Source organism: Nocardia sp. NPDC055029 (assembly GCF_053608525.1).
The window spans coordinates 1-56079 of sequence record NZ_JBSGVQ010000016.1 but is presented as its reverse complement, the minus strand read 5'-3'; the positions used below and the strand labels follow the sequence as shown (position 1 = coordinate 56079).

Annotated in this window: 56 protein-coding genes and 1 tRNA gene (1 of these 57 only partly in view); 19 read left to right on the top strand and 38 right to left on the bottom strand. The window is 69.2% G+C overall.

Annotated elements, in window-relative coordinates; translation table 11 throughout:
* From ACWF9G_RS16470 to ACWF9G_RS16460, 3 genes are all read right to left on the bottom strand, one after another.
* On the bottom strand, positions 1–48 hold the start of the coding sequence (locus ACWF9G_RS16470; protein WP_379309444.1) for an ArsR/SmtB family transcription factor. 234 nt of this gene lie to the left of the window's left edge; only the first 48 of its 282 coding nucleotides appear in the window; the start codon lies at positions 46–48; its stop codon lies beyond the left edge, outside the window.
* A 90-nt stretch (positions 49–138) separates the two neighbouring features.
* Positions 139–633: an NADPH-dependent F420 reductase gene (locus ACWF9G_RS16465; RefSeq protein ID WP_452516169.1), complete on the bottom strand. Its 495-nt coding sequence runs from the start codon at positions 631–633 to the stop codon at positions 139–141.
* A gap of 49 nt (positions 634–682) precedes the next feature.
* Positions 683–1609 (bottom strand): LysR family transcriptional regulator, encoded by a 927-nt coding sequence (locus ACWF9G_RS16460; protein ID WP_452516167.1) that lies wholly within the window; start codon positions 1607–1609, stop codon positions 683–685.
* Between the two features lie 95 nt (positions 1610–1704).
* On the opposite strand from ACWF9G_RS16460, the gene ACWF9G_RS16455 reads away from it, so the two are divergent.
* The 3 genes from ACWF9G_RS16455 to ACWF9G_RS16445 all read left to right on the top strand — a co-directional run bounded on the left by ACWF9G_RS16455 (position 1705) and on the right by ACWF9G_RS16445 (position 4868).
* Positions 1705–2397: a type 1 glutamine amidotransferase domain-containing protein gene (locus tag ACWF9G_RS16455; RefSeq protein ID WP_379309447.1), complete on the top strand. Its 693-nt coding sequence runs from the start codon at positions 1705–1707 to the stop codon at positions 2395–2397.
* A 146-nt stretch (positions 2398–2543) separates the two neighbouring features.
* On the top strand, positions 2544–3413 hold the full coding sequence (locus ACWF9G_RS16450; RefSeq protein ID WP_452516165.1) for an SGNH/GDSL hydrolase family protein: 870 nt from the start codon (positions 2544–2546) through the stop codon (positions 3411–3413).
* A 207-nt stretch (positions 3414–3620) separates the two neighbouring features.
* Positions 3621–4868, top strand: coding sequence for a hypothetical protein (locus ACWF9G_RS16445; protein WP_452516164.1), 1248 nt, complete (start codon positions 3621–3623; stop codon positions 4866–4868).
* Positions 4869–4874: 6 nt separating this feature from the next.
* Here the strand turns inward: ACWF9G_RS16445 and ACWF9G_RS16440 are convergent, their stop codons facing one another.
* On the bottom strand, positions 4875–5495 hold the full coding sequence (locus tag ACWF9G_RS16440; protein ID WP_452516162.1) for an HD domain-containing protein: 621 nt from the start codon (positions 5493–5495) through the stop codon (positions 4875–4877).
* A 161-nt stretch (positions 5496–5656) separates the two neighbouring features.
* Between ACWF9G_RS16440 and ACWF9G_RS16435 the strand changes: the two genes are divergently transcribed.
* Positions 5657–6070: a PPOX class F420-dependent oxidoreductase gene (locus tag ACWF9G_RS16435; protein WP_379308505.1), complete on the top strand. Its 414-nt coding sequence runs from the start codon at positions 5657–5659 to the stop codon at positions 6068–6070.
* Here the strand turns inward: ACWF9G_RS16435 and ACWF9G_RS16430 are convergent, their stop codons facing one another.
* The 3 genes from ACWF9G_RS16430 to ACWF9G_RS16420 form a co-directional block, all read right to left on the bottom strand.
* On the bottom strand, positions 6071–7531 hold the full coding sequence (locus ACWF9G_RS16430) for an MFS transporter (protein WP_452516217.1): 1461 nt from the start codon (positions 7529–7531) through the stop codon (positions 6071–6073).
* 78 nt (positions 7532–7609) lie between these two features.
* Complete coding sequence (gene cobA, locus ACWF9G_RS16425) at positions 7610–8851, bottom strand: uroporphyrinogen-III C-methyltransferase (protein WP_452516160.1); 1242 nt, start codon at positions 8849–8851, stop codon at positions 7610–7612.
* Positions 8852–8966: 115 nt separating this feature from the next.
* On the bottom strand, positions 8967–10322 hold the full coding sequence (locus ACWF9G_RS16420; protein ID WP_452516158.1) for a DoxX family protein: 1356 nt from the start codon (positions 10320–10322) through the stop codon (positions 8967–8969).
* A gap of 187 nt (positions 10323–10509) precedes the next feature.
* Here ACWF9G_RS16420 and ACWF9G_RS16415 point away from each other — a divergent pair, with 187 nt between their 5' ends.
* Together ACWF9G_RS16415 and ACWF9G_RS16410 are read left to right on the top strand one after the other, a co-directional pair.
* Complete coding sequence (locus ACWF9G_RS16415) at positions 10510–11640, top strand: phosphotransferase family protein (RefSeq protein WP_452516156.1); 1131 nt, start codon at positions 10510–10512, stop codon at positions 11638–11640.
* A 15-nt stretch (positions 11641–11655) separates the two neighbouring features.
* Positions 11656–12765 carry a hypothetical protein gene (locus ACWF9G_RS16410; protein ID WP_452516155.1) on the top strand — a complete coding sequence of 370 codons (1110 nt, stop codon included), beginning with the start codon at positions 11656–11658 and terminating at the stop codon, positions 12763–12765.
* A 68-nt stretch (positions 12766–12833) separates the two neighbouring features.
* Here the strand turns inward: ACWF9G_RS16410 and ACWF9G_RS16405 are convergent, their stop codons facing one another.
* The 8 genes from ACWF9G_RS16405 to mqo all read right to left on the bottom strand — a co-directional run bounded on the left by ACWF9G_RS16405 (position 12834) and on the right by mqo (position 22109).
* Entirely contained in the window at positions 12834–14432 is a 1599-nt protein-coding gene (locus ACWF9G_RS16405) for a TROVE domain-containing protein (RefSeq protein ID WP_452516153.1), read from the bottom strand.
* A gap of 272 nt (positions 14433–14704) precedes the next feature.
* Positions 14705–14770: transfer RNA gene (locus ACWF9G_RS16400), tRNA-Asp, on the bottom strand.
* A 52-nt stretch (positions 14771–14822) separates the two neighbouring features.
* Positions 14823–15332, bottom strand: coding sequence for a cobalamin biosynthesis protein (locus tag ACWF9G_RS16395; protein WP_452516152.1), 510 nt, complete (start codon positions 15330–15332; stop codon positions 14823–14825).
* A gap of 22 nt (positions 15333–15354) precedes the next feature.
* Positions 15355–16890: a cobyrinate a,c-diamide synthase gene (locus ACWF9G_RS16390; RefSeq protein ID WP_452516150.1), complete on the bottom strand. Its 1536-nt coding sequence runs from the start codon at positions 16888–16890 to the stop codon at positions 15355–15357.
* A gap of 52 nt (positions 16891–16942) precedes the next feature.
* Entirely contained in the window at positions 16943–17557 is a 615-nt protein-coding gene (gene cobO / locus ACWF9G_RS16385; protein ID WP_379084236.1) for a cob(I)yrinic acid a,c-diamide adenosyltransferase, read from the bottom strand.
* Positions 17558–17849: 292 nt separating this feature from the next.
* Positions 17850–19985: a magnesium chelatase subunit D family protein gene (locus ACWF9G_RS16380; protein ID WP_452516148.1), complete on the bottom strand. Its 2136-nt coding sequence runs from the start codon at positions 19983–19985 to the stop codon at positions 17850–17852.
* Between the two features lie 148 nt (positions 19986–20133).
* Positions 20134–20568: a GNAT family N-acetyltransferase gene (locus tag ACWF9G_RS16375; protein WP_452516146.1), complete on the bottom strand. Its 435-nt coding sequence runs from the start codon at positions 20566–20568 to the stop codon at positions 20134–20136.
* A gap of 8 nt (positions 20569–20576) precedes the next feature.
* Entirely contained in the window at positions 20577–22109 is a 1533-nt protein-coding gene (gene mqo / locus ACWF9G_RS16370) for a malate dehydrogenase (quinone) (RefSeq protein ID WP_452516145.1), read from the bottom strand.
* 231 nt (positions 22110–22340) lie between these two features.
* Between mqo and ACWF9G_RS16365 the strand changes: the two genes are divergently transcribed.
* Complete coding sequence (locus tag ACWF9G_RS16365; RefSeq protein ID WP_452516143.1) at positions 22341–23384, top strand: alpha/beta hydrolase; 1044 nt, start codon at positions 22341–22343, stop codon at positions 23382–23384.
* A gap of 39 nt (positions 23385–23423) precedes the next feature.
* Here the strand turns inward: ACWF9G_RS16365 and ACWF9G_RS16360 are convergent, their stop codons facing one another.
* The 5 genes from ACWF9G_RS16360 to ACWF9G_RS16340 all read right to left on the bottom strand — a co-directional run bounded on the left by ACWF9G_RS16360 (position 23424) and on the right by ACWF9G_RS16340 (position 29197).
* Positions 23424–23987: an alpha/beta hydrolase gene (locus ACWF9G_RS16360; RefSeq protein ID WP_379308492.1), complete on the bottom strand. Its 564-nt coding sequence runs from the start codon at positions 23985–23987 to the stop codon at positions 23424–23426.
* A gap of 153 nt (positions 23988–24140) precedes the next feature.
* A complete protein-coding gene (locus ACWF9G_RS16355) occupies positions 24141–24407 on the bottom strand; it encodes a YdeI/OmpD-associated family protein (protein WP_379308491.1) in 267 nt (88 codons plus the stop codon).
* Positions 24408–24416: 9 nt separating this feature from the next.
* Entirely contained in the window at positions 24417–26003 is a 1587-nt protein-coding gene (locus tag ACWF9G_RS16350) for a cobyric acid synthase (RefSeq protein WP_452516140.1), read from the bottom strand.
* A 22-nt stretch (positions 26004–26025) separates the two neighbouring features.
* Complete coding sequence (gene map / locus ACWF9G_RS16345) at positions 26026–26889, bottom strand: type I methionyl aminopeptidase (protein ID WP_379308489.1); 864 nt, start codon at positions 26887–26889, stop codon at positions 26026–26028.
* A gap of 13 nt (positions 26890–26902) precedes the next feature.
* On the bottom strand, positions 26903–29197 hold the full coding sequence (locus ACWF9G_RS16340; RefSeq protein ID WP_452516139.1) for an FdhF/YdeP family oxidoreductase: 2295 nt from the start codon (positions 29195–29197) through the stop codon (positions 26903–26905).
* A gap of 150 nt (positions 29198–29347) precedes the next feature.
* Between ACWF9G_RS16340 and ACWF9G_RS16335 the strand changes: the two genes are divergently transcribed.
* Complete coding sequence (locus ACWF9G_RS16335) at positions 29348–30331, top strand: class I fructose-bisphosphate aldolase (RefSeq protein ID WP_452516137.1); 984 nt, start codon at positions 29348–29350, stop codon at positions 30329–30331.
* Here ACWF9G_RS16335 and ACWF9G_RS16330 read toward each other — a convergent pair whose 3' ends face one another.
* Together ACWF9G_RS16330 and ACWF9G_RS16325 are read right to left on the bottom strand one after the other, a co-directional pair.
* Positions 30332–31489, bottom strand: coding sequence for a GAF domain-containing sensor histidine kinase (locus ACWF9G_RS16330; protein WP_452516135.1), 1158 nt, complete (start codon positions 31487–31489; stop codon positions 30332–30334).
* Positions 31486–32142, bottom strand: a complete 657-nt coding sequence (locus ACWF9G_RS16325) for a response regulator (protein WP_379308485.1) — start codon at positions 32140–32142, stop codon at positions 31486–31488. The genes ACWF9G_RS16330 and ACWF9G_RS16325 overlap by 4 nt, the downstream gene beginning before the upstream one ends.
* A gap of 104 nt (positions 32143–32246) precedes the next feature.
* On the opposite strand from ACWF9G_RS16325, the gene tkt reads away from it, so the two are divergent.
* Entirely contained in the window at positions 32247–34307 is a 2061-nt protein-coding gene (tkt, locus tag ACWF9G_RS16320; protein ID WP_452516133.1) for a transketolase, read from the top strand.
* Positions 34304–35014 carry an HAD-IA family hydrolase gene (locus ACWF9G_RS16315; RefSeq protein WP_452516131.1) on the top strand — a complete coding sequence of 237 codons (711 nt, stop codon included), beginning with the start codon at positions 34304–34306 and terminating at the stop codon, positions 35012–35014. Before tkt ends, ACWF9G_RS16315 begins: the two co-directional genes overlap by 4 nt.
* 183 nt (positions 35015–35197) lie before the next feature.
* Here ACWF9G_RS16315 and ACWF9G_RS16310 read toward each other — a convergent pair whose 3' ends face one another.
* Positions 35198–36631: a DHA2 family efflux MFS transporter permease subunit gene (locus ACWF9G_RS16310; RefSeq protein ID WP_379308482.1), complete on the bottom strand. Its 1434-nt coding sequence runs from the start codon at positions 36629–36631 to the stop codon at positions 35198–35200.
* Between the two features lie 46 nt (positions 36632–36677).
* Positions 36678–37154, bottom strand: coding sequence for a MarR family winged helix-turn-helix transcriptional regulator (locus tag ACWF9G_RS16305; RefSeq protein ID WP_452516129.1), 477 nt, complete (start codon positions 37152–37154; stop codon positions 36678–36680).
* 119 nt (positions 37155–37273) lie between these two features.
* On the opposite strand from ACWF9G_RS16305, the gene ACWF9G_RS16300 reads away from it, so the two are divergent.
* Positions 37274–38284 carry an LLM class flavin-dependent oxidoreductase gene (locus ACWF9G_RS16300; protein ID WP_379308480.1) on the top strand — a complete coding sequence of 337 codons (1011 nt, stop codon included), beginning with the start codon at positions 37274–37276 and terminating at the stop codon, positions 38282–38284.
* Between the two features lie 63 nt (positions 38285–38347).
* Here the strand turns inward: ACWF9G_RS16300 and ACWF9G_RS16295 are convergent, their stop codons facing one another.
* The gene (locus ACWF9G_RS16295; protein WP_379308479.1) at positions 38348–38956 is read right to left on the bottom strand and encodes a DUF4126 domain-containing protein; all 609 of its coding nucleotides are present in this window, start codon (positions 38954–38956) and stop codon (positions 38348–38350) included.
* Between the two features lie 176 nt (positions 38957–39132).
* On the opposite strand from ACWF9G_RS16295, the gene ACWF9G_RS16290 reads away from it, so the two are divergent.
* Positions 39133–39609, top strand: a complete 477-nt coding sequence (locus ACWF9G_RS16290; RefSeq protein ID WP_452516128.1) for a DUF1772 domain-containing protein — start codon at positions 39133–39135, stop codon at positions 39607–39609.
* A 21-nt stretch (positions 39610–39630) separates the two neighbouring features.
* Positions 39631–40029, top strand: coding sequence for a PPOX class F420-dependent oxidoreductase (locus tag ACWF9G_RS16285; protein ID WP_379308477.1), 399 nt, complete (start codon positions 39631–39633; stop codon positions 40027–40029).
* A 53-nt stretch (positions 40030–40082) separates the two neighbouring features.
* On the opposite strand, the gene ACWF9G_RS16280 is transcribed toward ACWF9G_RS16285, so the two are convergent.
* The 4 genes from ACWF9G_RS16280 to ACWF9G_RS16265 all read right to left on the bottom strand — a co-directional run bounded on the left by ACWF9G_RS16280 (position 40083) and on the right by ACWF9G_RS16265 (position 42970).
* A complete protein-coding gene (locus ACWF9G_RS16280) occupies positions 40083–40724 on the bottom strand; it encodes a hypothetical protein (RefSeq protein ID WP_452516127.1) in 642 nt (213 codons plus the stop codon).
* A 98-nt stretch (positions 40725–40822) separates the two neighbouring features.
* Positions 40823–41800 carry a sterol desaturase family protein gene (locus ACWF9G_RS16275; RefSeq protein ID WP_452516125.1) on the bottom strand — a complete coding sequence of 326 codons (978 nt, stop codon included), beginning with the start codon at positions 41798–41800 and terminating at the stop codon, positions 40823–40825.
* An 88-nt stretch (positions 41801–41888) separates the two neighbouring features.
* Positions 41889–42437, bottom strand: coding sequence for a TetR family transcriptional regulator (locus ACWF9G_RS16270; protein WP_452516123.1), 549 nt, complete (start codon positions 42435–42437; stop codon positions 41889–41891).
* Positions 42438–42445: 8 nt separating this feature from the next.
* The gene (locus tag ACWF9G_RS16265) at positions 42446–42970 is read right to left on the bottom strand and encodes a hypothetical protein (RefSeq protein ID WP_452516121.1); all 525 of its coding nucleotides are present in this window, start codon (positions 42968–42970) and stop codon (positions 42446–42448) included.
* An 82-nt stretch (positions 42971–43052) separates the two neighbouring features.
* Between ACWF9G_RS16265 and ACWF9G_RS16260 the strand changes: the two genes are divergently transcribed.
* From ACWF9G_RS16260 to ACWF9G_RS16245, 4 genes are all read left to right on the top strand, one after another.
* The gene (locus ACWF9G_RS16260; RefSeq protein WP_379308472.1) at positions 43053–43445 is read left to right on the top strand and encodes a PPOX class F420-dependent oxidoreductase; all 393 of its coding nucleotides are present in this window, start codon (positions 43053–43055) and stop codon (positions 43443–43445) included.
* Positions 43446–43718: 273 nt separating this feature from the next.
* Positions 43719–44141 (top strand): hypothetical protein, encoded by a 423-nt coding sequence (locus tag ACWF9G_RS16255; RefSeq protein WP_452516119.1) that lies wholly within the window; start codon positions 43719–43721, stop codon positions 44139–44141.
* Positions 44142–44329: 188 nt separating this feature from the next.
* Positions 44330–45178, top strand: a complete 849-nt coding sequence (locus ACWF9G_RS16250) for a helix-turn-helix transcriptional regulator (protein WP_452516118.1) — start codon at positions 44330–44332, stop codon at positions 45176–45178.
* A gap of 111 nt (positions 45179–45289) precedes the next feature.
* On the top strand, positions 45290–46054 hold the full coding sequence (locus ACWF9G_RS16245) for a glucose 1-dehydrogenase (RefSeq protein ID WP_379310767.1): 765 nt from the start codon (positions 45290–45292) through the stop codon (positions 46052–46054).
* Positions 46055–46068: 14 nt separating this feature from the next.
* Here ACWF9G_RS16245 and ACWF9G_RS16240 read toward each other — a convergent pair whose 3' ends face one another.
* From ACWF9G_RS16240 to ACWF9G_RS16215, 6 genes are all read right to left on the bottom strand, one after another.
* The gene (locus tag ACWF9G_RS16240; RefSeq protein WP_452516117.1) at positions 46069–46866 is read right to left on the bottom strand and encodes an ABC transporter permease; all 798 of its coding nucleotides are present in this window, start codon (positions 46864–46866) and stop codon (positions 46069–46071) included.
* Positions 46867–46868: 2 nt separating this feature from the next.
* Positions 46869–47765 carry a 2-aminoethylphosphonate ABC transporter permease subunit gene (locus ACWF9G_RS16235; RefSeq protein ID WP_452516116.1) on the bottom strand — a complete coding sequence of 299 codons (897 nt, stop codon included), beginning with the start codon at positions 47763–47765 and terminating at the stop codon, positions 46869–46871.
* 82 nt (positions 47766–47847) lie between these two features.
* Positions 47848–49062 (bottom strand): ABC transporter ATP-binding protein, encoded by a 1215-nt coding sequence (locus tag ACWF9G_RS16230; RefSeq protein WP_452516114.1) that lies wholly within the window; start codon positions 49060–49062, stop codon positions 47848–47850.
* Positions 49063–49090: 28 nt separating this feature from the next.
* Entirely contained in the window at positions 49091–50137 is a 1047-nt protein-coding gene (locus tag ACWF9G_RS16225; RefSeq protein ID WP_452516112.1) for a 2-aminoethylphosphonate ABC transporter substrate-binding protein, read from the bottom strand.
* An 82-nt stretch (positions 50138–50219) separates the two neighbouring features.
* Complete coding sequence (locus ACWF9G_RS16220; RefSeq protein WP_379310773.1) at positions 50220–50897, bottom strand: phosphonatase-like hydrolase; 678 nt, start codon at positions 50895–50897, stop codon at positions 50220–50222.
* Between the two features lie 8 nt (positions 50898–50905).
* Positions 50906–52033, bottom strand: coding sequence for a TIGR03364 family FAD-dependent oxidoreductase (locus ACWF9G_RS16215; protein ID WP_452516111.1), 1128 nt, complete (start codon positions 52031–52033; stop codon positions 50906–50908).
* A gap of 97 nt (positions 52034–52130) precedes the next feature.
* Here ACWF9G_RS16215 and ACWF9G_RS16210 point away from each other — a divergent pair, with 97 nt between their 5' ends.
* Positions 52131–52853, top strand: a complete 723-nt coding sequence (locus ACWF9G_RS16210) for a GntR family transcriptional regulator (protein WP_452516110.1) — start codon at positions 52131–52133, stop codon at positions 52851–52853.
* Between the two features lie 4 nt (positions 52854–52857).
* Here the strand turns inward: ACWF9G_RS16210 and ACWF9G_RS16205 are convergent, their stop codons facing one another.
* Complete coding sequence (locus tag ACWF9G_RS16205; RefSeq protein WP_019048160.1) at positions 52858–53217, bottom strand: DUF4254 domain-containing protein; 360 nt, start codon at positions 53215–53217, stop codon at positions 52858–52860.
* Between the two features lie 427 nt (positions 53218–53644).
* Here ACWF9G_RS16205 and ACWF9G_RS16200 point away from each other — a divergent pair, with 427 nt between their 5' ends.
* Positions 53645–54508, top strand: coding sequence for a helix-turn-helix domain-containing protein (locus ACWF9G_RS16200; RefSeq protein ID WP_379310777.1), 864 nt, complete (start codon positions 53645–53647; stop codon positions 54506–54508).
* 31 nt (positions 54509–54539) lie between these two features.
* Here the strand turns inward: ACWF9G_RS16200 and ACWF9G_RS16195 are convergent, their stop codons facing one another.
* Positions 54540–55466 carry a thioesterase domain-containing protein gene (locus tag ACWF9G_RS16195; protein WP_452516108.1) on the bottom strand — a complete coding sequence of 309 codons (927 nt, stop codon included), beginning with the start codon at positions 55464–55466 and terminating at the stop codon, positions 54540–54542.
* Between the two features lie 52 nt (positions 55467–55518).
* Positions 55519–55962: a hypothetical protein gene (locus tag ACWF9G_RS16190; RefSeq protein WP_452516106.1), complete on the bottom strand. Its 444-nt coding sequence runs from the start codon at positions 55960–55962 to the stop codon at positions 55519–55521.
* Positions 55963–56079: the final 117 nt, after the last annotated feature.

The window sequence follows — 56079 nt, the reverse complement described above, 5'->3', positions numbered from 1 at the left end:
GAGCGCGCGCCGCGTCGAATCCGCGAGTGCCAGGAAAATATCGGTCACGGCGCGCGCTCCTCCCGTCGTCTCCCCTCGAACAATAGGCAAGCGCTAGCTTGCATGTCAAGCATCGACGCAGGTAGACGATCCCCGGGGTCAGACTTCGGCGGCGGCCAACGCGGCCCGCACGGTCGCGGCGTCTCCGGTGGTGGCGGCCGACGGCGGCCACGAATCCCAGGCGACGGCGTACGGATGGACATAGACCGGGGTGTCGCGCTGGGAGCGACGGCTCTCGGCGAGAGTGCCACCGTCGACGACGTCGTAGCCGAGGGCATCGATCAGGTGCGCGGCGGCGATCTTCGCGGCCGGGTCGTCGCCGAAGACGGGCAGCGCCGAGCGGTCGGCCGCGCCCGCGGGACGGGCCAGTTCGGCCAGATGCTCGAAGTAGATGTTGTTGAACGCCTTGACAACCTGGGACTCGGGCAGGTGCCGCTGCAGCAGTTCACTGGTGGTGACGGTGTCGGCGTCGAGTTCGGCGAGTGTCTCCGGTCCGCGAGAGTTGCTGAGTACCACGTCGATTCCGGCGGCTACCGCCAGTCGCGCCACAGTCGATCCGATGTTGCCGCTGCCGATCAATCCGAGTGTCGTCATGTGCTCGGTCAACCACCGATCCGGTGCGCGTGTTCCCGGAATACCGGGGTCACCACTCGCGGGCCGCTTCCGTCAGCCGCGCGCGGACCAGTTCGACGTGCGGGCGGGGTGGGGCGCCGACCCGGCGGGCCAGGAACCCGGTGTTGATCGGGGGGTCGGCGGGGTCGAGCAGCGTCACCAGGGTGGCGGCGGTGAGTTCCCCGGCGCACAGATAGCGGGGCAGCACGCTGATCCCGGCGCCGGCGAGCACCGCGGCCAGCACCGCGCGCAGATCGGCGACGATCAGCGCCGGTTCGGTCTCCAGGCGGGTCCCGAACACGTGCCGCCAATACCGGCGCAGGATCGGCAGATCCGCGGCGTAGCTGACGATCGGGATCCCGTCGAGCGCGGCGGGACCGTCGGCGCGCAGGCGGCCGGTGTCGATGCCGTGCGCCACCGAGGGTGCGGCGACGAGCAGGAATTCCTCGTCGAAGAGTGGTTCGGCGAGGACGGCCCGGCCGCGCGGACGGGCGGTCGCGACGACCAGATCCAGTGTCCCCGAACGCAATTCGGCCAGAAGGTCGTCGGTGAGCCCGCTGGTGACGGTGAGCCGCACACCGTCGGCGATCAGCGGCGCGAGCGCGGGCAGCGCCTGCGCGGCCAGCATCTCGGCCGGACCGCCGAGCAGCACCGGCGGTTCGGGCGGCGGCGGATGGTCGGTGCCCGCGCCGCCGACGACCGACTCCAGCGCGTCGAGCGGGGCGCTCACCCGTGCCGCCAGCTCGTGGCCCGCGGCCGTCGGGGTCACCCCGCGGGGCAGGCGCTCGAACAACGGCCTGCCCAGGTGCCGTTCGAGCGCCTGGATCTGCGTGGTCACGGTCGGCTGGGACAGGCCGACCTGCGCGGCGCCCGCGGTGAGCGATCCGGTTCGATACACCGCGAGGAACGTCCGAAGCTGCACCAGATCCATCGAGCCATCGGCTGGCCTATGTCTCATATCGACCAGTCTATTGGTCAGGAAATGCCACTGTCCCTAGCGTGGGAACTACGACCGGTCGTCACGAAACCCGTTGAACTGGAGTAAGGAATCCGATGGCACACATCCTGTTCGTCCTCACCGGCGCCGACCACTGGACCCTCGCGGACGGCACCGAGCACCCCACCGGGTACTGGGCCGAGGAGTTCGCCGCGCCCTACGAGGCGTTCACCGGCGCGGGCCACCTCGTCACGGTGGCGACCCCGGGCGGCGTGGTCCCGACGGTCGACCAGGCGAGCCTGGCCGCCGACGCGAACGGCGGCGCCGACGGTGCGGCCGCCGTCGCCGATGTCCTGTCCGGCGCCACCGCCTTGCGGCAGCCGATCTCGCTGGCCGACGTCGACCTCGCCGACTACGACGCTGTCTTCTACCCCGGCGGCCACGGCCCGATGGAAGACCTCGCCGTCGACCCCGTCTCCGGCAAACTTCTCACCGACGCCCTCGCCTCCGGCAAACCGCTCGGCGTCGTCTGCCACGCCCCCGCAGCCCTGCTCGCCACCGCCGACGCCACCGGCGACTCCCCCTTCGCCGGGTACCGCGTCGCCGCGTTCAGCAACGCCGAGGAGACCCAGGCGGGTTTCGCCGACAAGGCGAAGTGGCTGCTGCAGGATCGCCTGCTCGCCCTTGGCGTCGACTACCGCGAGGGCGAGCCGTGGGCGCCGCACATCCAGGTCGACCGCAACCTCTACACCGGCCAGAACCCCGCGTCCTCGGCGAAATTGGCCGCGGAGATGCTCACCGCGCTCTGACGGGTGGACCGGACGTCGACGGCCGCCGGGACCCGGTGCAGGTCAGCCTGGCCCCGGCGGGTGCGTCGACACAGCCGGCGGGTGCTTCCTTGTCCTGTCGGCGGCGAAGGTTGTGGCGCGGGACACATAGCCTTACTCTTCGCGATGTGGATCCCCGCCGTTCGATGAAGAACAGCCTGCGCGCGCTCGCCGCGGCATCGACGCTCGCGGCGTTGCCGCTCGTCCCGGCGCAGGCCGAGCCCCCGGTCGCTAACGGGACGGCCTATGTCGCACTCGGTGATTCCGGCGCCGCGACCACCGGTGCCGCGAATCTCGACCTCGGGGCGCCCCTGCGGTGCGTGCGCTCCACCCACAATGCTCCCCGGCTGGTCGCCGAGCGCCTCGGCCTCGCCCTGGACGACCGCACCTGCAGCTCCGCGAAGATCTCCGATCTCTACGCCTCCCAAACACCCGGTATCGGACCGCAATTCGACGCGCTGGGGCCCGCGACCGAGATCGTCACCGTGCACATCGGCGCCAACGACGCCGACATGACCGAGTACATATTGAGCTGCCACGCGGCCGCGACATCCGGCGGCTGCGCGGCGGCGGCGGATCCGGAGTGGGACCGCAAGATCGACGCGATCGCCCCCGCCTACGCCACCGCACTCGCCGACATCGCCCGCCGCGCCCCCGACGCGCGAATCTTCGTCGACGGCTGGCCGACCTACCTCGGCGAGACGAGCTGCCCGGCCATGCTCGGTCTGCTCCCCGCCGACGCCGCCTACATCCAGTCCAAGTTCGCCCGCCTCAACACCGTCGTCGCCCGCGAGGCGGCCGCGCACGGCGCCGTGTACATCGACACGATCGCGGCCTCGCCCGCACTCGGCATGTGCGCCGACCCGGCCGTGCGCTGGTTCGACCCGCTCGTCGCCGACCAGACCCTGCTCCCCTACCACCCGACCCTGGCCGGCCAGCGCGGCGTCGCCGAACTCATCTCCGCCGCCGTCGAATCCAGCGGCGTGCTCCACCGCTGACCTACGCCTCCGACAGCCCACCTGGCCACGACGAAGCCGTGATTCTTTGTCCCACAGTGCAATTCGCACCCGATGCGGGTAATGTTCGCCGGTTCTGCTGAGGCTCGCCCGGGAGAACGTGACAGCGATCCGGCCCCGTGGCATCGCGACGGCGCATCGTTGCCCCGTCCGGGTCAGGGGCCAACAGTGGAGTGGAGCAGGGCTCGAATGGGTTTTCTCAGTGGCGTTTTCGGAAAGCAGAGGAGCGATTCCGACGACTACGCGGCGTTCGGCGAGTGGGCGCTGGCGATCGTGCGGGCGCGCCCCGGCATCGTCTCCGCCGAGTTCGATGCGGCGGAGTTCGCGATCACGTACGCCACCCCGGCGGGCGGCTGGGCACGGATAGGCCTGGCCACCCCGTACCGTTCCGTCAGCGCGGCACCGCGGGAACTCGCGGGTGATGTCCTGATGTTCCAGCTGAACCGCCTGATCGACAATCTCGGCGACGACTCGTCCGGTCTAGCCTGGGCGGCCGTCGCGCCACGTCTGCGACCGGTGATCCGGCAGGCGGGCGAACTGGCGGCGCGGGTGCAGGGCCTGTCGATCGCCGAGAACACCCTCTGGCGACCGCTGCTCCCCTGCCTGATGGAACGGGTGGTGATCGACAATCCGGCGTCGATGGAATCCGTGACGCCGCAACACCTGGCGACCTGGGGCGTCGACGCGGACACCGTGTTCGAGACCGCACGCGCCAACATGACCGAACTCGGCTCGGCGATCATCGATGTCTTCGATCCGGCGGAGGGCGTGCTGTACCTGGCCGACGAGGACGGTGAGATGTACGCGGGCGCGCTGCCGCTCGCCGCGGGCTGGATCGCCGGTCTCGGCGCGAAAGCCGGTGCGCTGCCGATCGTCTTCGTGCCGGGCAATGTCGGAGTGTTCGTCGGTTTCGCGACCTCACCGCAGCGGGTGCGTGAGCTGGTCGAGGTCGCACGCGGGTTGTTCGACGACGCGGTGCGCCCGGTGTCGCCGGTGCCCTACACCCTCGACGAGCACGGCAGGCTCGTCCCGTTCACGGTGCCGAGGCACCACCCGGCGTGGCCCGCGATCCGATCGGCCGAATCGACGCTGGCCGCCCAGACGTACGCCATGCAGCACGACGGACTCCGCGCCGACCTCGAGGCGGAGCTCATCGAGGACCACGCCGCGACACTGCTACACACCCGCGGCCCCGACGGCATCGAAACCACCGTCGCGCCCTGGACCGACACCGTCCCGACACTGCTACCGCACGCCCACAATGTCACGTTGACCAACGTCGACACCGGCGCCACCTTCGTCGGGCCGTGGCACGTGCTTGCCACCGAAGTCGACCTGGTGCCCGTGCCCGGCCTCTTCCCGATCCGCTACCGGGTGCAGTACCACCCCGGCCCGCAGGCGATGGCCAGGATGGCCGCCGCGCAGGGTCTGCACTGAGCAGCGCTATCCCGTGAGCTGCGCCAGCTCCGCCGCCAGATTCGCGCGCGCCCGCTCCTCGTAGCGGGCGCGCGCCGCCGCGGTCCGGAACAGAACCGGCTGATTCGCGATCGCCCGCAACACCGCCGCGCGACCGGAGCGGAACAGATCGTCGGGCACGTGCCCGTACTCGACCCGCACGGCGGCGGCGTAGGCCGCGTAGCTGTCCGGGTCGCCTCCGAGCACGACCAGGTCGGCATCGCAGAGCACCGCGCCATTGGCGTCGCCCGCTTCGGAGTCGTGCCCGCGCGTGAGCAGCACGAGCCGCACCACCTCGGCGACGAGTTCCTTTCCGGCGCCGAGGGATTCGAGGACGTCACGCGCGAGGTCGGCACTGCGCTCCTCGTTGTCGGCCCGGTCGACAGCGTAGATCGCGTCATGGAAGAAGGCGGCGTAGCGGACGGCGTCGATATCGGTTGCGCTGTCGGCCAATTCATCGATCGCATGGAGCATCGTCCGCAGGTGGGCGACGGTGTGATATCGGCGGTGGGGCTCGGCGTATCTGGCGATGATCCCGGCCCCGAGCTGTACGGAGTCCGGGCCTGCCAAGGCGGTCCAGCGATCGAGCAGATCCAATGACGACGTCATGGTTCCAGTTTCGGCCGACCCACGCCACCCGACAACCGGTTTCGGTGTGACGATTCCGGTACCGATCCGATGCCACCGGAAATGCCATGGCACGAGCGATATTCCGGTGCCGTCGGGCCGCGGCGGGAATGCCGGGGAACTCCGGGACGTTCTTCCGCAGCGTGACCGATACCGCAGTGCTTTCCGATGAGCTGAAGTCATATCTGGACGAGGAGAAGGTCTACGCGACCGTCGCCACGCTCGGAGCGAACGGGCATCCGCACCTGACCGTGGTCTGGATCAAACGCGATGGCGACGACCTGCTGTTCTCCACCACCGTCGAGCGGCAGCAGGCCAAGAACCTGGTGCGCGACCCCCGGATCACGGTGATGGTGAACCCGCCGGAGCGGCCGTTCCTCTACGCCGAGATCCGTGGCACGGCGACGACCGTCCCCGATCCGGAGCGCGAGCTGCCCGACGAGATGTCGCTCAAATACACCGGCAAGCCCTACCGCGAGTTCAATCCCGCCTCCGTGCACGACGGGGAGCGCGTCATCGTCCGGATCACCCCGCGCCGGGTCGCCGGTCGCCTGTGATCAGCTGCGCTGGGCCTCTTCCTGCGCGTGCTGGGCCTGCACCAGCTGCTGCGGGGTGTAGCGCAAGCTCAGCGCGACGAGCGCGGCCAGCACCGCCAGCCCGGAGCACACCAGCAGCACCAGCGCGTACCCGCTGTTGAGCGCGTCGATCTCGGCCGGGGTCATGTTCGCGGCCAAGCCGTCGCGGCCGCCGAGCGAGAGGGTGCGCGAGGCGGCGATCGGGCTGAGCAGGCCGATCGCGATCGGCGTCGCCAGGCTCATAAACATCTGGCCGACCGCCGAGAGCGGGCCGATGTTCGACGGCGGCACCCCGACCAGCACACACAGCGGCGCCAGCACGATGGCGACACCGACACCGAAGCCGATCACCAGCAGCAGCGCCAGCAGGGTCGGCAGGTACTGCACGTGCCGGTCCAGCGTCGACCCGAACAGCAGCCCGCAGGCCAGCACGACCGCCGCCGCCGACAGCAGCCAGCGCGGCGCGATCACCAGCGCCGCCTTGGACGCCACCGCGCCACCGACACCGATGCCGATGGTGAACGGGATCGAGGCGACACCGGCCTGCAGCGGGCTGTAACCGAGCACGTTCTGCAGCAGCTGGGCGACGAAGAACGTCATCGCGCCCAGTACCGCGCCCGCCAGGAAGATCAGCGCGAAGGTGGCGACCCGGTCGCGGCTGTCGAACAGCGACCACGGCAGCAGCGGATCGGACTGGCGGCGCTCGGTGAGCACGAAGACCACCAGCAGCGCGAACCCGCCGATCAGCGAGCCGAGGATCACCGGACTGTCCCAGCCCATCGCCGGGCCCTCGGTCGCGCCGAACACGATCGTCGCGCAGGCTAGCGTGCCCAGGATCGCGCCCTTGATGTCGAGCGGAGTGCGGTGGTGGGCGGTGTCGGTGAGCTTGTAGATCGCGCCGAGCACGATCAGCGCGCCGATCGGCACATTGATCAGGAAGATCCAGCGCCAGGAGAACTCGGTGAGCGCACCACCGACGACCAGGCCGCCGACCGAGCCGATGCCTGCCATCGACCCGACGATCGCGATCGCCTGGTTCCTGGCCGGGCCCGGCGCGAAGGTCGTCGCGACCAGCGCGAACGCGGTCGGCGCCGCGATCGCGGCGCCAGCGCCCTGGAAGGCGCGCGAGATCAGCAGCATCGCCTCACCGGTGGCCAGGCCGCAGGCCAGCGAGGCGGCCGTGAACAGCCCGACGCCGTAGATGAGCATGCGTTTGCGGCCGAACGCGTCACCGAGCCTGCCGCCGAGCAGCATCAACCCCGCGAAGGTCAGGCCGTAGGAGGTCACCGTCCACGCGCTGCCCGAACTGGACAGCCCCATCTCCTCCTGCAACCGCGGCAGCGCGAAGATTACGACGGTGCCGTCGAGCACGACCATGAACTGCAGGCCGCTCAGTACGAGGATGGCGAGGCCGAAGGCCCGCTTCGTCACCGGATACTGCATCGTCGCAGCGGGTTTCTCGAGCACAACGAGGCAGTGTAATTGGCGGGGTGGCAACGCACGGGTGCGCGGCCCGTGAAGCTAGTCCAGCCCGAAACCGGCCGTCGGGCCGATGACGATGATCGCGGGCGGGCGGATGCCCTCGGACTTGACCTTCGCGGCGACGGTGGCCAGATCGGCACGGACCACCCGCTGGGTGCGCAGCGTGCCCTCCTGGATGATCGCGGCCGGGGTATCGGCCGGGCGGCCACCGGCGAGCAGCGCGTCGGCGAACTTGTCGATCCGTTCCACCGCCATCATCAGCACGAGGGTGCCGCGCAACTTGGCCAGCGCGGCCCAGTCGACGAGCGAATCGGGATGGTCGGGGGCGACGTGCCCGCTGACCACGACGAACTCGTGGGTCACGCCGCGATGGGTCACCGGGATGCCCGCGGCGCCGGGCACCGAGATCGGGCTGGTGATGCCGGGCACCACCGTCACCGGGATGCCCGCCTCGGCGCAGGCCTCGAGCTCCTCGTAGCCGCGGCCGAACACATACGGGTCGCCGCCCTTGAGCCGGACGACGAACTTGCCCGCCTTGGCGCCCTCGACGAGCGCGAGGTTGATCGCCTCCTGCGCCATCGACCGGCCGTACGGGATCTTCGCGGCGTCGATCACCTCGACATGCGGGCCCAGCTCGGCGAGCAGTTCCGGCGGCGCGAGCCGGTCGGCGACCACCAGATCCGCGCGCGCGAGCAGCCTGCGACCACGCACGGTGATCAGGTCGGGATCGCCCGGTCCGCCGCCGACGAGGGCGACACCGGGGGTCACCGGCTCCGAATCATCGGTCACCACGCCCGATTGCAGCGCTTCGAGCAGCCCGTTGCGCACCGCGGCCGAGCGCCGATGCGCCCCACCGGCCAGCACGCCCAGGGTCAGCCCGTCGTAGCGCGCGGTGGCCGGAGTGACGGCGGTGCCGTCGCGGGCGACGTCGGCGCGCACGCAGAAGATCCGCCTCGCCGTCGCCTCGGCGACCACCGCGGCATTGGTCTCGGGTTCGTCGGTGCAGGCCATCGCGTACCAGGCGCCGTCGAGATCGCCGTCGGCGTAGGCGCGCAGCTCGACGGTGAGCTGGCCGGCGGTCGCCATGCCCTCGACGGCCGGGGTGACCGCCTTGCTGACCACGTGGACCTCCGCGCCGGAGGCCACCAGCAGACCGAGCCTGCGCTGGGCGACCGTACCGCCGCCGACCACGACGACTCTGCGCCCACGCAGATCGAGCCCGACCAGGTAGTTCGGGTCTCCGGTGGGCGGGGTCGATGCGGTGTCAGACGTGTTCGGCACAATGTCGGAGCCTAGTTCCTGGCCCGCCGGACACCGAATGGGCCCGCCGACATCCGCGTCGGCGAGCCGCTGCCTGCCGTCTTCCACGGCGACGCTCGGTGGTCACCTGCCGACCTCAGCCGACGTAGGGGTTGTTCTGCACCCAGCGGAAGTCCGTGCCACGCAACGGGAAACTGTCGAGATCAAGGCGGTCGAGCGTGACCGTCACCGGGCGGCCGTCGAGCTCGCCCCGCAGCGTCAGCCGGTCGTCGGCGGACCGGTCGACGGTGAAGGTCGTGGTGGCCGCCGGCGGCCCGCCCGGTGCGGACGGTGCGGCGGCCAGCGTCATCGTGTGCGCCTCGGTGTCGAACGTGGCGACCACCGGCACGACCGAATCGTCCATCCGCTGATAGCCTGCCGAGCCCGCATCGATGATCAGGCGCTGCCAGCGCACCGGATCGGTGGTCAACGGCGGCACCGGGCTCGCCTCGGCGGTGAACTCGGCGACCTCCCAGATGCCGTACAGCTCGGGTTTCGGTGCGCCACCGCCGTATTCGTCCCATTGCTGCGTGGCGAGGTAGATCAATCCTCCCGTGACCCACAGCCCGGCCGCGACCTGGACCACGGCCGCCCACCGGTTCCTACGCGCCGAGCCGAACAGCGGCGGCTGCACCATCGGCCCCGAATCACGCTCCAGCACCAGCACATTCGCGAGTCTGCGAGCCTGCGGAGCGAGCAGCACCAGGCTCATCAGCAGCAGATGCCCGGACAGCATCTTCACCGGCACGTCGAAGGTCAGGTTCAGCAGGAACACCTGCGCCATGCTGATCACGCTGAGCATCGCGCCCAGCGTCGCGGTACGCGCCCAGAACAGCAGCAGACCGGCGAGTACCTCGGCCCCGCCCAGCGCCATCTCGTAGGCGGGCGAGGACCCGACCTGTGTCCACAGCATCGACATCGGGCTCAGGTCGCCGACTCGCGTGAGCAACGTGGTGAGCGCGGGCTCCGGCATCTGGGTCGGGATGAGCTTGGCGAACCCGTAGAACAGCATCTGCCCGCCGACACACAGCCGCAGCACCGTGAGGAACCAGCTCAGCAGCCGGGGATAGGCGAGCCTGCGCCGGTCGAGCACCGACCAGACGACGGTGATCAGCACGGCCGCCACCAGCACCAGACCGCACTGGATCCAGATCGCGGCCTGATCGCCGCTGCCGTTCATGGCCAGCTCCGCCTCCACGCCGAAGACGTGCTCGCCGATCCAGCCACTCACCGGCGCGAGCGAGAGCATTTGCCACGCGATCGCCTCCTCGGGCAGTTGCAGCGCGAGCACACCGAGGAAGACGAAGCTGATCTGCGCCATCCACAGACAGAACAGACCCAGGTAGGCGACAGTGAACCGGAAGGCGAGCCGCGTCACCGGGTGCCAGGTCGGCGCGGGTGGCGGCGGGCTCGCGATGTCGTCGTCGGCACGCTCCGTGATCACGGCGGTCACCGTTGCCTCCTCGTCGAGTTCGATTGCTACCGAAGCTAATCGGCGTCGCGAGCGGGCGCGTCGGGGAAAACCCCGATCTTTGCGGTGTCAACCCTGAATCTCACTCACCGACGGCCCGCTAGGCATTCCGGTCGGTCTTCCGGTACGCCGGTATCGAACGTGTTTCAACTTGCCGACAGGGGTACACATGTCCGACGATCCGGACCTCACCGCACAACAGTCGCTCACCGTCACCGAGCGTGATCTCGACGAACTCGCCGAGCAGTTGTCGCAGTGGCTGGCCGGCAAGGTCGGCGCCGACGCACCGCCGAAGGTCGGCAATCTGAGCAAGCCGTCCACCGGCGGCATGTCGAGCACCACCATCCTGTTCGACGCCGAGTGGTCGGTCGACGGTGTCGCCGGGGGCGGTTCGTTCGTGGCCAGGATGGCGCCCGAGGACGGCTCGTTCCCGGTGTTCCAGTCCTACGACCTGCCGCTGCAGTACCAGGTGATGGCCGGGGTCGCCGAGGCCTCCGACGTCGCGGTACCGCCGCTGCGCTGGCTCGAACTCGACGAATCCGTGTTCGGCACACCGTTCTTCGTCATGGAAAAGGCCGAGGGCCGGGTGGCAGCCGACAACCCGCCGTACGTGTTCTTCGGCTGGGTGTTCGACGCGACCGTGGCCGAGCGCGAGCAGATCGCCGACGCGACCGTCGACGTGATCGCCCGCGTCCACGCGATCGACGACATCACCCGCCGCTTCCCGCTGCTCGACGGCGAGGGTTCGGCGCTGCGCAGGCACTTCGAGGCCCAGCGCGACTGGTACCGGTGGGCGCTGACCGACGACGGCGTGCGGATCCCGCTGATCGAGCGGACCTTCGACTGGCTCGAAGCCAACTGGCCCGCCGAGACCGGCCCCGACGTGCTGAACTGGGGCGACGCCCGCCCCGGCAACATCCTGTTCGACGGGTTCACCCCCGCCGCGGTCCTGGACTGGGAGATGGCCACCTTCGGCCCGCGCGAGCTCGACCTGGGCTGGGTGATCTTCATCCATCGCTTCTTCCAGGACATCGCCACCCGCTTCGATCAGCCCGGCTTGCCTGACTTCCTGCGCAAGGACGCGGCGGTCGCGAAGTACGAGGAGCTGACCGGGCACACGGTCCAGGATCTCGACTTCTACATCATCTACGCGGCGCTGCGGCACGCGATCGTGATGGCCAGGATCAAGCGCAGGATGATCCACTTCGGTGAGGACACCGTGCCCGCCGAGCTCGACGACTACGTGATGCACCGGCTCAGCCTCGAGGCACTGCTCGACGGCACCTACGAGTGGGACTGAGAAGGAGACACGACAATGAACGCGATCATGCCCGTCCCCCTGGACGAATACCCGGTCCATCAGACCCCGCTGTCGCTGGCCCGGGTGGCCACCAGCGACCGCAACTTCTACGACCGCTACTACTTCAACGCCTTCGACCCGGCCGGCGACAGCATGCTGATCACCGGATTCGGCGTGTACCCGAACCTGGGCGTGGTCGACGCGTTCGCGACGGTGCGCCACGGTGACACCCAGCGCAGCGTGCGGTTCTCCGACGCGCTCGCCTCCCGCGATCTGACCACGGCGGTGGGCGGCTACCGGATCGAGGTGATCGAGCCGCTGCACAAGCTACGGGTGGTGTGCGAGCACGACGACCTCGGCTTCGACCTCACCTGGACCGGCGCGCACCCGGCCGTGCAGGAGCAGCCGCACCTGATCCTGTCCGGTACCCGGCCGATCATCGAGGCTTCCCGGTTCGCCCAATTGGGTTCCTGGGCAGGCACTCTCGCCGTCGACGGCCGCGACTACACGGTCGATCCGGCGGTGTGGACCGGCAGCCGCGACCGCTCCTGGGGCATCCGTCCCTCGGGTGAGCCGGAGCCGCCCGGCCGCGCCGCGTCCGAGGGCGCCGGCGGGTTCTGGTGGCTGTACGCGCCGCTGCGGTTCGAGGAGTTCGCCATCGTGGTGATCGTCCAGGAGGACCCCGACGGCACCCGCACCCTCAACAACGCGGTCCGGATCTGGAACGACGGCCGCAAGGAACAGCTGGGCTGGCCCCGGATGCACTGGACCTACGAGCCGGGCACCCGGCACCCGAAGTCGGTGCGCCTCGACATGACCACGCCCGACGGCAAGCCCCTCGAGGTCGAGATCGAGTCCCGCCCCGGCATCGCCCTGCACGTCGGCTGCGGTTACGGCCCCGACCCCGACTGGACCCACGGCCGCTGGATGGGCCGCGACTGGTCGCTGTCGAGCGCCTACGACCTCACCGACCCCGCGATCGTCGCCCGCACCCCCTACGGCGTGATCGACCACATCGGCTTCGCCCGCTGCGGCGACGCCGAAGGCTGGGGCCTGTTCGAGCACGCCTCGATGGGCCGCCACGACCCCACCGGTTTCGCCGATTGGTCCTCGGTCGCCCCCTGAGGCAACCGATCCTTCGCGCGAGAGGATAGGCGCCGCCGCGACAACGAGGTCGCGGCGGCTCCGATTTCCTATGCGGCCGTGGCGAAGTCAGCCAGCAGCGACGGAACGGCGGCATCGAAACCCGCCACGTCGAGCATGCCCGCGTCGTCGGGATCGGCGATGCTGAACTTCGTCGCGGTCATCCCGACCACCACGAGCTTGGCCCGCGGGTTCACCTCGCGGCGGTAGCGGGCCAGCGCCTGGTGCGGGTGCACCGCGCCTGCCCAGGTCTCGTTGTCGGTCCAGATCGAGAACACGTCCACCTCGATGCCCTTGTCCAGCGCGTGCAGGATGGGCAGCGAGCAGTCGGTGCCGCCGAACGGCAGACCCGACACCGCGCGCACGGCGTCGTCGAGACGCTGCCGTGGCGATATCGCCAGCGGGGACAGATCGCGGGCTCCTTGCCAGCCCGCGCCCGCCGAGGTGAACCCGACGATCTGGTGCCGCTCCTCGGTACGTGCGGTGACCAGGGCGAGCGCGGCCGAGGCCTCGCGCGCCGAGAGCGGCAGGCCCGAGATCGGCGAGGTCATCGAAGCGGACACGTCCAGCGCCAGCAGGTGGCGCAGGCCGGTCGGCCGCACCGTCTCGAAGGCCGCGTAGAACGCGGTGTCGAGGGCGTCGACGACCGGTGCCGACGGCGTCCAGGTGCCACTGCCGCGCGCCGAACGCCCCGCGGCGTAGGTGCGCAGTGCGATCAGCACCGAGACCGGGTGGACACGCGCCTTGCGCAGCCGCTCGGGGTCGGTGAGCTGTGCGCAGATCGCGGCGGTGCGCGGCCCGAGGGGGTCGAGCAGACCGAGCCGGGTCAGGCGCGGCAGCTGGCGCAGCAGTGCCGTGAGCGGAAGACCGTTGTCCAGCAACGCCTCCCACACCTGCGGTGCGCTCAGCGCGGCGTTCGGCAGCATCTCCCAGCTCAGCCGGTACTCGCGCACCAGCTCCGGCACCTGCTCGACCGGCGCGGACTGCGCGCGCTGGAAACCGTCGACCAGGGCGAGGCCGTCTAGTTCCGGTGTGCGACCGCAGATCCAGTCGAACAGCCTGCGCCGCTCGTCCTCGGCGGTGGCCGGGTGCGACAGGCGCAGCAGGTCACGGTGCGACCAGCCTTCCCGCTGCCGGTACTTGACGACCTGGAAGGCCAGGTCACCGACCGGCTTGTCCAGGTACCACTTCGCGACCGCGCGGGACAGGCCGCGACCCCAGCCGCGGAACTGCTCGGCGTAGCCGGCGAACAGGAACAGGTGGGTGCCGGTGCGCGCGACCAGCGGCAGTGCGGCGAGCGCGGCCCGGCGGCCGTCGACGTCACCGAGCGAGGCGGCGGCCGCCAGCGCGAACAGCGCCGGATTCTGGCGCGGCGCGCGGCCCGCGGTGGAGATCTCCACGATCTCGCGCACCAGCTCGGCGGTGTGCTCGGCGGCGTACTCGACGATGAAGTCGGCATTGTCGGCGGTCAGCGCCGCGGCACTGACGTAGTACGTGCCGGATTCCGTTCCGAGGGTCAGGAATCGGCGCACCCGCGCCTGCGGGGTGATCTCGAAGACGTAGCCGCCCGCGTCGTTGACGACCTGCCGGGAATCGGCAGGACTGGTCTGCGGCGTGCTGCGACGAGAAATGCGCGACAGAATATTCATAGTTCCCCCTCCGATACAGAGACCGGCGTTGCTGTTTCGGCCCCGGGACCCACCGGGGCGTGTGACGGTGCGCGGAGCGGACGGACATGTGTGTCTCGGCCGGGAAACGGAAATCGCTTTCCGCCGCAGGGCTCGAACCTGCTGGACCATAGGTCGTACCAGATAACCGGCCGAATCCGGCCCGTCCTGCTCCAGTGCACCGCAGCCGCGCGGCGGGCGTGTGTTCCCGACCGGAAGGTGCTCTACCAGGCTGAGCTACCACCACCATGCGGTGGCGGGCAGGATTCGAACCTGCGACATCCCCAGTGACAGTGGTAACCGATCGAATCCGGTCCGCCGTGCGGCTGCTGATCATGACGGTACTGGGCGTGCGCGATCCTGCCCAGCGAATTAATTCGGCCGTCCGGCGGCTGTCGCGACGGCGACCACCACGCCGTCGACAACCGTGCGGCCACAAACAAGTTCGCCGCTTCCCGCCAGCAGTGCCGCCGCCTCCGCGACATTGGGTGTGCCGACGAACTGTGCCGTCAGAGGCGATCGGTACGGTGCGTCGGTTTCCGCCAGTTGCGCTGCGCTGAAGCCGATCACCGGAATACCGAAAGTTCCCGCGGCCGCTTCGATGCCGGGTTCGGTCGCCCGCCGATCGATGGTCGCCAGGCACGAAATCGCGGCGGTGTCGCCGACTACCGATTCCACCGCGTGCACGATCTGTTCCGCTCGGGTCCCCGGCCGGAAACCGAGGCCGACAACCAGTGCGGGATCGGCGAATTCATCCGGCCGCCGGTGATCACCGCTGTCCGCCGGTAGTCCTGGTCCTCTGCCGCGCGGCGTAGGTTGTGCGCCGCGAGCCGGTATCGAATCCTCGAGCGGCGTCGACGGACCGTCGGCAGGCTGGGTCATCGGCGGGCCTGTCGATTCCGCATCAGTGATCGAATCGGCGTGCGGCGGCGACGAATCGGGTGATGGCGTCGGGGTTTCCCGCCGGGTGGGTGTGCAGGTAGGAGGCGTGGACCTGGCGGACCACCGCACCCTCGGTGACGGAAGTTGTTGTGCGCCAGCCCCAGGCGGCGTTCTCGGGGCCGGTGCGGGTGAGGCGGGTGCGGTGGAATTCGTGGCCACGGACCCGGGTGCCCGCGCGCCAGAGGGTGGAGTCGTGCAGTGCGACCGCGTCGCGGTAGCCGAGGGTCAGGCGGGGGCCGAATTCGGCGTCGGCGTCGATGACGCCTGCCATCGGGTGACCGTCGAGGGAGCGGGTGAGGTAGAGCAGGCCCGCGCATTCGGCGTGGATCGGCAGGTCGCGCGTGGCGCCTTCGGCCACGGCGGTGCGCAGTTTCTCGTTGGCCGACAGTGCGCCCGCGTGCTCCTCGGGGAAGCCGCCGGGCAGCACCAATCCCGCGGTGCCGGAGGGTAGTTCGTCCGTCAGCGGATCGAAGACCACCACCTGGGCACCCGCCGCGATCAGGAGTTCGCGGTGTTCGGCGTACCCGAAGGTGAACGCCGGTCCGCCCGCCATGGCTATCAGCGGGCCACTGCCGGTGGCACCGGGGCCCGGCGTCGTGGTCCGAGCACCCGCCGCGCCCACAGATCCAGCCGATGCGCCCCGCCGCTCTGGCACAGGGTCGCCGTCGACGACCGGGCTTCCCCCAGCACCTGCGGTGCCGACGACTGCGGCGGCCGGTCCCGTGCGCGCTTCGCCGGGAGCGTGGTCGGCCGCGGCCAGTTCCGCCGCAGGATCCCAGGCCGGGCCCTGGACCGATCCACCCGCGAGGTCGACGATCGCCTTCAGATCGATGTGAGCCGCGACGAGTTCGGTCATCGCGTCGACCGCGGCGGTGGCGGCAGTGCCGTGTTCGACGGCGGGGATGAGGCCCAGATGCCGTGAGGGGACTTCCAATTCGGCCATACGGGGCAGCGCGCCGAGAACGGGGATGCCGACGCGGTCACACGCTGCGCGCAGGACCTGCTCGTGGCGTTCACTGCCGACACGGTTGAGGATCACCCCGCCCAACCTGACCGAGGAGTCGAAGGTGGCGAAGCCGTGCAGCAGTGCGGCCAAACTCTGGGAGTGCCCGCGCGCGTCGACCACCAGCACCACGGGCGCGCCGAGCAGACTCGCGACCTGTGCGGTGGAGCCTTCGGCGACCGCCTCGGTGCGGTTCTCGTCGATCCGGCCGTCGAACAGGCCCATCACGCCTTCGACCACGGCGATATCGCAGCCGTGCGCGCCGTGCCGGTACAGCGGGACCACCCGATCCTCGCCCACCAGAACGGGATCCAGATTGCGGCCGGGCCGCCCGGCAGCGAGTCCGTGATAGCCGGGGTCGATGTAGTCGGGGCCGACCTTGAACGGCGCCACCCGATGACCGGCCCGGCGCAGCGCACCGATCAGGCCGGTGGCGAGAGTCGTTTTTCCACTGCCGGACGCCGGGGCGGCGATCACCACCGCTGGTGCACTCATCCCAGGCCCCGAGCCCAGGCGACAGGGAGGCCCGCGTCCGTCACGGTGACAGTCACCATTCGATACCGCGCTGGCCCTTGCGGCCCGCGTCCATCGGGTGCTTGACCTTCGTCATCTCGGTGACCAGGTCGGCGGCGTCGATCAGCGCCTGCGGTGCGTCACGGCCGGTGATCACGACGTGCTGATTGCCGGGACGGTTCGTCAGCGTCTCGACGACCTCGTCGATGTCGACCCAGCCCCACTTGAGCGGGTAGGTGAACTCGTCGAGCACGTAGAAGCGGTGCTGTTCGGCGGCCAGGCGGCGGGCGATCTCCTGCCAGCCCGACAGCGCGGCGGCGGCGTGATCCTCCTCGGTGCCGTGCTTACGGGTCCACGACCAGCCCTCGCCCATCTTGTGCCACTCGACCGCGCCACCGGCGCCGGTCTGCTCGTGCACGGTGCCGAGCGTGCGGAACGCGGCTTCCTCGCCGACCTTCCACTTGGCGCTCTTCACGAACTGGAACACGGCCACGTCGAAGCCCTGGTTCCAGGCCCGCAACGCCATCCCGAACGCGGCGGTGGACTTCCCCTTGCCCGGGCCCGTGTGCACGGCCAGCACCGGCTGATTACGCCGCTGCCGTGTCGTCAGACCGTCCTCCGGCACGACCTCCGGAACACCCTTGGGCACGAAGACTCCTTCTCGTCGGCGCGCTGACGCGCGTGTTCGCGGCCAGGTGACCACGCCGCATCTCGTGCGGGCTCCGGTGCGGCCGATCGCAAACCATTTCTATCAGGGCGGGTAACAACGTCCGTTCCCTGTCACCCCACCAACGATCACGCGGGGGCTCAGACACCCGGCATCGTGCACACCACACGCCAACGCTCAGCAAGCTCAGAACCCAGCAGCGCCGAACGCCGCGACGGATGGGGCTCCGAACCTGACACCGCCACCGACTTCACTCGAGCACGCCGCGCAGCCATTACGCCGCGCGCGCCGCAGCGCGGCCGGTGGTGCGGACGACGTCGGCGACGGTATCCCCGGTGAGTTCGTCCAGGCGCAGATACCGGGCGCGCAGGTCACGGGACAGTTCGGCGGCGAGGCCGAGGCGGATCATGCCGCGTTCGCAGTCGATGACCATGGCGGTGTGGCCTTCGCCTGCGAGCAGGCGAGCCGCGGTGCGGGCGCGGGGCAGCGGGTCGACGCCGCCGGTGGCGCGGCCGTCGGTGAGCAGCACCAGCATCGGGCGGCGGCGGGGATCGCGGACGTGTTCGCGGGCGATCACCTCACGCGCCTTCAGCAGGCCCGCGGCGAGCGGGGTCTTGCCACCGGTGCGCAGGCCGGCCAGGCGGCGGACGGCGATGTCGACCGAGGAGGTCGGCGGGAGGACGAGTTCGGCTTCGCTGCCGCGCACGCTGATCACGGCCACCTTGTCGCGGCGCTGGTAGGCGTCGCGCAGCAGGGTGACGATGGCGCCGGTGACCGCGGTCAGGCGGTCGCGGGCGGCCATCGACCCGGAGGCGTCGACGACGAAGACGACCAGATTCCCTTCGCGCCCTTCGCGATACGCGCCACGCAGGTCCTCGGCGGCAAGCGCTAGGGGGCCACTGAACCGGCCGCGCTCGAATTGTCTCGGGGCGGCCGCGAATACGGTCCCGAGCAAGTGCAGGCCGGTGGAGGTATCGGTATCTGGGCGCACCATCCGGCCGGTGCGGGTCTGGGCGCGGGATCGACGGCCCGGCGCACCTTCGCCGATGCCGGGGACCTCCCAGCGCGGCGCGGGCTTCGCCACGGAACCCGGTGTGCCCGAGATCCCTTCGGCCGCGGGCCTGGACCCGCCACCGCCACCGTTGGGTCCGCCCCCGGGGCCACCGCCGTCGGGGCCGCCGTCGGGATCGTCCGGTCCGTCGCCGTCAGAACCCTGGTCGACCGGTCCCTCGGGACCGCGGTCGTCCTCGGCGCCGTCGAGATCACGGAGATCGGGGTCTCCGCCCGCGTTCGCCGGGCGCCGATCAGCCGAATCGTCGTTCTCGCCCTGTCCGGGAGCGTCGTCCCGCGGATCGGCGGCGCCGTCGTCGTCGGTCGCGGATTCGTCGAATCCCGCAGCCTCGGCGGCATTCTCGACCTCGTCGGCCGCCGCTTGCATCGCATCGTCGAGCTGCTGCTCACTGATCCCCGGCTCGTCGAACGGATCGCGCCGACGTCGATGCGGCAGAGCCAGCTGGGCCGCGATCCGCACATCGTCCTCGGTGACGCGATCGCGCCCACGCCACGCGGCATGCGCGGTCGCGGTGCGGGCCACGACCAGATCCGCGCGCATCCCGTCCACATCGAAGGCCGCGCACAGCGCCGCGATCCGGCGTAGCTCGGTATCGTCGAGCGCGATCTCGGGCAGCCGGTCGCGGGCGGTCAGAATCCGTTCGGCGACAACCTGATCGGCGTCGGCGTAGCGCGCGGCGAACCCGGCCGGATCGGCCTCGTAGTCCAGGCGCCTGCGCACCACCGCCATGCGGGTGTCCACCTCGCGGGAGGCGGCCACGTCGACGGTGAGGCCGAACCGGTCAAGCAGCTGGGGCCGCAGCTCACCTTCTTCGGGGTTCATGGTGCCGACCAGGACGAACCGCGCCGGATGCGAATGCGAGACGCCGTCGCGCTCGACATGGACCCGGCCCATCGCGGCCGCGTCGAGCAGCACATCGACCAGATGGTCGTGCAGCAGGTTCACCTCGTCGACGTAGAGCACGCCGTGATGCGCCGCCGCCAGCAGACCGGGGCGGAACGCCTGCTCCCCGTCGCGCAGCACCCGCTCGAGGTCCAGCGAACCGACCACGCGATCCTCGGTCGCGCCGACCGGCAGCTCCACCAGCCGTGCGGGGCGCGCGCCGGTTTCGTCGACCACCGGGGGCAGCAGTTGGGCCAGCGCCCGCACCACGGTCGACTTCGCGGTGCCCTTCTCGCCGCGCACCAGCACACCGCCGATCCCGGGGTGCACGGCCGACAAGATCAACGCCAGCTGCAGCTGTTCCTGCCCGACCACCGCCGAGAACGGGAACCCCGCCTCACCCGCCGATCGAGCGGCGGTGTGCGGACCAGCGGCGACATCAGCAAAACCAGGCACGCACCCACTCTATGCGCGAGTCTGATCATGACCCGCGCCGGGCAGGCACGGCCCGAGACCGGCGTCATCGTGCAATCGATGCGCTTCGAGTCAGAATACTGATCGGGACGACCCGCTTTGCACGATTCCGCCGGGTTTGCCGCGTGGGTTATCCCCGGCGCATCGGGATATGCGGGATGCCGTCGTCGAGGAACTCTTCGCCGTCCGGCGAGAACCCGAAGGTGGCGTACATGTCCACCAGGTAGGACTGCGCGTCGAGCCGGACGGTCGCCGATCCGGTCTCGGCCAGCGCGGCCCGCAGCAGCCGGGCGGAGTAGCCGCGCCCGCGGGCGGGCACGGCCGTGCACACCCGGCCGATACGGAAGTCGTCGCACTCTTCGAGCAGGCGCAGCGTGGCGATGACCTCGCCGTCGTCCTCGAACCACAGGTGCCGGGTCGTCGGCAGCAGGTCATGCCCGTCCAGCTCGGGATAGGCGCATTCCTGCTCGACGACGAACACGTCGACGCGAAGTTTCAACAGCCGGTACAGGGTGGCGGTGTCGAGATCCGCCGCCCATGCCCGCCGCACGACGACCGGCGACATCGGCTCCGCTATCGCACCTTCGCGAAACCGGCGGCATCCTGCTCGGTGGTGGCGTTCACCTTGTCGAGCTCGAGCGACTTGGTGGTCCAGTCCCACACTTCCTGGAACAGCGCCTGGTTCTCCGACAGCTTCTGGCCCAGCGACGGGATCATCTGCTGCAGCTGCGGGGTCCAGCCCGCGTACTCGCGCGGGAAGCAGCGCTGCATCACGTCGAGCATGGCGGTGACACAGGTCGAGGCACCCGGGGAGGCGCCGAGCAGACCGGCGATCGAGCCGTCAGCGGCGGAGATGACCGCGGTGCCGAACTCGAGCACACCGCCGACACCCTTCTTCCGGATGACCTGCACGCGCTGGCCGGCGGTGATCAGCTCCCAGTCGCGGCCCTCGGCACGCGGCAGGAACTCCTCGAGCACGCCGACCTTGCCGTTCTGCGACTTGAGCAGCTCGCTGATCAGGTACTTGGTCAGGCCCATCTCGGTGAGGCCGACACCGACCAGCGAACCGATGTTGTTCGGCTTGATCGACTTGAACAGGTCGGTGTTGGAGCCGTCCTTGAGGAACTTCGGGGTCCAGCCCGCGTAGGGGCCGAACAGCAGGCCCTTACGACCGTTGATGACGCGGGTGTCCAGGTGCGGCACCGACATCGGCGGCGCGCCGACGGCGGCCTTGCCGTACACCTTGGCCTCGTGCGCGGCGATGAGCTCCGGGTTGGTCGAGCGCAGGAACTGGCCGCTGATCGGGAAGCCGCCGAAGCCCTTGGCCTCCTTGATGCCCGACTTCTGCAGCAGCGGCAGCGCGCCACCGCCGGCACCGACGAAGACGAACTTCGCGTTGATCGTGCGGGACCGGAAGGTGCGCAGGTTGCGGACGGTGACGTTCCAGGAACCGTCGGACTGCTTGTCGAGGTCGCGGACCTCGGTGCCGAAGGCGATCTCGCCGCCGGAGTAGCCGACGTAGGCCAGCAGCTGCTTGGTGAGCGCGCCGAAGTCGATGTCGGTACCGCCGTCGGTCCAGTTCAGCGCGATCGGGTCGGCGAAGTCACGCCCCTTGGCCATCAGCGGCAGGCGCGCGGCGAACTCGTCGGGGGTGTCGATGTACTCCATGCCGTGGAACAGCGGGTGCGGCGCCAGCGCCTCGTAGCGCTTGCGCAGGTAGTCGACGTTGTCGGCGCCGTGCACGAAGCTGACGTGCGGGATGGGGTTGATGAAGCCGGAGGGGTCGTCGAGGACGCCGGTGTCGACCGCGGAGGCCCAGAACTGGCGCGAGACCTGGAAGCGCTCGTTGATGTCGACGGCCTTGCCGATGTCGACCGAGCCGTCGGCGTTCTGCGGGCTGTAGTTGAGCTCGCACAGCGCCGAGTGACCGGTGCCCGCGTTGTTCCACGGATCGCTGCTCTCCGCGGCGGCGGCGTCGAGCCGCTCGAACACCGAGATGGTCCACTCCGGCTGCAGCTGCCGCAGCAGCACGCCCAGCGTGGCACTCATGATGCCTGCGCCGATGAGAACTACATCGGTCTTTTCAGTCTTCGCAGCGTTCGACACGGGTACTTCGACTTCCTTGTCCTTCTCAGCTACCCACCGGGGTGAGTTCGCTTGGGCGCGGGCGCTTTGTGGTTTGGTGCGACTCGCGGTGAATCGCCGGGGGGTAGGTTACCCGTCGTTCACCTGTTGCCAATTGTGCACCTCAGCCGTGCGTAGTACTGCAACCGACCTCCCGAATGTGATCTAAACCAACACTGCACGTCGCGGTGACCGCGCGATAGATTGAGCGGTGTGACGAACGAAACCTCACTCGAGCCGGCCGGCGCCGCCGAGCGGACCGATGAGCAGTGGCAAACCGATGTCCTCGGCACCGACTACCAGCAGCGCACGCTGCCGCTCGGCCCCGACCCCGACGGTGAGGGCGAGGTGGCGGCCACCCTCGTGCGCTACCTGCCCGACGCCGCGGCCGCGGCTTCCGAGCCCACCGTGCTGTACGTGCACGGCTTCACCGACTACTTCTTCCAGGAGCATCTGGCCGAGCATTTCGCTGCCCGCGGCCACCGTTTCTACGCCCTCGACCTGCGCAAATGCGGCCGTTCGCGGCGGGTGGGGCAGAGCGCGCACTACGTCAGCGACCTGGCGCTCTACGACGCCGAGCTGAACGAGGCGCTGCGGATCGCGCGCGAGGAGACCGGCAACGACGTGCTGATCGTCGCGCATTCGACGGGCGGGCTGGTCGTGCCGCTGTGGCTGGACCGGCTCGAGGCCGCGGGCGGCAGCGCGAAGGCCGGTGTCGTCGGCGTCGTCCTGAACAGCCCCTGGTTCGATCTGCAGGGCCCGTCCTACTACCGGACGGTCGGCACCCCGGTCATCAACGCCGTCGGCAGGTTGCGCGCGTTCGCGATGATCCCCGGCATGGGCGTCAGCACCGCTTACGGCGACAGCCTGCACCACACCCGGTCGGGTGAGTGGGATTACAACCTGGACTGGAAGCCGCTGACCGGCGAACCGGTGCGGCTGGGCTGGCTGCGCGCTATCCGGCAGGGGCAGACCCGCCTGCACCAGGGTCTGGCGATCGGTGTGCCCGCGCTGATCCTGCGCTCGCGGCTCACCAAGTTCGCCCGCGAGCACAGCCCCGCCGTCGATGTGGCCGACGCCGTGCTCGACGTCAAGCAGATCCAGCGCTGGGCGGGTTGCCTGGGCGAGCGCACCTCGATCGTGCCGATCGACGGCGCCCGCCACGACGTGTTCCTGTCCTCGGAAGCGGTGCGCGCCAACGCTTTCGCCGAAACCGACAACTGGCTCGACTGGCTGGCGGCCTACCGCAAGAGCTAGTTCCGTTGGCGTGCCGGGACCAGGGGTCCCGGCCGCCACTCACCAGAGGCTGGTGCGCAGGACGATCTCGGTGGCCAGCTCGTGGGCGCCCTCGGTGGCGATGTTGTCGACCTCGAGGGGGACCACCCGGAATTCGCCGTACACGAAGCGACCCGACGCGTCGGCGGTGGCGCGCGCCAGGCCCTTGGTGACCAGCATGGTGACCGGCAGCTCCAGCGGCGGACAGGCCGGATCGTCGGCGTTGCCGTCGGCGTCGGGCACGGCCGGATGACCGTGATCGGCGACCACCAGGCTCATGAACCGGCCGAACCGTCCCGCACACAGCCGCCAGGCCAGCGCCGCACCGGCGCCGCGGCCTGCGACGTTGACATACGGCAGCTCGAGCTCGTCGAGAATGACATGGATCGCGGGCGGTTCCAGCCCGTCGACGGACTCCAGCACGACGGTCTGCAGATCGGATTCGTGCAGGCGCGCGCACACCTGATCGAAGACGTCGGCAGGGTCGTCCGCGTCGGGAAGCAGCAGTACATTGTGCCGCGATGACGGCCCGTCGACCCGCACTGTCCAAGCCCGGTCACCGACCGTGATCTGCCGAGATTTCATGCCGGTGTACGGTACACGGCCAGGCTGAACACGGCAGGTCGTTCCGCTCGTGATGACCGGTCTGTTTTCACCCCTGTCCTGCGGTTTCCCAACGCGGAGGGCCCGAATTGCCAGACCTGTCACAGCGGACTCGAGTCGACGTTTCTCGCGCCGCTATCGGCCGGTGCGCTCGCGGTGCTTGCATCCCGGCCAGCAGCAGGGGCGGCGCTGGCCTTCGGCCAGCTCTTCCTGGGTTCGCCGGATTCGGCGTTCCCTGGTCGCGGGCTGCTTGGCGTCCTCGACCCAGCAGATGAACTCGTTGCGGGCCAGGGGTGTGATGTCGCGCCAGGCCTCGAGTGCCACCCGGTTGGTGAGCAACGCCGACCGCAGGTCCGCGGGCAGCGCGTGGACCACGCCGCCTGGCACCGGTTGACTGCTCATGCGGTCACGCTACCAACTGGGCTCGGGGTGCGTCTGGACTGTTCCGGTTCGAATGACGGGCAGGTCGGTGGGGGCGCCGGCGTGGATCAGACGGTCCAGCGCCGGGAGGTCGACGTGCTGTTCGACGAGGTCGGCGAGGAGGTCCAGCTGGGCGGATCGGATGGCCGCGACGGAAGTGGTGGGTGCCACGGCGAAACCGGTGCGGCCCGCGTGGGTCGCGACGCCGGTGAGCCAGGTGCGGCGGAACTCGTCGGATTCGAGGAGGCCGTGGACGTGGGTGCCCCAGATCGCTTGGCGCGCACTGCCTTCGGAGGTGCCATCGATGGTCAGCCAGGCCGGGTCGGCGTTGCGGGCGACGCGGCCGTGGTGGATCTCATAGCCGTGCAGGGGTAGTTGGCCCGCCACGCCTGTCACTTGACGGGCGATCTTCGGGTTCGCGAATTCGATGTCGAGGTCGAGCAGGCCGAGTCCTTCGGCCACGTACGGCTGGTCCGGCTCCGCGATCGATGGATCCGCGGTGTGTTCGACGCCGTCGACGATGCGGCGGCCGAGCATCTGGTAGCCGCCGCAGATGCCGAGAATGGGGCGGCCTGCTGCGGCGCGGCCGCGCAGGGCATCACCGATTCCCTTGGTGCGCAACCATTCCAGGTCGGAAATGGTGGATTTGGATCCGGGGAGGACGACGAGGTCGGCGGTGGTCAGCTGATGGGGACTGTCGGCCCAGCGAACGGCGACGCCGGGTTCGCAGGCGAGGGCTTCGATATCGGTGGAGTTGGAGATGCGGGGCAGGCGGATCGCGGCGACGGTGAGCCACTCGGAGCCGTGGGGTGGTGCAGGTCGGCCGACGGGAGTGCCCGCGACCGTGCCGAGGGAGTCCTCGGCGTCGAGCCACAGCTCTTCGGCGAAGGGCAGCACGCCCAGCGTGGGGCGCCCGGTCAGGGCGGTCAGCTGGTCGAGGCCCGGCTGAAGCAGCGAGACGTCGCCACGGAACTTGTTGACGAGGAACCCCGAGATGAGTTGCTGGTCTTCGGGTTCGAGCACCGCCACGGTGCCGAACAGGTGGGCGAGCACTCCCCCGCGATCGATATCGCCGACCACCAGAACCGGAAGATTCGCCGCCCGTGCCAGACCCATGTTCGCCAGATCCGTAGCGCGCAAATTGATCTCGGCGGGCGATCCAGCGCCCTCACAGATCACCACATCGAATTCCGCACGCAGCGAGGCGAGTTCGGCCGCGACTACCTCGCGCAACTGCTGCCGGCGAGTGAAATAGTCCCGCGCCCCGACAGTTCCGATCGCCCGGCCCCGCACCACCAACTGCGAGCGCCGGTCGCTGCCCGGCTTGAGCAGGACCGGGTTGAAGCGCACGCTCGGCTCCAGCCCGCACGCCCGCGCCTGCAACGCCTGCGCGCGACCGATCTCCCCGCCGTCCAGCGTGACGACGGAGTTGTTGGACATGTTCTGCGCCTTGAACGGCGCCACCCGCACCCCACGCCGGGCCAGCATCCGGCAGATGCCCGCCACGACAACGCTTTTCCCCGCGTCGGAGGTAGTGCCCGCGACCAGCAGCGCCCCGCGCACGCCCGCGTCGCTCACGCTGCCGACTCCAGCGACAGACTCACGGCAGGGTCAGGATTTCCGCGCCCGTTTCGGTGACTACCAGGGTGTGCTCGAACTGCGCCGTCCACTTGCGGTCCTGGGTGACCACGGTCCACCCGTCGTCCCAGATGTCGTAGTCGATGCCGCCGAGATTGATCATCGGCTCGATGGTGAAGGTCATGCCGGGCTCGATGACCGACTCGATGTTGGGCTGGTCGTAGTGCAGGATCACCAGGCCGCTGTGGAAGGTGGGGCCGACGCCGTGGCCGGTGAAGTCGCGGACGACGCCGTAACCGAAGCGGTTGGCGTAAGCCTCGATGACGCGGCCGATCACATTGAGCGCGCGACCCGGCTTGACCGCCTTGATCGCCCGGTTGGTGGCCTCTTCGGTGCGCTCGACCAGCAGCCGCACCTCCTCGTCGACATCGCCGGCGAGGAAGGTCCTGTTGGTGTCGCCGTGCACGCCGTGGATGTAGGCAGTGACATCGATATTGACGATGTCACCGTCCTCGATGACGGTCGAGTCGGGGATGCCGTGGCAGATGACCTCGTTGAGCGAGGTGCAGCAGGACTTGGGAAAGCCCTTGTAGCCGAGCGTGGACGGGTAGGCGCCGTGGTCGCACATGTACTCGTGCGCGATGCGGTCCAGCTCGTCGGTGGTGACGCCGGGCGCGACCGCCTTGCCCGCCTCTTCGAGCGCCTGGGCGGCGATCTTGCCCGCGATCCGCATCTTCTCGATGGTCTCGGCCGTCTGCACCCAGGGCTCGTGGCCCTCATTCGCGGTCTTCTTCCACACGTACTCGGGACGCTCGATGGAACGCGGGACATCCCGGATCGGCGACTGGGTGCCGGGAACGAGTGGCTGACGGGTGCGCACGGACATAAAGGGAGTGTAGCTAGGACCCCCGCACGGTGCTGTGACGCGGTTCGAGGCGGACGACGATGCCCTTGGAGGTGGGGGTGTTGCTGATGTCGGCGACGCTGTCGAGCGGAACGAGCACATTGGTCTCGGGGTAGTAGGCCGCCGCCGAGCCGCGGCTGGCCGGGTAGGCCACCGCGACGAAGTTCTCCGCGCGGCGCTCGACCCCGTCGTGCCAGACGCTGACCAGGTCGACCACGTCGCGATCGGCCAGCCCGAGCTCGGCCAGGTCGTCGGGGTTGACCATCACCACCCGGCGCGCGTTGTGGATGCCCCGGTAGCGGTCGTTGTTCGCGTACGGGATGGTGTTCCACTGGTCGTGGGAGCGCAGCGACTGCAGCAGCAGATGTCCCGGCGGCACCGCGAGCATGGCGAAGTCGTTGCAGGTGAACTCCGCCTTGCCACTGGCGGTGCGGTAGATCCCCTGGTTGACCGGGTTGATCAGCCGCAGCCCACCCGGCCGGTCGACGCGCTCGGTGAAGTTCTCGAAACCGGGCACGACCCGGGAGATGCGGTCGCGCACGGTGTCGTAGTCGGCTTCGAATTGCGCCCACGGGATCGCCGGGGTCGCGCCGAGCGTGCGCTGCGCGAGCCGGGAGATGATGGCGACCTCGCTGAGCAGGTGGGGCGAAGCCGGGTCGAGCCTGCCGCGGGAGGCGTGCACCTCGCTCATCGAATCCTCGACGGTGACGAACTGCTCACCGCTGGCCTGGATGTCGCGATCGCTGCGGCCGAGGGTGGGCAGGATCAGCGCCGTCTCACCGCAGACCGTGTGCGAGCGGTTGAGTTTGGTGGAGATCTGCACGGTGAGCGCGCACTGCCGCAGGGCGGCCTCGGTCACCGCGCTGTCGGGTGTCGCGCGCGCGAAATTGCCTGCGACACCGACGAACACCTTCGCCGTGCCGTCGCGCATGGCACGGATCGCGGCGACCGAGTCCAGGCCGTGCGCGGCGGGCGGGGTGAAGCCGAACTCGGTGCCGAGCGCGTCGAGGAAGGTCTGCGGCATCCGTTCCCAGATGCCCATCGTGCGGTCGCCCTGGACATTGCTGTGCCCGCGAACCGGGCACACCCCGGCGCCGGGGCGGCCGAGATTGCCGCGCAGCAGCAGGAAGTCGACGATCTCCCTGATCGTCGGCACGCCATGCTTGTGCTGGGTCAGTCCCATCGCCCAGCACACGATGATCTTCTTCGAGGCGAGCACCTGCTCGTGTACCTGCTCGATCGCCGCCCTGGTCAACCCGGTGGCCTCGAGCGCGGCGTCCCAGCCGAGCTGCCTGGTGTGCGCGGCGAAGGCGTCGAAGCCATTGGTCTGGGTGCCGATGAAGTCGTGGTCGAGGACGGTGCCCGGTGCGGCGTCCTCGGCTTCGAGCAGCAGCCGGTTCAGCGTCTGGAACAGGGCCAGGTCGCCGCCGGGGCGGATCTGCAGGAAGTGGTCGGCGATGGCGGTGCCGCGCCCGATCACCCCGCGCGGGACCTGCGGGTTCTTGAACCGGATCAGCCCGGCCTCGGGCAGCGGGTTGACCGCGACGACCTTCGCGCCGTTGCGCTTGGCCTCTTCCAGCGCCGAGAGCATCCGTGGATGGTTGGTGCCGGGGTTCTGGCCGACGACGAAGATCAGGTCGGCGGCGTAGATGTCGTCCAGCGACACACTGCCCTTGCCGACACCCAGCGTCTGATTCAGTGCCGATCCACTCGACTCGTGGCACATGTTCGAGCAGTCGGGCAGATTGTTCGTGCCGTAGGCCCTGGCGAAGAGTTGCAGCAGGAACGCTGCCTCGTTGTTGAGCCTGCCCGAGGTGTAGAACAGTGCCTCGTCCGGCGAGTCGAGCCCGCGCAGCGTGGTGGCGATCAGGGCGAGGGCGTCGTCCCAGCCGATCGGCTCGTAGTGGGTCGCGCCGGGCCGTTTGACCATCGGCTCGGTCAGCCTGCCCTGCTGATTGAGCCAGTAGTCGGACATGCCGTCGAGTTCGTCCACGGGGTGGGTGCGGAAGAATTCCGCGGTGACCCGGCGGGTGGTCGCCTCGTCGCTGACGTGCTTGGCGCCGTTCTCGCAGTACTCGTTCTTGTGCCGATGTTTCGGTTCCGGCCAGGCGCAGCCGGGGCAGTCGAAGCCCTCGGTCTGGTTGACGTTCAGCAGCGTCAGCGCGGTGCGCTTGGCGGAGGTCTGCGACAGCGAGTACTCGAGTGCGTGGACCACCCCGGGAACACCCGCCGCCCAGGTCTTCGGCGGCGTGACCGACAGGTCGTCGGCGGGGTCATCGATCGAGGTCATCACCGGCTTCTTTCCGTGCCGCGGCACTGCGGTCAGACAGGTTGACCAAAAGGCTTCCCAGTTTCGTGCCGGTTGTCAACGCGGCAGTTCACACCCGGTATCGCCCGCAGGGGTGAGGACGCGGTCCGGAACCGCTCGCATGATCTCCCCATGACGACACTTCCCGCCACGACTCTCGCCGCCGTCGCCCAGCAGCTGACCGGCGACGGCCGCGGCATCCTCGCCGCAGACGAGTCGATCAAGACCATGTCCGCCCGCCTGGAACAGGAAGGGATTCCCGCCAGCGCGACCACCCGGCGCGACTACCGCGAACTGCTGCTCACCGCCGACGGCCTGGCGGAGTGGATCAGCGGAATCATTCTGTGCGACGAGACCTTCGGTCAGGATCTCGCCGACGGCCGCGCGTTCCCGGTCGCGGCGCGCGAGCTGGGCATCCTGCCCGGCATCAAGGTCGACACCGGCACCACCGGACTCCCCGGTCAGGGCGGTGCTCTCGTCACCGAGGGTCTCGACGGGCTCGGCGCCCGATTGGCGTCCTATGCCCAGCGCGGCGCCGCGTTCGCCAAGTGGCGGGCGGTCTTCGACGTGCGGTCGATCACGCCGTACGCCGCGCACGCCAACGGGCACGCGCTGGCGCGCTACGCCGCGCTGTGTCAGCAGCACGGCATCGTCCCGATCGTCGAGCCGGAGGTGCTGTGCACCGGCGACCACGACCTCGACGCCTCGACGCAGGCGACCCGGCTGGCTCTGCGGTCGGTGTTCGCCGCGCTCGATGCCGCCGGTGTCGACCTGTCGGGCATCGTGCTCAAGCCGAACTTCGTGACGCCGGGTCTCGACGCCGCGCCCGCGTCGGTGGACGACGTGGTGGCTGCGACCTTCGCGGTGCTGCGTGAGACCGTGCCCGCCGAGGTGCCCGGCATCGCGTTCCTGTCCGGTGGGCAACCCACCGAGCAGGTCTGCGACTACCTGGGCAACCTCACCATCCTCGCGGGCCGGCCGTGGGCGGTGACCTTCTCGTTCGGCAGGGCGCTGGTCAGCGCGGCCCTGCACACCTGGGCAGGTCAGGCCGAAGTCGGTGCGGCGCAGCAGGTTCTGCTCGACAACTGCCGCAGCGCCGCCGAGGCGACCCGCTGACTACCGGATGGGCAGCTCGACCAGCAGGATCGTCCCGCGCCCCCGCAGCGACTCGACCCGCAGCGAGGCCTCGATGACGGCGCAGCGCTCGGCGATCGAACTCAGACCGAAATGCTGCTCACCGTCGACGGCCCGAGCTTCCCGGCGGGCGACCGGGTCGAAGCCTGCGCCGTCGTCGGAGCAGCCGAGGACGACCGAGTCGCCGACCCGGCGCAGCGACAGCACGATCCGGTTCGCCCCCGCGTGCTTGACCGCGTTGGCCAGCGCCTCCTGCGCGATCCGGTACAGGGCCGCTGCCGCGTGGTCGGGGATGTCACCGACAGCGGCCGCCGGATCGACGAGCAATTCGATCGACGGTCCGTCACCGCTGCTCGCCGTGTGCACCAGCGATTCGATGGCGGCGACCAGGCCGAGGTCGTCGAGGACGAGGCTGTGCAGCCCCGAGATCGCCGACCTGGTCTCGCTGTAGGCGAAGTCGGCCAGTGCGCGGGCGCTGATCAGCTCTTCGCGGGCGCGTTCCAAGGCACGCGCACCGGCTTCGTCACCGGTGGCGACGTGGGCGGCGAGTTCGGTGACGGTGAGGCCTGCCGCGGACAGATGGAACGACATGGACGCGAGCGCGGTGGTCACCCCGTCGTGCAGGTCGAAGGCGATCCGGCGTCGCTCGGCCTCCTGCGCCGAGATCGCTTGCTCGACAAGGCGATCCCGCTCGCTGCGGTGCCGATTCACCGTGCGCCACAACCGGTGCGCGTGCAACGACAGACCGAGGACCGCCGCAGCGGATTCGGCGCACGCGAGATCATCGGGCCCGAAAGGTTCGGCCGGGTCGCGGTGCGCGGCCAGCACACCGACCACCGCGCCGTCGATTCCCGGCAGCGGCACGCACATCCGGGTGACCGTCTGGTCGGGGTCGAGCCGTAACAGCTTGCGGTGCAGCGCATTGCGTGGCGAGTCGACGTCGAGCAGCACCGGTGTGCCGGTCCGCGCGACCAACCCGGTCACCCCGAACCCCACCGGCAAGGTAAGCGAGCCCGCCGACGGATGCGCGGGCCACAGGTCGACGATGGCGAGGTTCTGCCCGTCGACGGCATAGAGCAGCACACCGTCAGCGGTGAGGAGCGCGGCGAGCTCGGCCGCTGTCGGCGCCGCGGCCGTCAACGGAACAGCCCCTCGCGCAACGCGACCGCGATCGCCCCGCTGCGATCGGATACCCCGAGTTTGCGATACAGCCCGCGAATATGGGTCTTCACCGTGTCCTCGCTGACCACGAGCTTGCCCGCCACCGCCCGGTTCGAATACCCGGACACCAACAGCCCCAGTACTTCCGACTCCCGCTGGGTCAGGCCCAGATGCGCGCCGGACCAGAACTGCCCCGCGTCGAGCCGTGCCGCGGCCAGCGCCACCCGACCGGCCAGCGCCGGGTCGACAACGGTCTCCCCCTCCCCCGCCCGCAGCAGCTGGGCGACGAGTTCGCGCCCGTCGACCCGTTTGAGGATGTAGCCCGCGGCGCCGGCGCGCAGGGCCTGGTAGAGGTAGTGCTCGTCGTCGTACACGGTGAGCAGGACGACCTTCGTCTCCGGGTACTGCGCGGTGATCTGCCTGCACAGATCGAGTCCGCTGGCCTTGCCGATGCGGACATCGCACAGCACGATGTCGGGCCGATGCTCGGCGACCATCCGCAGCGCGGCGGTGTCGGTGGTGGACTGCCCGACGATGACGACCTCGTCGGGAAAGTGGCCGAGCATCGCGTCGAGCCCGTGCAGGACCATCTCGTGATCGTCGACGAGCACAAGCCGTAACGGGGTCGGCATACCGCCAGCCTACGGCCGAAAACCTCGGCGGTTACCGGCATTTCCCGATCTCACCCGCCCGCCCACCCGCCGGGGGGAGGGCACGGCGGCGGCGATGCGGTCCGATGGACGGACCCGATCAGGAAGGCCGCGCCATGCCGGAATCCACTGTCCATCGGCCGCTCGTCGCGCCGTCGGTCGAGACCGACCAGCTCGCCGTCGACACCCTGCGGTTCCTCGCCGCCGACATGGTCGAGGCCGCGAACTCCGGCCATCCCGGCATGCCGATGGGGGCGGCGCCGATGGCGTGGACGCTGTGGAGCAGGCATCTCCGGCACGATCCGGCGGACCCGGGATGGGCGGACCGGGACCGGTTCGTACTGTCTGCCGGGCACGGTTCGGCACTGCTGTACGGGCTGCTGCACCTGTTCGGCTACGACCTGCCTGTCGAGGAGCTGCGCCGCTTCCGTCAGCTGGGGTCGCGGACGCCGGGCCACCCGGAATTCGGCGAGACCCCCGGGGTGGAGTGCACGACCGGGCCGCTCGGTCAGGGGCTGGCGATGGCGGTCGGAATGGCATTGGCGGAGCGCATGTCCCACGCCCGCTACCCCGAGATCACCGAGCACCGCACCTACGCGATCGTCGGCGACGGCTGCCTGATGGAGGGCGTCAGCCATGAGGCCGCTTCCTTCGCTGGGCACCTCGGGCTCGGCCGGTTGATCGTGCTCTGGGACGACAATGCCATCACCATCGATGGTGCGGTGGACCGTTCGTGCGGTGACGACCAGATCGCCCGCTTCGCCGCCTACGGCTGGCACACCGAGGTGGTGCCGGACGGCACCGATATCGAGGCGATCGACGCGGCCATCCGCCGCGCCGGAGCCGACCCGCGCCCGAGCTTCCTGGCCGTGCGTACGGTGATCGGTCATGGCGCCCCCGACGTGGCGGGTACGGCGAAGGCGCACGGGTCACCCTTGGGCGCCGATCAGCTGGCACGAGCCAAAGAGCTCGCGGGGTGGGGCTATCCGCCGTTCACGGTGCCCGAGCAGGTCGGTGCTACGTGTGCGGTGCTGGCGGAGATCGGCGCCGAGGACCGCGCGGACTGGCTCGACCGTTTCGCCGAATTCGCCGCTGCCGCACCGGAACGCGCCGAGGAGTTCGCCCGCGCCTGCGCGCGGATCCTGCCCGCCGGGATCGTCGATGCGCTGTCCGGGATCGTCGGGGACGCACCGCGGGCGACTCGGCAGTCCTCGCAGGCGTGCCTGGATGCCATGCTGCCGGTGCTGCCGGAGCTGGTGGGTGGCTCGGCCGATCTCGCGGGATCGACCGGCACCTCCTGCGGCCCGGTGGTGACCCGAGACGACTACTCGCGCACCGCGATCGCGTTCGGTATCCGCGAATTCGGCATGGCCGCCATCCTCAACGGGATCAGCCTGCACGGCGGATTCCGGGTATTCGGCAGTACGTTCCTGGTGTTCGCCGACTATCTGCGTCCGGCTTTGCGTCTGTCGGCGCTGATGGGTCAGCCGGTGATATATGTGTTCACTCACGACTCGATCGCCGTCGGCGAGGACGGACCGACCCACCAGCCGGTCGAACACGTCGAGTCGTTGCGTGTGATCCCTGGCTTGCAGGTGCTGCGCCCGGCCGATGACGCCGAGACCGCTCTCGCCTGGGAGTTGGCCCTCAGCCGCACCGACGGACCGACCGCGCTGGTGCTGTCCAGACAGGCACTGCCGCAGGACAACACCAACGCCCCGATTCAGCACGTCACCGACTCACAGGGTGACGCCACCGACTCGCAGAGCGCTATCGAATCCGCCGGCTCTGTCGACATCGCGGCCACCGGCTCGCCCGGGGGCGAGGACCTCCGCACCGTCGAACTCGTCGCCACCGGCTCGGAAGTCGCGCTGGCGGGGGCCGCAGCCGATCAGCTTCGGGCCGACGGCCACACGGTTCGCGTGGTGTCGGTGCTGGACCGCTCGCACTACTCCCCCGACCCCTCCGCCCACACCGTCAGCATCGAGGCGGGCAGCACCGTGGGCTGGGCGGGCCTGGTCGACCTCGCGATCGGGATCGACGGGTTCGGGCACAGCGGTCCCGGCGCCGAGGTCATGGCTCAGCACGGCTTCACCGTGCAGGCGGTGCTCACCCGAATCCGCGAATACCTTGGCGGGACACGATGACTCGCTTGGACGCGGTGATCTTCGATGTGGACGGCACGCTGGTCGACAGCGAGCGCGACGGTCACCGGGTGGCGTTCAACGCGGCCTTCGCCGAAGCCGGGCTCCCCGATCGGTGGGACGTCGACTGCTACGGGCAGCTGCTGAAGATCGCGGGCGGCACACACCGGATGACCTACTGGTTCGAGAGCACCGGCAGGCCACCCGCGCACGCCAGGGAGCTCGCGGAACGGTTGCACCCCAGCAAGACACGGATCATGCGGCACCTGGTCGAGAACGGGAAGATTCAGCCGAGGCCGGGCGCACGCCGGCTCATCGAGCGGCTCACCGCGCGGGGTGTCGCGCTGCACGTGGCGACCACCGGCACCCGCGCCTGGGTGGAACCGTTGTTGCGGAATACGTTCGGCGATGTGTTCGGCACCGTCGTCACCGGATCCGAAGTGCCCGATCTCAAGCCGAGCCCGGCGGTGTACCTCGAGGTCCTGGCCAGGACGGGCTGCGCTCCTGAACACGCCGTGGCCGTGGAGGACTCCGCCAACGGCGTCCTGGCCGCGACGGCAGCCCGATTGCGCTGTGTCGCAGCGCAGAACGCCTACACCCGCTCGCACGATCTGTCCGCGGCGACGCTCGTCGCCGATGGTCTCGACGATCCGGAGCTCGTCAGCTGGTTCGACACCCGGCTCACCGAATCTCAGCGGCTGGCGCGGTAGCGACTACCCGGACCGGACAGCAGTCCACCGGCCGTCGGGTTCGTCGGCCGCCCCGGCGCGGAAGCAATCCGTCCCGCAGGCGCGCAGGTCGCCGCCGGCACAGGTGGCGGCGGCGTTCTGCGAGGCGGAGCCGGGCTGGCCATGGAGGCTGTTCCGCGATGCCTGCCCCGGCGGCCTGCTGCTTCAGAAGGCGGGAACCGGGGTAGCGGCGGGTACAACCTCATCGGTGGAGCCCGGACGGCGCAGCACGGTGACGCTGACGACCAGGGCGGTGGCCAGCAGACCCGCCGCCACGGTGAACGCCAGCCGGTAACCGCTGGTCAGAGCCACGGCGTCCGATACACCCACCGCCAGCTCGGTACCGGTCCGCGCGGCGGCCAGGGTGGACAGGACCGCGATGCCGATCGCCATGCCGACCTGCTGGGTGGTGTTGAACAGGCCCGAGGCCAGCCCGGCATCGTCGGCCGCGGCACCCGACATACCCAGCCCGGTGAGTGCGGGCAGGACCAGTCCGCCGCCGGCGATCAGCACCATCATCGGCAGCAGATCCACGACATAGTCGGCCTGCACCGGAAGCCTGGTGAGCCATGCCATTCCGGCCAGCAGCAGCACCAGACCGGCGACGAGCACAGTGCGTTCACCGAAGCGGGTGATGAGCCGGGCCGAGGCGAACAGCGATACCCCGCCGATGGCGACGGCCGCGGGCAGCATGGCCAGACCGGTCTGCAAAGCGTTGTAGCCCAGCACCTTCTGCAGGTAGAGCGCGACGATGATCTGGAAGGCGAACATGGCGGACAGCGTCAGCATCTGCACGACATTGGCGCCGGACACAGTGCGGGAGCGGAAGATGCGCAGCGGCAGCAGCGGATTACGGGCGGTCGCCTGACGGATCACGAACGCGGCCAGCAGCGCGGCCGCCAGCGCGCCGAGACCCAGGGTGTGCAGCGAGTTCCAGCCGTACCGCTCGACCTCGACGACGGTGTAGATGCCGAGCATCAGACCGGAGGTCACCAGAACGGCACCGAAGACGTCGGCGCCCGCGGCCCAGCCGAGCCCACGGTCGGCGGGCAGCGCCTTGACCGCGACCAGCACGGTGACGAGCCCGATCGGCACATTGATGAGGAAGATCCAGTGCCAGTTCAGCGCATCGGTGAGCACGCCGCCGAGCACCTGGCCGATCGACGCGCCCGCCGCGCCGGTGAAGCTGAAAATGCCGATGGCCGTTGCCCGTTCACGGGGGCCGGGGAACATCGTCACCAGGATGCCGAGCACCACCGAGGCGGCGATCGCGCTGCCGACGCCCTGCAGGAAGCGCGCGGCGACCAGCATGGCCGGGCTCGTCGCCGCACCGGCCAGCAGCGATGCCACGGTGAAGACGACGTTGCCGGTGAGGAACATCGTCTTGCGGCCGATCAGGTCGCCCAGCCGCCCCGCCAGCAGGAGCAGGCCGCCGAAGGCGATCAGGTACGCGTTCACGGTCCAGCTCAGACCGGCGGGCGAGAATCCGAGGTCGTCCTGAATCGCCGGCATGGCGACGGTGACGATACTGCCGTCGAGGATGGTCATCAGCGTCGCCGCCGACAGCACCGCGAGGGCGATGCGCTGAGAAGTGGTCATGAAACGACCGTACTAGATAGTTTCGTTGCAGACAATCTATTACGGACTATTGCCTGGCGCGACGCGCGGGCGCAGCCTCTACCGCCGTCGACAGATGACCCTCCACCAGCAGATTCAGTGCGCGAACCAGGGTTTCGCGCTCCGCCTTCGGCAGCGACCCCAAGGCCGCCTCATGCACGCCGTCGACGATTTCGGTACTGCGCGCAGCGAGCTTCGCGCCCTCGGGCGTGACCGCGATGATGCGAGCACGGCGATCGGTGCTCGACGGCTTGCGCTCGGCCAACCCCGCCTTCTCCAACGCGTCGACAGTGACGACCATGGTCGTCTTGTCCATGTCACCGAGTTCGGCGAGCTGCGCCTGGGTGCGCTCGGCTTCGAGCGCGTGCACCAGCACGCAGTGCATGCGGGCGGTCAAGCCGATCTCGGCGAGTGCCGCCGCCATCTGGGTGCGCAGGACATGACTTGTCCGGTCGAGCAGGAAGGACAGGTCGGGCTCGGTACGGGTAGGCGCGAGGGCGGTCATACGGCCACTATAGTTTTGTTATAGATAATCTGCATCCATCCGCAATCCAGGGAATTTCGCCGGACTGCAGTCCGTTTAGGTGATGACCGGAGCAGACCGCATCCCGAAACGAGGTTCACATGGAACTGGGGCTGACCACCTTCGCCGAGCTGTACCCCACCGGCGACCGGCCGGCGCCGACCGCCGCCGAGCGCCTGCGCCAGGTCGTCGACGAGGCCGTCGCGACCGAGGCCGCCGGCCTGGATGTCTACGGCGTCGGCGAGCACCATCGCAAGGATTTCGCGGCCTCCTCCCCCGCGGTCGTGCTGGCCGCCGCGGCGGCACGCACCGAGCGCATCCAGCTGACCAGCGCGGTGACCGTCCTCAGCTCCGACGACCCGGTCCGGGTCTACCAGGACTTCGCGACACTGGACGGTCTGTCGAACGGCCGGGCCGAGCTGATGGCCGGGCGCGGCTCGTTCACCGAGTCGTTCCCCCTGTTCGGCTACAACCTCGGCGATTACGACGCACTGTTCGAGGAGAAGCTGGCCCTGCTGCTGCGGCTGCGCGAGGAGGATCCGGTGACCTGGTCGGGCCGGTTCCGTGCGCCACTGCGCGACGTGACGGTGTACCCGCGCACCGACGACAGGCCGCTGCCCGTGTGGATCGCGGTCGGTGGCAGTCCCGAATCGGTCATCCGCGCCGGCCTGCTCGGGCTGCCGTTGGCGATCGCCATCATCGGTGGCCAGCCGGCGGGCTTCAAGCCGCTGGTCGAGCTGTACCACCGGGCGCTGGCCGAGGGCGGCCACGAGAAGCAGCCGGTGGCGGTGCACGCGCACGGCTATGTCGCCGACAGCGACGCGCAAGCCGTCGCCCACTTCTACGCGCCGTACGCGCTGGCCATGTCGACCATCGGCCGCGAACGCGGCTGGAGCCCGATGACCCGCGAACAGTTCGATGCCCTGCGCTCGCAGAGCGGTTCGCTGTTCGTCGGCACTCCCGACTACGTGGCGGGCAAGATCGCCGAGGTCCGCGACACCCTCGGGCTGGACCGGTTCATGTTGCACACCAGCGTCGGCACCCTCCCGCCGGAGCAGGTTCTGCACAGCATCGACCTGCTGGGGACGAAGGTGGCGCCGCAGGTGCGCTGAGCCGTCGCACGCCGAGGGTCGACCCGCCGCCGATTGTCCTGGCGCTCGGCATGTTCGGGACCGCTATTCGAGTGCGGCGGCCGCGCCCGCGCTTCGCGCCTCCCGGCGTTCCCGGCGGCGACGGAGGTAACGCCGGATGCGGCTGGCACAGGCGTAGACGATCCACAATCCGATGGCGAGCAGGACCGCGGCGATCACCGCTGCCAGCACCGGGAAGAACATGGCGAGGGCGAGGACGCCGCCGACGCTCAGGTCTTCGGCGGTGCTCAACGCGATATTGGTGACCGGTTCCGGTGAGGTGTTGATCGCCATGCGGGTGCCCGCCTTGACGATGTGACTGGCCAAGGCGGTCGTCCCACCGACCGCCGCGGCGAACAGGGTCGGCAGCGAATCATCCTGACCTGCGATCAAGGCCGACACCACCGCACCCGAGGCGGGCCGCACCACCGTGTGCACGGCGTCCCAGAACGAGTCGAGGTACGGGATCTTGTCCGCGACGGCCTCGATCAGGAACAGCACTCCCGCGGCGACGAGCACATCGGTCCGTTGGAGTCCAGGGGGCACGTCGTCGGTCCAGCCGATCCGGCCGAACAACCCCAGCAGGAACACCACCGCATACGCGTTGATCCCGCTGGCCCAGCCCGCGGTGAAGATCAGAGGTAGCACCGACACCCACTCAGCGTAGGCCCGCCGACCGACGGCTCGCGGTAGCTCGACAGCCATGGTCGCGGGTCGCCGAGGTGAGATGTTCCGTGCGAATCATCTAGCACCGCTAGACAAGCTAGCGGGCAGATGTTACCGTTGCTCCAGTTTCTAGCACTGCTAGTAGTCAAGAGAGGGAGCCGAAAATGCTCATCGTCACCGGCCAGATCATTGCCGCCGTCGCCGTTCTCGCCAATGCCGTCATCTACGGCACCGATGTCTGCGCGGCCGTGATCACCCGGTCCGTCTACCGCAAACTCGATGATGCGACCGTGACCATGAGCGCGGGATGGGGCCACTATTACGGCGACAAACGCATGCCGGTGTTCGGTGTGGGCGGTGTGGTCACCGCGGTACTCACGCTGCTGATCGCGCTGTGGACCGGGCAGATCGGCGCCGCGGTCGCGGCGGGGATCACGGTGGCGGCGCTGCTGACCTGGCTCGCCTTCTACGTCCGCATCGCCAAGCCGATCAATTCCCGGCAGACCGCCGCCGCGCAGAGCGGCACCGTTCCGGCCGATGCCCGTGCGCTGCAAGACAAATGGGACAGCATCCTGAAGTACCGAATCACCCTGCAGTTCATCGCCATTGCCGGACTGTGCGCCGCGCTGATCCTGTTCTGACCTCACCAAGGAGTAACCGACATGACCTTCACCATCAATGAACAGCAGTTCCTCGCCGAGGCCGGGATCGGCCGGCTGGCCACGGTGTCGCCCGACGGCGTAGTCCAGAACAACCCGACCAACTATCGGGTGAACGCCGACGGCACGATCGACATCGGAGGCATGCGGATGCGCGCCACTCGAAAGTACCGCAATGTCGAGGCCGGTAGCCGGGTGTCGTTCGTCATCGACCAGCAGGTTTCCCTGGATCCGTACGTGATTCGCGGCATCGAGGTACGCGGCACGGCCGAGGCGATCGATGACGAGGAGCCACCGTTCCCACACCAGGAACGCACGGTCATCCGCATTCACCCCGAACGGGTCATCTCCTGGGGCATCGACGGCGGATCCTTCGACTTCACCAGTCGCGACCCCGCGTAGTCAGGCACCCTGGGCAACGGCGAGCGGACCACCACGCCCGCCGGTGCCCCCGCTCAACTCTCGGCGAGGACCGCGGCATCCACATACCGTGGATCACGGGCGATCGCGACGAAACTCGACTCGCCCTCGGCGCCAACCGATTCCTCCACCTCGGCCAACCGGACGAGCAGTTCGAAATAGCTCGCCTCGGCCGTTCGCAACTGCGCGATCGTCGCCGTGAGATCGATATCGGCGGCGAACCGCGCCCCATCGGCACCGACCGACAGGGTCGCCAGCCATCCGCCCGAATCGGCCGCGAACATGGCCCCGCTGGTCTCGGCCCAGAACAACACCGTGCTCGGCGCCGCGGCAGAGCTCGACCGCCCCGCCGCGGCGAGCATCACGAGCGCGGTATAGATGTTCGACTCACAGAACCCGAAGTGCATCAGATACGCCTCGAGCGCTCCCGCCCGATACCTCAGTACATAGGTCAGCCCACCGGTGTCCTCCCCGAAACAGTCGGCGAAATACTCCCGAGGCGTTATCCCCTCCTCGGCCTGCCGCCAATCCGGCGCCTTCCCGTCCCAGAACCACCGGTCATACATCGCGCCATGATTCTCGATGGCCTCCGGCCCCGGCGCCGGTGTCTCCAGCCACTGCTCGAATGCCTCCCTCTCCATGGGAATTCGAGCAGCAACGACAAACGTGTCCGACACAACCGGCTCCTCATCGATCTCGATGGCGCCCACATCCCGGGCCCACGCGCCATCCTAAGAATGCCGGGTTCCTGGCGCGCGCCGACCGAGCTGGTCGATCAGGTCGGCCGCGGCTGCCAACCGGGCCCCCGGAACAGGAAGCCGAGCTTGTCCGACAATGTCGCCGCGTTCCTGACGTCCCGCCAGAGCGCGACTATCTCGCGGGCATTGATCTTTGCGATGTTGTAGGTCTCGACGTTCTTGGTGAGGCCGTAGATCGCCCGCTCGCCCTCCGGCTCGAAGGAGCCGAAGATACGGTCCCAGATGATGAGGACGCCACCGTAGTTGCGGTCGAGGTATTCGGTGTTGGAGCCGTGGTGCACGCGGTGGTGGCTCGGCGTGTTGAACACGAATTCGACAGGCGCCCACAGTTTGTCGATGACCTCGGTGTGGATGCCGAATTGGTACAGCAGGTTGATCGCGTAGGAGGCGGCGATGATCTTGCCGTCGATTCCCGACAGTGCCAGTGGCACAAGGAACGGCAGGGACGTGACAACCAGCCAAGGCGTACGTAGTGCCGTGGTGAGGTTGAAGCTCTCGCTCGAGTGGTGCACGACGTGGACCGACCAGAACACCCGGATTTCGTGGTGCGCGCGGTGAAACCAGTAGTAGGCGAAGTCGACCCCGACAAGTGCGACGGCCCACGCGGCCCAACCCTCGAGGTGCCACGGCACCAGCGAAGAAACAGAGGCGAAGATCGCGAGTTCCACCAGCGCCCAGGGAATGTTGAGGAGTTGGTACCCGAGACCGCCGGCGATGGAGGTAGCCGAGTCACGGTAGTCGTATGGCTTGCCGCGACGCTCGAGATACACGATCTCCGCCCCAACGGCGATGATGAAGACCGGGATTGCCAGCCAGATCAGTATGGTCGAGACATCCATGCCGGACATCGCGGACGCGAGTCGGGGAATGACGATGACTACGGCAGCCGTGCCCAGTCCTGCGACGAGCACTCCGCAAGCCAGGATGACCCTGGTCCGGCCGTTGGCCAGGAACTTCTCCTGCCGCGCCTCGGCGGTCGATTGCATGCCACTCATAGGTAAACCATCGTCCGGGGCGGCGCTCCACACCAGGGACCCAAGGTGTAGCTGATCGCCACCTTGTCCGACATCCAGGGGGTGCAGCTCACAGGAGGCGACGGACGGCCTCGACGATCGCGCGGCGGCGGTCATCGGCGCTCTCGGCCTCGGACGGCAAGCTGGTGATGTTGCTCGGGCTCCACGCGAGAGCCATGCCGAGGACGAGGGTCAGCAGTGTCGCGGGTGAGAATTCGGAGCCGATGCCGTCCTTTTCCTGTGTCGCGGCGAGTGCATCCAGTTTGGCGTCGCGCGCGGGCGCCGCGACGGCTGGGTCCTGGTCGCCACGCTCCAGGCGGTGCCAGGTGGCCAACCGGATGACGTCGGGGTTCTGGCGGCAGTAGTCGAATAGCCGTCCCGCGTACTCGGGGAGGTCGCCGGGGGTGAAGGGGACCGAATTCATGCCGTGGGTGACGTGGGCGTCGAAGACCGCGTCGAAGAGCAGGTCCTTGCTGCAGAAGTAGACGTAGATGAGATTCTTGTTGGCCGCCGCGGTCTTGGCGATCCGGTCCACGCGAGCTCCGGCGATACCGTACTTGGCGAACTCATCAGTGGCGGCCTGGAGAATACGGGCCTTGGTGGCGTCGGCTCGGGACATTTTCGGCGTCACCCGATTCCGAAGACGGCGATGACCGCGTCCGATGCGACGAGCAGCACCGTGCACCACAGGGCGATCCCGGCCATCAGCCAGCGGATCAGCCGCCAGCTGGGGATGCCAAGCGCCGCACCTAGTAGGGCCGAGCCCCAGGTACCGAAGAGGGCAGGCCCTACTATGCCGAAACCCGCCACGCCGTATCGGTCGAGGACTCGCTTGGCCCGCCGCCCCGTGGCGCCGGAGAGCCGGGCGTCCGCTGCGGGCGCCTCTCCGCTGGTCACAGCGATGGCGGATGCGCCGTCGGCTTCCGTCGCCGAATCGGCCCGCGCGGCGGCCGACTTCCGGCGGACGCGGCTGGACTGCCAGAGCAGCCGGACGCGTTCCATGGCGAACACCGCGAAGACCACACAGCAGGCCGCGCCCAGCAGCACCGCGACCAGCGCGACCGGACCCGGCAGGGAAAGTGAGAGCCCGACAGGAACCGCGGGGGTGCCTAAGACAAAGCCCGCGAGCAAGGTCCCAACGAATCGCCCCATGCAGATTCCTCTCAGCCACGTCGTGCGCTTCGCTGGGCGGTTCCAACGACCACAAACTTAACTAACTGGTTAGTATCTTGTCATGAAACACACCGACACGGTGCTGGGCGAATTGGCGGCCGGCAAGTATCTGCTTCTCACCACGTTCCGCCGAGACGGCAGGGCGGTTCCCACGCCTGTCTGGGTGATGCGCGACGGCCAGACGCTGGCGGTGTGGAGCGCGGCGGACGCAGGCAAGGTGAAGCGGATCCGCAACGGGAGCCGGGTGACGGTCGCCCCGTGCGACTGGCGCGGCAAGTCGCTCGGTGCCTCGGTTCCAGGCTTCGCCGAGGTGCTGGCACCGGACGCGAGTACACACTTCACCGCTCTGATGAAGCGCAAGTACGGGCTGGTCGCCCGGATCGGGCTCCTGGGCAGCCGGCTGCGGGGAGGCTCCGAGCGCACGGTGGGCATCCGTATCCGGCTGGACGGTTGAGCGGGGGCGACCTGGGCCGCCCAGCGCACACCGGCTCACCGACATCGAGCGGCACCCCGACTCCCCACGGTTGTTACCTTGGTTCATGGTCAGCGCGGCATCTACCCGGCGGCGCGACGGACAATGTATTCGCTGTTGGGTTGTTCGCGGGAGATAGTGGGCGGTAGCGTACGGGCGGGGGTATTCGGGCAGTCGGCATGAGATGCAGAAGGCCGTCCTCGCCCGCCATTTCAACTGTCACACGGGGGTTTTCGAATGTCTCAGATCGATGCGATGCAGCCGGGCGTGCAGTCGCCCTACGCGAACGAGCCCGCGGTTCGGCGATTGACCCGCCTTGCCGGATCCGCCGGAATTGCGCTGGGTATCGCGCTTGTGGCCTGCTCTGTCGGACTGGTGGTGTCCGGGCTGGTCAATCCTGAATACCTGATCGTCGTCTGCGTGGTCGCGCTGTTGCCCGGGATTCCCGCCCTCAGCCTGCTCACGGCGTCGCGGCGGATTCTGCGTGGCGAGATCGCCGGAACGACCAGGGCGACCACGATGCTGGTCACCACGAGCGGCCTCGTCCTGCTGGGAGCGGTGGGCGCCATCATCGAAGGGCCTTGGCCTGCGAAGATTCTGATGGTCGTTCTCGCCATCGGTACTTTCACTACCGCGACCTTCGTCAACCGTGCCGATCGAGCGTTGAAGGGCCAATAGTGGAGGCTCGTTGGGGTAGCGCCGGATTCGGGCCTGCTCGGCCGTGCGGCTGATCCACACGGCCGAGAAACCACGGGGCGATCAGCGGCGCGGTGACACCACGATCGCTGCTCGGCTGTACCAGCGGTCGACGGTATTGCCCTCGTTGCCCATGAACCCTTCCGATTCCAGGTTGTTACCTTGGTTCCATGGTCAGTGCGGCATCGACCCGGCGGCGCGAAGAGTTGCGTGATTTCCTGCGGTCGCGGCGGGAACGGGTCCGGCCAGGAGATGTCGGGCTGCCCGCGGCGGGTCGTCGGCGTACGCCCGGTCTGCGGCGCGAGGAAGTCGCGATGTTGGCTAGGGTGGGGGTGTCTTGGTACACGTGGCTCGAGCAGGGGCGCGACATCACGGTGTCGGCGGAAGTCCTCGACGCCGTGGCGGGGGTCTTGCGGTTGAGCGAAGCGGAGCGGGTGCATCTGTATCTGCTCGCCGGGCTGAATCCGCCGCCCGCGGGTGGGACGACGGGGGCGGAGGTGACTCCTGAGATTCGTCAGCTCATCGATGGCTGGGAGCGCGGACCTGCCGTGGTGCGTGATCGGTACTGGAACATCCTGGCGTTCAATGTCATCGCCGGGCGGGTGTTCGATTGTGCGGACGGGGAGCCGCACAATTGCCTGGTCACCTTCTTCACCAGTCCGCGGTATCGCGGACTGCCCGAACTGTGGGATGCGGCGGCGCCCGGGGTGGTCGCCGCGTATCGTGCCGATGCCGCGCTCGCACCGCACGATGACGAATTCCACCGGGTGGCGAGCGAACTCGCCGACGCTGAGCCTGAGTTCGCGCGGCTGTGGGAACGGCATGAGGTCGGTGCTCCGCTGCAAGCGGTGAATGCCCTCCGTCATCCCGAGGTCGGCGAGCTGTACTTCGACGCCACCACGCTGACCATCGCCGACCATCCGAATTGGTCGCTGGTGTTGTACAACCCGAGGCCGGGCTCCGATACCGCCGAGCGTCTCGCCCGCCTGCCGCGGCTACGCCTGTCCGAATCTGCGTGACGTGCAGGGTAACTGCCACGCTCGATGCGTCGGGCCGTGCGAGCCTGGTGTTGCCACACCCCTGATAACTGCGCACTGCCGACGCGTCGGGCGAGCGGCCACGCTGAATCCATGACGCACAACAGTTCTCGATTCGACGGCAAGACGGCCCTGATCACCGGTGGTTCCAGTGGGATGGGTCTGGCCACCGCGCACCGGTTGGTCGCCGAAGGCGCCAGGGTGGTGGTGACCGGTCGCGACAAGATCCGGCTCGACGCTGCGGTATCCGAACTCGGCGAGCGCGCACACGGTATCGCGGGCGATGTCACCGATCTCGGCGACCTCGACACCATGGCGGCCATCGTCGCCGACCGTTTCGGTCAGCTCGATGTGGTGTTCGCCAATGCGGGTATCGGCTCGTTCCAGCCGATCGATCAGGTCACCGGCGCGCTGTTCGACGACGTGATCGCCGCCAATGTCAAGGCCGCGTTCTTCACGATCCAGAAGGCGCTGCCGCTGCTGCCCGATCACGCCGCGATCGTCATCAACGCGTCGTTCGGCTTGCACCGGGGTGTCCCCGGCGCGGCCCTGTACTCGGCGAGCAAGGCCGCCGTCCACAATCTGACCCGAACGCTCGCCGCCGAATTGGCGCCGCGCCGGATCCGCGTGAACTCGGTCAGCCCCGGCTACATCGATACGCCGGCCTTCCGCGCCGAACTCTCGGAGGCCGCGCAGGCCGGCGTCGCGGGTCTGTCCCCCGCCGGTCGGGTCGGTACCGCCGAGGATGTCGCTGCCGCTGTCGCCTTCCTCGCCTCCGGCGACGCCGCCTACATCAACGGCCATGATCTCCGGGTCGACGGCGGTCTCACTGCCGTGGACGCCGCCGCACTCCTGTAGCGAGACTGCTCGACTCACCGCAAGGCGGCGCGGCCCCGCACCCGGCCGAGGACGACGAGCACGACCAGCGTCACCATCACGAGGACCGTGGTTCCGGCCGCGGCGTCGAACACCTCGCCGCGGTCGGTCTGGGCGAAGATGCTGACGGGCAGCGTCTTCCAGGTGGCGGGGTAGACCATGATCGTGGCGCCGAGCTCGCCCATGGACAGGGCCACCGCCAGACCCGCGGCGGCACCCAGGGCCGGCAGCAGCAGCGGCAGGGTGATCTGGCACATGACCCGCACCGGGCCCGCACCGAGGGATTCGGCGGCCTGACGGTAGGCGGGGTCGAGCCGGTCCAGTGCGGCGGAGACCGCGCTGAACGCGTAGGCCAGGACCAGGACCGTGTGCGCCAGGATCACGATCCACTTGGTCCCGCCGAGCAGCAGCGGGCGTTCGTTGAAGGCGATGAGCACACCGAGACCGACGGCGACCGAGGGCACCGCGACCGGCAGGTGGAACACCGCGTCGGTGAAGCGGCGCAGCCAGCCGGGCGCTTCCCGCGAAGCCAGTGCCGCCCAGGTGCCGATGACCAGCGAGATCGCGCCGGCCAGCAGTGCGGTCTGCAGGCTCACCGACAGGCTGGCGGCCTGCTCACCGCTGAGGGCGTTGCCCACATTGGTGAAGCCGAGGTCCGACGGCAGCGGGCCGGTCCAGCTGCCAGCCAGTGCGGCGGCGACCACCGTGGCGATCGGGGCCACGAAGACGACCGCCACCACCAGCGCGAACACGCCTAGTACCAGAGCTTTTCCCCGAGGAGTCCAGACGAGCACGATCAGTCCCCCTTCGGGCGGGTGGTGAACCGGGCGAAGACGAGCCGGTAGGCGAGATACAGGGTGAGCGAGAGCAGCACCTGCACCGAGGCGAGCACGGCGGCGCCGGGCAGGTCGAAGGTGACGATGCCGCGGGTGTAGATCAACGCGGGCAGGGTGATCACGCCCTTGGCTCCGGTGAACAGCACGATGCCGAACTCGTTGAGCGTCAACAGCAGCACCAGGCTGCCGCCCGCCGCGAGCGCGGGCCACGCCTCGGGCAGGACTACCTGCCGAAGCACCCGCCACGGTGACGCGCCGAGGCTCGCTGCCACATCGAGTTGTTCGCGCGGCAGCTGTGCGAACGCGGCGAGCACCGGCCGCACCACGAACGGGGTGAAGTAGGTGATCTCGGCCAGGATCACCCCGAGCGGGGTGGTGAGGAAGTCGACGACCGGCTCGGTGGCGCCGGTCACTTCGGCCAGCAGCGCGTTCACCGCGCCCGCCGTTCCGTAGAGAAACGTGAAGGCGAGGGTGATCAGGAACGACGGCAGAGTCAAGATCGTGTCGATGAGCCTGCCGACCACCCCCGAACCAGGGAACGGCACGAATGCCAGCACGATCGCCAGGAACGTCCCGAGCACCAGGCACCCCGCCGTCGCGCAGACGGCGATGGACACGGTGCGCCACAACGCTTCCCGGAACGGCTCGGACCCGAGCACCGAAGTCCACACCTCGGTGCCGCGCCCGGTCGGAGTCTGGGTGGACTCGGTGAGTACGCGCAGGATCGGGTAGCCCGCGATGCCGAGCACGACGAGCACGGGCGGCATCGTCCACAGGATCGGCAGCCACGAACGCTGCGCGGGAGCGGGTTTCGTTTCAGCCGCGGGAGCGGGCTGATCGAGGATGGGAGTGCTCATCGCTGCACCTCCCCACGGCTACACCGAGTCGATACCGGCTCGGTGGGGTACGCCGACTGCACTCGGGTGCGCGTGAACGCGATCACGACGCGCCACCCCGATCAGCGCACTCGGAACCGGCTGTCCAGGTATCACTTCCACCACCGATCGCGTTGGGGATCAGCACACCGGCCGGATCGGGCAGCCGCACGCCGACGACCGCGCCGACCTCGGTGGTGAAATGGCCCGGCACGTCGGCGGCGAGCTCACCGGGCAGCCCATCGACCGCCAGCTCGACCCTGGTCGAAGCGCCGCGCCACACCGAGGACAGCACGGTGGCACGTAGGGCGTCGCGGTCACCGGTCTTGCCGACTGCGATCGTGTGCGGCCGAATGCACAGCAACGCGGCATCATTCGGCGCCCAGTCGGCCAGCCCGACACCGGGCTGCGGTGCCTGCGCGCGCAACGTCGCCGTACCGGCGGTAACCAGCGCCGCCGTGCCGGTGACGTGATTGACCGTGCACGGCACCAGATTCGCACCACCCAGGAATCCGGCGGTGAAATCGGAAGGCGGACGCTGCCACAGGTTCTCGGCGGTATCGATGTCGACCAGCCGGGAATCACGCATCACCGCGATCCGGTCGGCCAGTGCCAGCGCCTCGGCCTGATCGTGGGTGACATACAGCATCGCCGTGTCGGGCAACGCTTTCCGCAACCGCTGGAGCTCGCCGAGCATCGAGTGCCGTAGCTGCGCGTCGAGCGCGGCCAGCGGCTCGTCGAGCAGCAGCACCTTGGGCCGGATCGCCAGCGCGCGGGCGATCGCCACCCGCTGCTGCTGGCCGCCGGACAGCTCGCGCGGCAGCCGCTGGGCGTAGCCTGCCATCCCGACCATGTCCAGCGCCTCGGCGACCCGCGCGCCGATCTCGGCGCGCGGGACCCGGTGCGATGTCAGCCCGAACGCGACATTGCCGTGCACGCTCATGTGCGGGAACAGCGCGTAGGACTGCACGACGACACCGATCCCGCGCTTGGCGGGCGAGAGATCGGTGACGTCGCGGCCTGCCAGCCGGACCGCGCCCGAGGTGGGCCGGACGAACCCGGCCAGCGCCTTGAGCGCGGTCGACTTGCCCGACCCACTCGGGCCGAGCAGCGCGACGGTCTCGCCGACGGCGACGCGCAGGGTGAAATCGGCCAGCGCGACCGCGGCCTTGCGGCCCCTGCCGTACCTGACCCCGACCCGGTCGAACACGATCGCCTGCTCGTTCGCCGCCGCCACGGTGCGCGTGGCGGACTTGATGCGGAGGTCACCGTCGAACATCGTCAACTCCCTTACAGCACAGCCGGATTCAGCTGCCGGTTGCCTTCTGGTACGCCGCGAGGTCGGCGTCCAGCTCGGCGAGGACCTTGTTCCAGTCGACCGCGACGACGTCGACGCCCTTCAGCGCGGCGGCAGGCCCACCCTCGGTGGGGGCGGCCACATCGGTGCGCGGCGACACGGCGAACGCCTCGGGGCCCAGCTTGCTCTGCGCGTCGGTGGCGAGCAGGAAGCTCATCAGCTTGGTGGCGTCGTCCTTGTGCGGCGCGCCCTTGGCCAGGCCCATCACGTAGGGCACCGGCACCGTGGAGCGCTTGCCGTCGGCGGCGGGGAAGAAGACGTCGAACATGGAGCCCTTCTCCTTCACCGTCGTCAGGTTCATCTGCACATCGCCGTTGGCGATCAGCAGCTCACCCTTGTCGACCTTGGCCTGCAGCTTGCCGGTGGACGAGGACGGGCCCACATTGTTGGCCTGCAGCGCGGCCAGGTAGTCCAGCGCGCCCTGCTTGCCGCGCAGCTGCTGCAGCAGCACCAGCACGGCGGTGCCGTCGCCGGCCTGGCCGGGGGTGGAGTACTGCAGCTTGCCCTTGTACTCCGGCTTCAGCAGGTCCTCCCAGGTCAGCGCGGAGGCGTCGACCGCGGGGTTGGCGATGAAGCACAGGTAGTTGTTCGCCAGGGTCACGTAGGTGCCCTCGGCGTCCTTGTCCGCGGCGGGGATCGCGGCGGTGTCGATGCCGCTCGGCTGCAGCAGGCCCGACTTCTTGGCCTTCTGGATGAACGGCGGCAGGGTGACGACGACGTCGGCCTGCGGGTTCGACTGTTCCTTGTCGACGCGGTTGACGACCTCGCCGGAGCCCGCCTCGACCAGGTTGACCGCGATGCCGGTCTCCTTGGTGAACTCGGCGAAGCGGTTCTTGTACCAGCCACCGACACCGTCGGCGGAGTACACGGTGACGGTCTTGCCGTCCGCGGATTCGGTGCCGGTGCCACCGCAGGCCGCGGTGAACGCGACGGCGGTGACGCCGGCCAGCAGCAGCGCGGCCCTGGACAGGCGGCGCGCGGTGAGGGAAGTACGCACGATTACAGCAACTTTCGGCTTGGTGTCGAGGGGGAATCGCAGGGACGGTGGGAGATACCGCGACGGCTGCCGCGGCACGCGATCAGAGAACGAGTGCGGGGAACTCGGCGACCGAGGCGACCACGTGGGTCGCGCCCGCCGCGCGCAGCTGGTCGGCGGTGTGCGCGCCGGTGAGGGTGCCGGCGACGATGCCGGCGCCCGCGGCGAGGCCGGTCGCGATGTCGCTGGTGGTGTCACCGAGCACGGCGATCCGGTCGACCGCGTCGACGCCGAGGCGAAGGGCCGCCGTCAGGACCATGTCGGGATAGGGGCGCCCGCGGCCCGCGTCCGAGGGCGCGAGGGTGAGATCGACCAGATCGGCCCAGCCGAGAGCGGCCAGCAGCTTGTCCTGGGTGCCGCGGCTGAATCCGGTGGTCAGCGCGACCCGCACGCCCGCCGCACGCAGCGCCGTGATCGCCTCGACCGCACCGGGAACGGGTGCGATGTCGGCCTCGTCGATCAGAGCGTCGTACGCGGCTTCGAAGGCGAGATTGCCTGCCTTGGCGGCGTTCTCGTCACCGAGCAGCGCGCGGAACACCTCGATCTTGGACTGTCCCATGGTGTCGACCACGTACCGGCGAGCCTCGTCGCGGCGTGGGCCTTCGGTGTCGATCCCGGCGGCGGTGGCGGCGACTTCGAAGGCGCGCAGCACCAGTCCGCCGTCGGCGACGGTCGTGCCTGCCATGTCGAGGACGGCGAGCTGAATCCTGTTGTCCGGCATGGTTGTCCTCACAATCCGATCTGGTCGGCGGTCTGCTCGCCGATGGCGGGGCCCAGCGTCATGCCGCGGCCGCCGGGGCCGGTGACGACCCAGACGTTGGTGTCGGCTTGCACCCGGGTGACGATGGTGTCGGGGTCGACGCTCTGGCTGTAGACGCCTGCCCAGCGGCGCACGATCGGCGGCAGCTTGCGGCCGAGCAGCTCCTCGGTCACCTCGGTGAGGTGGTCGTAGGGCGCCTCGTCGACGTCGAAGGCGAACGGCTCGGTGTATTCGTGGGTGTCACCGATGGTCAGGCCGCCGTGCAGGCGCTGCACACACAGCAGCTGCATCCTGTGCTCGGCGGCGGTCGCGGTCTGGGACTGCTCGGCGGCGAGCGAATCCACTTCGGCGCCTGCAAAACCCGGGTAGTAGCGGAAGCTGTCGCCGTCGGCGATCGCGGTGGTGAGCGGTTCGCCGAGCGGCGCCGTCTGCATCATCTGCAGCCGGACCCGGCGCACCGGCAGCTCACCGGCGAGCTCGCGAGTGAGGCCGGAGTGCGCGGCGCCGGGGCAGTGCACGACCAGGTCGGCCTCGTGGCGGCGGCCGTGATCGTCAACGACGACGGCACCCGATCCGGTATCGAGTACCGAACGGGCTTCGGTGCCCTCGTGGAAGGTGTAGCGGCCGCTGCTCGCCATGTGGGCGCGCAGCGCTGGCAGCGCCTGGCGCGATTCCACCGCGGCATCGGTCGAGCAGTGCAGTCCGGCAAGGTATTTGCCACGCAGTGCCGGGTTGAGCGCGCGCACGTCGTCGGGATCGAGCAGGGCGAAGCCACGCGCCTGCGCCGTCGCACCCGCGGCCGCGGCCTCCGCGACGGCGAGTTCGGCGGGGGTGCGCACCAGCGTGATCGATCCGGCTGGACGGAAACCGACACCGGCGACCCGGCCGCCGATCTCCTCCCACAGCTCGCGCGAACGCAGGGTGAGCTCCAGCTCACCCGCCGCCCGGCCGGAGACCCAGACCAGGCCGAAGTTGCGGACCGTCGCACCGCGTGCCGCACGTTCGCGTTCGAGCTGAACGACCTCGTGGCCACGGGCGATCGCCGCCAAGGCGTGTGCGGTGCCGAGTATTCCGCCACCGATGATGACCAATCGCATGCCAATGATGGTGACAAATGGTCTAGACCGATAGGTGTGGGCAGCGAGAACGGCAGGTTAAATTTTGGTATAGACCAATCCATGTAGGCTGGACGGCATGGAAGCACCGCACACGACGCGCGTTCCCAAGGTGTTCCTGGTTCGCACCGAGATCGACGCCATCCTGGCCGATCTCGGCGAAGGCGACCCGGTGCCGTCCGAACGCGACCTCGCCGCCCGCTTCGGCGTCGCCCGCGAGACGGTGCGCCAGGCACTGCGAGAACTACTGGTGGAGGGCAAGATTCGTCGCCGCGGCCGGGGCACTGTGGTCTCGCGCCCGAAACTCACCCAGCCGCTGTCGCTGCAGTCCTATACCGAGGGCGCGATCAAACTCGGCCGGACACCCGGCCGCATTCTCGTCGCCTGGGAAGACGTCCCCGCCGACGCGGAGACCGCCGCCGACCTGGAACTGGAGCCGGGCACCGAGGTGATGCACCTGGAACGGGTGCTGCTCGCCGACGGCGAACGTATCGGACTGGAGAGCACCTACCTGCCGCTGCACCGTTTCGGCGGCCTGCGCGGCAGCTACGACCCGACCACCTCGCTGTACGCGGCGATCCGCGCGACCGGCGTCACCTTCGCCGCAGCGCGCGAACGCATCGAAACCGTGCTCGCCGCGCCGCGCGAGGCGGGACTGCTGGAATGCACCACCGCGCTGCCGATGCTGTTGCTGCACCGGCGCAGTGTCGACGCCGACGGCGCACCCGTCGAACGGGTGCGATCGCTGTACCGGGGTGACCGCATCGCCTTCGAGGCGATGCTGTCACCCGAGCACGCGTGATGGGCTACTGCTCGGGCAGCCTGCGCCTGCCACCGGCCACATCGGTGACCAGATCGGTGTAGCCGTCGACCAACTCGGCGAGGTGGTACCAGTGCTTGTGCGTGCTGTCGCTGCGCGCACCGTCGAGGTCGATGGCCTGGTTGGCATCCACCCAGCTGCGCGCCATCCGGTCGACGACGGCGCCCAGACTCTCGGTGTGCAGTGACGCGCCGTTGCGATGCAACGGGATCTCCTGCACGATCCAGTCGTTGATGTCGTCGACGAGTTCGCTGCGACGGCAATCGATTTCGGCGATCAGCGCGGCATCGCGCACCTGCGCTCGCCGTTCGTGCAGTTCAGCAAGCGCGTGCGCCGACCGCAACAATTCTCGATCTTGAAAACGCCTGCCCTGGAATGCGCACAACAATTGCGGCGCAGTCGGCAGTACCCCCATCACCGGCGCGCTCATCGCAACGCCCCGAATTCACCCGACACCCAAGATTTGTGTACCAACATGATTGGCTCTCGATTCGGTTATCCCGGTCTTCTGTTCGGATTGCTCGCAACCAGGCTAACTGGATCATGCTCGCTCACAAGACGAAACGCAAGATTGCGTTGTCACTCCTGCAGTAAAGCCACCCTGACAGAACCGGCGGTCACATCCGCAGGGCAGCACGGCTTTACGGCGTGTCTTCGAGCGCGTCGACCTCCTGCTATGCGCGATGGCCTGCCTTCTTCGCCGATCGCGTGACATCGGCGCCCCACAGCGCAATAATGCGATTCACGAAGCGCGCCACAGGAGAAGGGGAACCATGGCAGGCAAGCGCACGACACTGACCGTCCGGTTGCGCCGGCTCGCCGCCATGTTGCGCGAGTTGCGCGAAACCGCGGGTTTGAGCAAGGAAGATGTCAGCGCTCGTACCGGCATCAACGTGACCACGCTGTATCGCATCGAAATGGCGCAGGCTCGCCCGCAACGCCGCACTCTCGGCGCGATGCTCGACCTGTATCAGGTCAACGAGAGAACGCGCGATGAAGCACTCAGCCTGCTCACCGACGCGCTCAAACCCGGTATGTCGCACGCCTATGAGGGCGCGCTGTCCGACGTCTACGCGACATACATCAATTTCGAAGCAGAAGCGCTGTCGGCCCGCCAGTACCAGACCTCGACCGTGCCCGGCCTGCTACAGACCTTCGACTACGCCGCGGCCGTGATCGACACGTCGATGCCACGCCTCGATGCCGCGGTGATGGAGAGCAGGGCGAAGGCGCGGATGGATCGCGCCGTCAACCTGACGAAGGAGGAGCCGCTCGAGCTCTGGGTGGTGATGGACGAGGCGGCGATCCGCAGGGTGGTCGGCGGGCCTGCCACGATGGCAGGTCAGCTCGACCGGCTGCTGCTCGAGACCAAGCGCAAGAATGTGATCCTGCAGGTGCTGCCGTTCGACGCGGGCGCTCATCCCGGCATGGCAGGCTCGTTCACTCTGCTCGACTTCCGCAATCCGGTCGACCCCGAACTGGTGTACGTGGAGAGCATGTCGGTGCACGACCTCGTCGAAGGGCACTCCGAGATCCGCCGGTTCGGCGTGATCTTCGACCAGTTGCGCGCGATGGCGTTGAGCCCGCGCGATTCGGCGGCGCTGATCGCCCAGGCACGCGCCGATATCGCTCAGTAGCGACAGGCCTGCCGATCGCGGCGGATCGCGATCAGCGTGCGACGCCGGTTGTCGACGTCGCGGTGGCCGTGCCGAGGACGCGGGCGATCTCGGGCAGCAGCTCCGGTGCGGTCAGCTCGTCGGGCGCCGCATCCAGGACGATGCCGGTGACTTCGCCTTCGACGTACGGACGCCAGTTGCCTACCGCGACTTCCGGATTCGGCCGGTCTTCGCCGTCGGGCGTGCGGCCCGCGACACAGACGGTCAGATCTCCCGGGAGAAGCGAGGGGCGATGACCGGCCACCATCCGCGCTGTCGTGTCCGCCGCGTCGGCGATCCGGTCCAGCTCGGCGCCGGTGAGTTCCACTGTCCCGGCCAGGGCTGCGGTGACGATCGCGGCGGTCTCGTCGGCAGAGAGTTCGGCTGTGCCGGTCTCGACTCCGAGCAGCGGGCCGAATCGGGCGACGAATCGCCCGGCCGAGAGCCGCTGCGGCGCAACGGCTCCGCGGGCGGCGGGGTCGGTGTCGAGCAGTACCACCCGGACGTGGTCACCGGCAGCGCGCAGGAGCACCGCGATCTCGTGGGCGACGAAACCGCCCGCGGACCAGCCGAGTAGTTGGTAGGGACCGTGCGGGGCGATCCGGCGGATCTCGGCGACATAGCGGGCGGCGTAGTCGCGGATCGTGCGGGGCGTCGGGGCAACGGTGGCTTGCAGCCCGTAGATCGGGACGCGGGGATCGATGTGCGTGACCAGACCAGCGTAATTCCAGGCCAGTCCCGCTTCACCGGCCACACAGAACAGCGGGGCTCCGTCGGCGGACGCGGTGCGCGGACGAATCGGCAAGACGACCGACAGGGCCGACGACCCGGCGCGACCGCCGTCGACGGCGGATAAAGCCGGACACGCATCGGGCCGATCCGGCGACCACGCGCAGGCAGGGTCGGGCACGGTGCCGGACGAATCAGCGTGAATGCTCACGCCCAATGATACGTCGTACGAAACCGCCACCGGCCCAAGAGTTCCTGGGGCATCAGTACGTGTGCGCAGGCAGGCTGCGCACCCCTGCCCACAGATCGTCGACGAGACGCTGATAGCTGTCGGCGAGATCGTCGAGCCGAACCCATTCGTCGTGGTGGACCGAGTCGGGCCCACCGGCAGGCGCGACGAACGCCTTGGTGCTGTGCCTGGCCAGCCGGTCGACCAGTCCGCCCAGGGTTTCGCAGTGCTCGTCGGCCGCGGCGGACGGCACCGGCGCGGCCAGGATCACCCAGCGGTCGATCGCCCGCATGAGCTGCGCCCTGCGCCGGTCGATCGGCGCCGACTCGCTCAGCGGTGTCCGCTCCCGCAAGGCATGCAGCTGGGCCAGCTCACCCGCCGCGTCGAGGATCGGATGGCCATCGTGTGGCAAACCCCGAAACGCCGCGAGCAGCACATCGCGGCCGGGCAGCATCGACCCCCGAGCCGACTGCCGCATTCACCGCTCCCCCGCCGAACCGACGACGTCAACGCGCGAAACCTTCATCTGACATACCTCCGGGTCGGCGACGACACCCGGTGGGAGCGCCATCGCGTGCGGCGGAACGAAGACACC

Coding starts and splice junctions, on each gene's coding strand:
- ACWF9G_RS16465 (WP_452516169.1), bottom strand. CDS start 633: ATGACGACACTCGGATTGATCGGCAGCGGCAACATCGGATCGACTGTG.
- ACWF9G_RS16460 (WP_452516167.1), bottom strand. CDS start 1,609: ATGAGACATAGGCCAGCCGATGGCTCGATGGATCTGGTGCAGCTTCGG.
- ACWF9G_RS16455 (WP_379309447.1), top strand. CDS start 1,705: ATGGCACACATCCTGTTCGTCCTCACCGGCGCCGACCACTGGACCCTC.
- ACWF9G_RS16445 (WP_452516164.1), top strand. CDS start 3,621: ATGGGTTTTCTCAGTGGCGTTTTCGGAAAGCAGAGGAGCGATTCCGAC.
- ACWF9G_RS16440 (WP_452516162.1), bottom strand. CDS start 5,495: ATGACGTCGTCATTGGATCTGCTCGATCGCTGGACCGCCTTGGCAGGC.
- ACWF9G_RS16430 (WP_452516217.1), bottom strand. CDS start 7,531: ATGCAGTATCCGGTGACGAAGCGGGCCTTCGGCCTCGCCATCCTCGTA.
- ACWF9G_RS16415 (WP_452516156.1), top strand. CDS start 10,510: ATGTCCGACGATCCGGACCTCACCGCACAACAGTCGCTCACCGTCACC.
- ACWF9G_RS16410 (WP_452516155.1), top strand. CDS start 11,656: ATGAACGCGATCATGCCCGTCCCCCTGGACGAATACCCGGTCCATCAG.
- ACWF9G_RS16405 (WP_452516153.1), bottom strand. CDS start 14,432: ATGAATATTCTGTCGCGCATTTCTCGTCGCAGCACGCCGCAGACCAGT.
- ACWF9G_RS16395 (WP_452516152.1), bottom strand. CDS start 15,332: ATGACCCAGCCTGCCGACGGTCCGTCGACGCCGCTCGAGGATTCGATA.
- ACWF9G_RS16390 (WP_452516150.1), bottom strand. CDS start 16,890: ATGAGTGCACCAGCGGTGGTGATCGCCGCCCCGGCGTCCGGCAGTGGA.
- ACWF9G_RS16375 (WP_452516146.1), bottom strand. CDS start 20,568: ATGTCGCCGGTCGTCGTGCGGCGGGCATGGGCGGCGGATCTCGACACC.
- ACWF9G_RS16360 (WP_379308492.1), bottom strand. CDS start 23,987: ATGAAATCTCGGCAGATCACGGTCGGTGACCGGGCTTGGACAGTGCGG.
- ACWF9G_RS16355 (WP_379308491.1), bottom strand. CDS start 24,407: ATGAGCAGTCAACCGGTGCCAGGCGGCGTGGTCCACGCGCTGCCCGCG.
- map (WP_379308489.1), bottom strand. CDS start 26,889: ATGTCCGTGCGCACCCGTCAGCCACTCGTTCCCGGCACCCAGTCGCCG.
- ACWF9G_RS16340 (WP_452516139.1), bottom strand. CDS start 29,197: ATGACCTCGATCGATGACCCCGCCGACGACCTGTCGGTCACGCCGCCG.
- ACWF9G_RS16335 (WP_452516137.1), top strand. CDS start 29,348: ATGACGACACTTCCCGCCACGACTCTCGCCGCCGTCGCCCAGCAGCTG.
- ACWF9G_RS16325 (WP_379308485.1), bottom strand. CDS start 32,142: ATGCCGACCCCGTTACGGCTTGTGCTCGTCGACGATCACGAGATGGTC.
- tkt (WP_452516133.1), top strand. CDS start 32,247: ATGGACGGACCCGATCAGGAAGGCCGCGCCATGCCGGAATCCACTGTC.
- ACWF9G_RS16315 (WP_452516131.1), top strand. CDS start 34,304: ATGACTCGCTTGGACGCGGTGATCTTCGATGTGGACGGCACGCTGGTC.
- ACWF9G_RS16310 (WP_379308482.1), bottom strand. CDS start 36,631: ATGACCACTTCTCAGCGCATCGCCCTCGCGGTGCTGTCGGCGGCGACG.
- ACWF9G_RS16305 (WP_452516129.1), bottom strand. CDS start 37,154: ATGACCGCCCTCGCGCCTACCCGTACCGAGCCCGACCTGTCCTTCCTG.
- ACWF9G_RS16300 (WP_379308480.1), top strand. CDS start 37,274: ATGGAACTGGGGCTGACCACCTTCGCCGAGCTGTACCCCACCGGCGAC.
- ACWF9G_RS16290 (WP_452516128.1), top strand. CDS start 39,133: ATGCTCATCGTCACCGGCCAGATCATTGCCGCCGTCGCCGTTCTCGCC.
- ACWF9G_RS16285 (WP_379308477.1), top strand. CDS start 39,631: ATGACCTTCACCATCAATGAACAGCAGTTCCTCGCCGAGGCCGGGATC.
- ACWF9G_RS16275 (WP_452516125.1), bottom strand. CDS start 41,800: ATGAGTGGCATGCAATCGACCGCCGAGGCGCGGCAGGAGAAGTTCCTG.
- ACWF9G_RS16270 (WP_452516123.1), bottom strand. CDS start 42,437: ATGTCCCGAGCCGACGCCACCAAGGCCCGTATTCTCCAGGCCGCCACT.
- ACWF9G_RS16265 (WP_452516121.1), bottom strand. CDS start 42,970: ATGGGGCGATTCGTTGGGACCTTGCTCGCGGGCTTTGTCTTAGGCACC.
- ACWF9G_RS16260 (WP_379308472.1), top strand. CDS start 43,053: ATGAAACACACCGACACGGTGCTGGGCGAATTGGCGGCCGGCAAGTAT.
- ACWF9G_RS16255 (WP_452516119.1), top strand. CDS start 43,719: ATGCAGCCGGGCGTGCAGTCGCCCTACGCGAACGAGCCCGCGGTTCGG.
- ACWF9G_RS16250 (WP_452516118.1), top strand. CDS start 44,330: ATGGTCAGTGCGGCATCGACCCGGCGGCGCGAAGAGTTGCGTGATTTC.
- ACWF9G_RS16245 (WP_379310767.1), top strand. CDS start 45,290: ATGACGCACAACAGTTCTCGATTCGACGGCAAGACGGCCCTGATCACC.
- ACWF9G_RS16235 (WP_452516116.1), bottom strand. CDS start 47,765: ATGAGCACTCCCATCCTCGATCAGCCCGCTCCCGCGGCTGAAACGAAA.
- ACWF9G_RS16230 (WP_452516114.1), bottom strand. CDS start 49,062: ATGTTCGACGGTGACCTCCGCATCAAGTCCGCCACGCGCACCGTGGCG.
- ACWF9G_RS16220 (WP_379310773.1), bottom strand. CDS start 50,897: ATGCCGGACAACAGGATTCAGCTCGCCGTCCTCGACATGGCAGGCACG.
- ACWF9G_RS16215 (WP_452516111.1), bottom strand. CDS start 52,033: ATGCGATTGGTCATCATCGGTGGCGGAATACTCGGCACCGCACACGCC.
- ACWF9G_RS16210 (WP_452516110.1), top strand. CDS start 52,131: ATGGAAGCACCGCACACGACGCGCGTTCCCAAGGTGTTCCTGGTTCGC.
- ACWF9G_RS16200 (WP_379310777.1), top strand. CDS start 53,645: ATGGCAGGCAAGCGCACGACACTGACCGTCCGGTTGCGCCGGCTCGCC.
- ACWF9G_RS16190 (WP_452516106.1), bottom strand. CDS start 55,962: ATGCGGCAGTCGGCTCGGGGGTCGATGCTGCCCGGCCGCGATGTGCTG.